Annotated in this window: 47 protein-coding genes (1 of these 47 cut by a window edge); 23 read left to right on the forward strand and 24 right to left on the reverse strand. The window is 68.5% G+C overall.

Annotation, left to right across the window (positions count from 1 at the left end):
• Positions 1-552 precede the first annotated feature (552 nt).
• Positions 553-1,740 (forward strand): benzoate/H(+) symporter BenE family transporter, encoded by a 1,188-nt coding sequence (locus AC5QAB_RS15635; protein ID WP_069118231.1) that lies wholly within the window; start codon positions 553-555, stop codon positions 1,738-1,740.
• A 23-nt stretch (positions 1,741-1,763) separates the two neighbouring features.
• Here the strand turns inward: AC5QAB_RS15635 and AC5QAB_RS15640 are convergent, their stop codons facing one another.
• The 6 genes from AC5QAB_RS15640 to egtB form a co-directional block, all read right to left on the reverse strand.
• Positions 1,764-2,309 (reverse strand): DUF2628 domain-containing protein, encoded by a 546-nt coding sequence (locus AC5QAB_RS15640; RefSeq protein WP_164167608.1) that lies wholly within the window; start codon positions 2,307-2,309, stop codon positions 1,764-1,766.
• Positions 2,310-2,380: 71 nt separating this feature from the next.
• Positions 2,381-3,151 carry a GYF domain-containing protein gene (locus AC5QAB_RS15645; protein WP_032960164.1) on the reverse strand — a complete coding sequence of 257 codons (771 nt, stop codon included), beginning with the start codon at positions 3,149-3,151 and terminating at the stop codon, positions 2,381-2,383.
• A gap of 26 nt (positions 3,152-3,177) precedes the next feature.
• Positions 3,178-4,068: a D-hexose-6-phosphate mutarotase gene (locus tag AC5QAB_RS15650; protein ID WP_164167610.1), complete on the reverse strand. Its 891-nt coding sequence runs from the start codon at positions 4,066-4,068 to the stop codon at positions 3,178-3,180.
• Positions 4,069-4,129: 61 nt separating this feature from the next.
• Complete coding sequence (locus AC5QAB_RS15655) at positions 4,130-5,377, reverse strand: lytic murein transglycosylase (protein ID WP_197562070.1); 1,248 nt, start codon at positions 5,375-5,377, stop codon at positions 4,130-4,132.
• Positions 5,378-5,458: 81 nt separating this feature from the next.
• A complete protein-coding gene (gene egtD / locus AC5QAB_RS15660; RefSeq protein WP_197562069.1) occupies positions 5,459-6,433 on the reverse strand; it encodes an L-histidine N(alpha)-methyltransferase in 975 nt (324 codons plus the stop codon).
• Positions 6,430-7,701: an ergothioneine biosynthesis protein EgtB gene (gene egtB / locus AC5QAB_RS15665; RefSeq protein WP_069118228.1), complete on the reverse strand. Its 1,272-nt coding sequence runs from the start codon at positions 7,699-7,701 to the stop codon at positions 6,430-6,432. Before egtB ends, egtD begins: the two co-directional genes overlap by 4 nt.
• Positions 7,702-7,852: 151 nt before the next feature.
• Here egtB and AC5QAB_RS15670 point away from each other — a divergent pair, with 151 nt between their 5' ends.
• Positions 7,853-9,133, forward strand: a complete 1,281-nt coding sequence (locus AC5QAB_RS15670; RefSeq protein ID WP_197562068.1) for a diguanylate cyclase — start codon at positions 7,853-7,855, stop codon at positions 9,131-9,133.
• Positions 9,134-9,136: 3 nt separating this feature from the next.
• On the opposite strand, the gene AC5QAB_RS15675 is transcribed toward AC5QAB_RS15670, so the two are convergent.
• Positions 9,137-9,529 carry a YchJ family protein gene (locus AC5QAB_RS15675; protein WP_041863982.1) on the reverse strand — a complete coding sequence of 131 codons (393 nt, stop codon included), beginning with the start codon at positions 9,527-9,529 and terminating at the stop codon, positions 9,137-9,139.
• 102 nt (positions 9,530-9,631) lie between these two features.
• Here AC5QAB_RS15675 and AC5QAB_RS15680 point away from each other — a divergent pair, with 102 nt between their 5' ends.
• Entirely contained in the window at positions 9,632-10,411 is a 780-nt protein-coding gene (locus AC5QAB_RS15680; RefSeq protein ID WP_032960169.1) for a sulfite exporter TauE/SafE family protein, read from the forward strand.
• A gap of 154 nt (positions 10,412-10,565) precedes the next feature.
• Here the strand turns inward: AC5QAB_RS15680 and AC5QAB_RS15685 are convergent, their stop codons facing one another.
• The 4 genes from AC5QAB_RS15685 to folE all read right to left on the reverse strand — a co-directional run bounded on the left by AC5QAB_RS15685 (position 10,566) and on the right by folE (position 16,844).
• Positions 10,566-13,946 carry an ATP-binding protein gene (locus tag AC5QAB_RS15685; protein ID WP_032960149.1) on the reverse strand — a complete coding sequence of 1,127 codons (3,381 nt, stop codon included), beginning with the start codon at positions 13,944-13,946 and terminating at the stop codon, positions 10,566-10,568.
• Between the two features lie 16 nt (positions 13,947-13,962).
• Complete coding sequence (locus AC5QAB_RS15690; protein ID WP_005421303.1) at positions 13,963-14,664, reverse strand: DUF4194 domain-containing protein; 702 nt, start codon at positions 14,662-14,664, stop codon at positions 13,963-13,965.
• Positions 14,651-16,120, reverse strand: coding sequence for a DUF3375 domain-containing protein (locus AC5QAB_RS15695; protein ID WP_049405561.1), 1,470 nt, complete (start codon positions 16,118-16,120; stop codon positions 14,651-14,653). Before AC5QAB_RS15695 ends, AC5QAB_RS15690 begins: the two co-directional genes overlap by 14 nt.
• 112 nt (positions 16,121-16,232) lie before the next feature.
• Positions 16,233-16,844, reverse strand: coding sequence for a GTP cyclohydrolase I FolE (gene folE / locus AC5QAB_RS15700; RefSeq protein WP_004141296.1), 612 nt, complete (start codon positions 16,842-16,844; stop codon positions 16,233-16,235).
• 591 nt (positions 16,845-17,435) lie between these two features.
• Here folE and AC5QAB_RS15705 point away from each other — a divergent pair.
• The 6 genes from AC5QAB_RS15705 to AC5QAB_RS15730 all read left to right on the forward strand — a co-directional run bounded on the left by AC5QAB_RS15705 (position 17,436) and on the right by AC5QAB_RS15730 (position 23,116).
• Positions 17,436-17,891, forward strand: a complete 456-nt coding sequence (locus tag AC5QAB_RS15705) for a MarR family winged helix-turn-helix transcriptional regulator (protein WP_012481667.1) — start codon at positions 17,436-17,438, stop codon at positions 17,889-17,891.
• 108 nt (positions 17,892-17,999) lie between these two features.
• Positions 18,000-18,209 carry a DUF1656 domain-containing protein gene (locus AC5QAB_RS15710; protein WP_010487502.1) on the forward strand — a complete coding sequence of 70 codons (210 nt, stop codon included), beginning with the start codon at positions 18,000-18,002 and terminating at the stop codon, positions 18,207-18,209.
• The gene (locus AC5QAB_RS15715; protein WP_197562008.1) at positions 18,206-19,123 is read left to right on the forward strand and encodes an efflux RND transporter periplasmic adaptor subunit; all 918 of its coding nucleotides are present in this window, start codon (positions 18,206-18,208) and stop codon (positions 19,121-19,123) included. The genes AC5QAB_RS15710 and AC5QAB_RS15715 overlap by 4 nt, the downstream gene beginning before the upstream one ends.
• Positions 19,120-20,580, forward strand: coding sequence for an efflux transporter outer membrane subunit (locus AC5QAB_RS15720; RefSeq protein ID WP_126411544.1), 1,461 nt, complete (start codon positions 19,120-19,122; stop codon positions 20,578-20,580). Before AC5QAB_RS15715 ends, AC5QAB_RS15720 begins: the two co-directional genes overlap by 4 nt.
• 3 nt (positions 20,581-20,583) lie before the next feature.
• Positions 20,584-22,623: an FUSC family protein gene (locus tag AC5QAB_RS15725; protein WP_495233492.1), complete on the forward strand. Its 2,040-nt coding sequence runs from the start codon at positions 20,584-20,586 to the stop codon at positions 22,621-22,623.
• Between the two features lie 94 nt (positions 22,624-22,717).
• The gene (locus AC5QAB_RS15730) at positions 22,718-23,116 is read left to right on the forward strand and encodes a hypothetical protein (RefSeq protein WP_049405551.1); all 399 of its coding nucleotides are present in this window, start codon (positions 22,718-22,720) and stop codon (positions 23,114-23,116) included.
• Between the two features lie 384 nt (positions 23,117-23,500).
• On the opposite strand, the gene recD is transcribed toward AC5QAB_RS15730, so the two are convergent.
• The 3 genes from recD to recC are packed head-to-tail and all read right to left on the reverse strand — an operon-like array spanning position 23,501 to position 32,396.
• Complete coding sequence (gene recD / locus AC5QAB_RS15735) at positions 23,501-25,381, reverse strand: exodeoxyribonuclease V subunit alpha (protein ID WP_164110133.1); 1,881 nt, start codon at positions 25,379-25,381, stop codon at positions 23,501-23,503.
• Positions 25,378-29,055, reverse strand: a complete 3,678-nt coding sequence (gene recB / locus AC5QAB_RS15740) for an exodeoxyribonuclease V subunit beta (RefSeq protein ID WP_197561762.1) — start codon at positions 29,053-29,055, stop codon at positions 25,378-25,380. Before recB ends, recD begins: the two co-directional genes overlap by 4 nt.
• Positions 29,052-32,396, reverse strand: coding sequence for an exodeoxyribonuclease V subunit gamma (recC, locus tag AC5QAB_RS15745; RefSeq protein WP_197561763.1), 3,345 nt, complete (start codon positions 32,394-32,396; stop codon positions 29,052-29,054). Before recC ends, recB begins: the two co-directional genes overlap by 4 nt.
• A 189-nt stretch (positions 32,397-32,585) precedes the next feature.
• On the opposite strand from recC, the gene AC5QAB_RS15750 reads away from it, so the two are divergent.
• From AC5QAB_RS15750 to AC5QAB_RS15775, 6 genes are read left to right on the forward strand one after another with little or no spacing between them, the layout of a single operon-like run.
• On the forward strand, positions 32,586-33,374 hold the full coding sequence (locus tag AC5QAB_RS15750) for an ABC transporter ATP-binding protein (RefSeq protein ID WP_049408414.1): 789 nt from the start codon (positions 32,586-32,588) through the stop codon (positions 33,372-33,374).
• The gene (locus AC5QAB_RS15755; protein ID WP_005414955.1) at positions 33,374-34,123 is read left to right on the forward strand and encodes an MlaE family lipid ABC transporter permease subunit; all 750 of its coding nucleotides are present in this window, start codon (positions 33,374-33,376) and stop codon (positions 34,121-34,123) included. Before AC5QAB_RS15750 ends, AC5QAB_RS15755 begins: the two co-directional genes overlap by 1 nt.
• Positions 34,124-34,182: 59 nt before the next feature.
• Complete coding sequence (gene mlaD, locus AC5QAB_RS15760) at positions 34,183-34,707, forward strand: outer membrane lipid asymmetry maintenance protein MlaD (RefSeq protein ID WP_014039020.1); 525 nt, start codon at positions 34,183-34,185, stop codon at positions 34,705-34,707.
• Complete coding sequence (locus tag AC5QAB_RS15765; RefSeq protein WP_197561764.1) at positions 34,704-35,372, forward strand: ABC transporter substrate-binding protein; 669 nt, start codon at positions 34,704-34,706, stop codon at positions 35,370-35,372. Before mlaD ends, AC5QAB_RS15765 begins: the two co-directional genes overlap by 4 nt.
• A complete protein-coding gene (locus tag AC5QAB_RS15770) occupies positions 35,362-35,673 on the forward strand; it encodes an STAS domain-containing protein (RefSeq protein ID WP_014648936.1) in 312 nt (103 codons plus the stop codon). The genes AC5QAB_RS15765 and AC5QAB_RS15770 overlap by 11 nt, the downstream gene beginning before the upstream one ends.
• A 1-nt stretch (position 35,674) precedes the next feature.
• Positions 35,675-36,685 carry an MlaA family lipoprotein gene (locus AC5QAB_RS15775; RefSeq protein WP_046433375.1) on the forward strand — a complete coding sequence of 337 codons (1,011 nt, stop codon included), beginning with the start codon at positions 35,675-35,677 and terminating at the stop codon, positions 36,683-36,685.
• An 84-nt stretch (positions 36,686-36,769) separates the two neighbouring features.
• On the opposite strand, the gene AC5QAB_RS15780 is transcribed toward AC5QAB_RS15775, so the two are convergent.
• The 3 genes from AC5QAB_RS15780 to AC5QAB_RS15790 all read right to left on the reverse strand — a co-directional run bounded on the left by AC5QAB_RS15780 (position 36,770) and on the right by AC5QAB_RS15790 (position 39,461).
• Positions 36,770-37,315: a glutathione peroxidase gene (locus AC5QAB_RS15780; protein WP_014648938.1), complete on the reverse strand. Its 546-nt coding sequence runs from the start codon at positions 37,313-37,315 to the stop codon at positions 36,770-36,772.
• A 126-nt stretch (positions 37,316-37,441) separates the two neighbouring features.
• A complete protein-coding gene (locus AC5QAB_RS15785) occupies positions 37,442-37,831 on the reverse strand; it encodes a hypothetical protein (protein WP_445392042.1) in 390 nt (129 codons plus the stop codon).
• 61 nt (positions 37,832-37,892) lie between these two features.
• Positions 37,893-39,461: a DNA recombination protein RmuC gene (locus tag AC5QAB_RS15790; protein WP_069118218.1), complete on the reverse strand. Its 1,569-nt coding sequence runs from the start codon at positions 39,459-39,461 to the stop codon at positions 37,893-37,895.
• A 55-nt stretch (positions 39,462-39,516) separates the two neighbouring features.
• Here AC5QAB_RS15790 and AC5QAB_RS15795 point away from each other — a divergent pair, with 55 nt between their 5' ends.
• A complete protein-coding gene (locus AC5QAB_RS15795) occupies positions 39,517-40,122 on the forward strand; it encodes a glutathione S-transferase N-terminal domain-containing protein (RefSeq protein ID WP_197561765.1) in 606 nt (201 codons plus the stop codon).
• A gap of 68 nt (positions 40,123-40,190) precedes the next feature.
• Here AC5QAB_RS15795 and AC5QAB_RS15800 read toward each other — a convergent pair whose 3' ends face one another.
• A complete protein-coding gene (locus tag AC5QAB_RS15800; RefSeq protein ID WP_100450831.1) occupies positions 40,191-41,198 on the reverse strand; it encodes a zinc-binding alcohol dehydrogenase family protein in 1,008 nt (335 codons plus the stop codon).
• Positions 41,199-41,289: 91 nt separating this feature from the next.
• Here AC5QAB_RS15800 and AC5QAB_RS15805 point away from each other — a divergent pair, with 91 nt between their 5' ends.
• The 3 genes from AC5QAB_RS15805 to AC5QAB_RS15815 are packed head-to-tail and all read left to right on the forward strand — an operon-like array spanning position 41,290 to position 43,340.
• A complete protein-coding gene (locus tag AC5QAB_RS15805; protein WP_197561766.1) occupies positions 41,290-42,261 on the forward strand; it encodes a LysR family transcriptional regulator in 972 nt (323 codons plus the stop codon).
• Between the two features lie 15 nt (positions 42,262-42,276).
• Complete coding sequence (gene leuE, locus AC5QAB_RS15810) at positions 42,277-42,906, forward strand: leucine efflux protein LeuE (RefSeq protein WP_005411716.1); 630 nt, start codon at positions 42,277-42,279, stop codon at positions 42,904-42,906.
• Positions 42,903-43,340 carry a hypothetical protein gene (locus AC5QAB_RS15815; RefSeq protein WP_197561767.1) on the forward strand — a complete coding sequence of 146 codons (438 nt, stop codon included), beginning with the start codon at positions 42,903-42,905 and terminating at the stop codon, positions 43,338-43,340. The genes leuE and AC5QAB_RS15815 overlap by 4 nt, the downstream gene beginning before the upstream one ends.
• 23 nt (positions 43,341-43,363) lie before the next feature.
• Here the strand turns inward: AC5QAB_RS15815 and AC5QAB_RS15820 are convergent, their stop codons facing one another.
• A complete protein-coding gene (locus AC5QAB_RS15820) occupies positions 43,364-44,266 on the reverse strand; it encodes a LysR family transcriptional regulator (protein WP_032958441.1) in 903 nt (300 codons plus the stop codon).
• Between the two features lie 121 nt (positions 44,267-44,387).
• Here AC5QAB_RS15820 and AC5QAB_RS15825 point away from each other — a divergent pair, with 121 nt between their 5' ends.
• Together AC5QAB_RS15825 and AC5QAB_RS15830 are read left to right on the forward strand one after the other, a co-directional pair.
• A complete protein-coding gene (locus tag AC5QAB_RS15825) occupies positions 44,388-45,383 on the forward strand; it encodes an aldo/keto reductase (protein WP_197561768.1) in 996 nt (331 codons plus the stop codon).
• 175 nt (positions 45,384-45,558) lie between these two features.
• On the forward strand, positions 45,559-46,986 hold the full coding sequence (locus AC5QAB_RS15830) for an amino acid permease (protein ID WP_197561769.1): 1,428 nt from the start codon (positions 45,559-45,561) through the stop codon (positions 46,984-46,986).
• A 92-nt stretch (positions 46,987-47,078) separates the two neighbouring features.
• Here the strand turns inward: AC5QAB_RS15830 and AC5QAB_RS15835 are convergent, their stop codons facing one another.
• Together AC5QAB_RS15835 and AC5QAB_RS15840 are read right to left on the reverse strand one after the other, a co-directional pair.
• Positions 47,079-48,320 carry a dipeptidase gene (locus AC5QAB_RS15835; protein ID WP_197556953.1) on the reverse strand — a complete coding sequence of 414 codons (1,242 nt, stop codon included), beginning with the start codon at positions 48,318-48,320 and terminating at the stop codon, positions 47,079-47,081.
• Positions 48,321-48,455: 135 nt separating this feature from the next.
• A complete protein-coding gene (locus AC5QAB_RS15840; RefSeq protein WP_032958445.1) occupies positions 48,456-49,625 on the reverse strand; it encodes a class I SAM-dependent rRNA methyltransferase in 1,170 nt (389 codons plus the stop codon).
• Positions 49,626-50,011: 386 nt separating this feature from the next.
• Between AC5QAB_RS15840 and AC5QAB_RS15845 the strand changes: the two genes are divergently transcribed.
• Both AC5QAB_RS15845 and AC5QAB_RS15850 read left to right on the forward strand, forming a co-directional pair.
• Complete coding sequence (locus AC5QAB_RS15845; protein WP_014648950.1) at positions 50,012-50,974, forward strand: TerC family protein; 963 nt, start codon at positions 50,012-50,014, stop codon at positions 50,972-50,974.
• A gap of 106 nt (positions 50,975-51,080) precedes the next feature.
• The gene (locus tag AC5QAB_RS15850; protein WP_197561544.1) at positions 51,081-51,851 is read left to right on the forward strand and encodes a rhomboid family intramembrane serine protease; all 771 of its coding nucleotides are present in this window, start codon (positions 51,081-51,083) and stop codon (positions 51,849-51,851) included.
• A 153-nt stretch (positions 51,852-52,004) separates the two neighbouring features.
• On the opposite strand, the gene AC5QAB_RS15855 is transcribed toward AC5QAB_RS15850, so the two are convergent.
• The 3 genes from AC5QAB_RS15855 to AC5QAB_RS15865 all read right to left on the reverse strand — a co-directional run.
• Entirely contained in the window at positions 52,005-53,111 is a 1,107-nt protein-coding gene (locus tag AC5QAB_RS15855) for a glycerophosphodiester phosphodiesterase (protein WP_111205866.1), read from the reverse strand.
• 147 nt (positions 53,112-53,258) lie between these two features.
• Positions 53,259-54,608, reverse strand: a complete 1,350-nt coding sequence (gene mnmE, locus AC5QAB_RS15860) for a tRNA uridine-5-carboxymethylaminomethyl(34) synthesis GTPase MnmE (RefSeq protein WP_197561543.1) — start codon at positions 54,606-54,608, stop codon at positions 53,259-53,261.
• Positions 54,609-54,611: 3 nt separating this feature from the next.
• Positions 54,612-56,674 carry the 3' portion of a polysaccharide deacetylase family protein gene (locus AC5QAB_RS15865; RefSeq protein WP_197561542.1) on the reverse strand. Its footprint extends 610 nt past the window's final position, so only the last 2,063 of its 2,673 coding nucleotides appear in the window; its start codon lies beyond the right edge, outside the window; its stop codon occupies positions 54,612-54,614.

The following is a 56,674-nucleotide window of genomic DNA, read 5'->3' on the forward strand; positions in this document are numbered from 1 at the left end:
CTTGATCAAACGTCTGCAAGATGGACAATCATCCTTCCTGCAGGCGCCTTCACAAGATACCTGCGCATACTTTCAAAGATCCGGGGAAGTGGCCTCAGCGCCGTTCCCGTGTGCTGCGAAGTTTCCTTCGTAGCGAGCCGCTCATTATAGCCGGCTTTTCCGCTTCGTCAACACCTTTTTTCAAGGCCGCCTCACCGGAGTGGACGTTGTTGCCGATGCTGCTTCGTCGTTGGGCCCGAGGGCCTTTCGTCGTTGCGAGCCGCCTATTATGCCGGACTTTTCGAGTCCGTCAACACCTTCGTTCGATCAACTCGTACGTCGGTGGTGGCGTCGCTGTTCGCGTGTCGTTTCCGGGGAAGCGATGCGCTGCAGCAAGGGAGCGAATTCTAGAGATCCTGCGGATTTCGTCAAGGCTTTTTTGCAGCGTGATGACAGAAGCACCGCGCCATCACGCATGACGTACGCTCGAAGATCACTGCGGCGTTGCCCGCGCGTTGCGCGGTCAACGCCGCAACCCTTATCAATGCAGGGATGCACAGTGGAGACAGGACAATGAGCATGCAGGTGCGGCGCGCGTGGTGGCGCGATCTTTCGATGCCGGCAATCGTCGCTGGCTTCATTACGGTACTGGTGGGCTTCGCCAGCTCGGCCGTGATCGTGTTCCAGGCGGCACAGGCCGTCGGTGCCGACCAGGCGCAGATCGCCTCCTGGATGTGGGCGCTGGGGCTGGGCATGGGCGTGACCTGCATTGGCCTGTCGCTGCGCTATCGGGTGCCGGTGGTGACAGCGTGGTCGACCCCGGGTGCAGCGATGCTGGTGGTGGGTGCCGGCGGTGCTTCGCTCTCCGAGGCCACGGGCGCATTCCTGCTGGCCGCCGTGCTGGGCCTGCTTGCGGGTTTCTCGGGGGTCTTCGCGCGACTGATGCAACGGGTACCGATGGCGCTGGCCGCCGGCATGCTGGCCGGTGTGCTGCTGCGCTTCGGGCTGGATGTGTTCGTCGCCATGAACACCCAGCTGGTGCTCGCGCTGGCAATGTTCGCCACCTGGCTGGCCGGGCGCCGGCTGTTCCCGCGCTATGCGGTGATCGCCACGTTGCTGGTCGGCATCGCCGTCGCCGCGAGCCGTGGCCTGCTGCACGCCCAGCAGGTGCATCTGCAACTGGCGATCCCGCAGTGGGTGACGCCCTCGCTGTCGTGGACGGCCGTGGCCGGCATTGCCCTGCCCCTGTTCGTGGTCACCATGGCCTCGCAGAACATTCCCGGTGTGGCGGTGATGCGCGCGTCCGGCTATGACGCCCCGGTGTCGCCGTTGATCGGCTGGATCGGTGTAGTCAATACGCTGCTGGCGCCGTTCGGTGCGTATGCACTGAACCTGGCGGCGATCACCGCCGCCATCTGCATGGGCCGCGATGCGCACGAGGATCCGGCGCGCCGCTACACCGCAGCGATGGCGGCCGGCGCCTTCTACATTGTCATCGGGCTGTTCGGCGCCACGGTGGCCGCACTGTTCGCGGCCTTCCCCAGGGAGCTGGTGGCCTGCGTGGCCGGTATCGCGCTGTTCGGCACCATCGGCAACAGCCTGGCCAGTGCATTGGCGGTGGAGCGCGACCGCGAGGCGGCGCTGGTCACCTTCCTTGTTACCGCCTCCGGAGTTTCCCTGGCCGGGATCGGCTCGGCGTTCTGGGGACTGCTGGCCGGTGCGCTGTGCCTGCTGGTGTTGCGGGCACGGACAACGGCCTGAGCAACCCTATCAGGCCGGCATGATCAGGCCGCCATGCGGGCGACGGTATTGATCACCGCGTTGGCCGCCATGCCGATCACCACCGCCCACACGCTGGTGCCGCCACGACGCTGCAGTTCGGCACGGATGCGGTTGTGCTGCCCGGCGTGGGCAGCCTTCACTTTGCCCAGCAGTCGCGTGCAGTAGCGCAGGTACAGGGTATTGGCGGTCACCGCGATGGCGAACCGAGGCACCGCCAGCAACGCCACCGTGAGCAGCGGGTTGGCGCGGGCCGCCAGCAGCGCGATGCCGATCAGGACCAGCTCGAAGAGGATGGCTGCCAGGTACATCTTCCGGTGCAGCAGCCAGTACGTCGGCACCAGGAAGGCGGGCCAGTGCCACGGTCGCGGCGGCTTCGGCACCGGGCTGCCCAGGTGCCAGCGCTGGCGATAGAGCGCCGCGTTGGGGCCGACGAGGAGGTTCAGGTAGTCCGCGTCGGACGGAGGGGGCGCGTCGTCCACCTCTGTGGCGGGCGCAAGATAGGGATTGTCATCCGCCGGGGAAACCGGCGGAGTATCCAGATGATTCATGTCGGCGATTCCTTGCCCAGGATGATCCCGCGGTAGCGGCAGCCACCGCTGGATCTGAAGCCTTCCCGGCCTCAGCCTGCCAGCGCCTGCCCCACCAGCATCACCGCAACGACGGCGATGGCCACCACCGCCGCCGCCAGTGCATTGGTGTCACCCCGTCTGGCCAGCTCGCTGCGCAGGCGCGCCTCGTCATCTCCCACCAACGCGCGCGCTCGGGCGATCTCACGCTGGCAATGCGCCAGGTACCAGCGGTTGGCATACACCGCGGCGGTGATGTTGATGACGAGGGTGATGACCGTCGACACGCCTTCCGGAACGCCCAGCAACGCCTCGGCGATGCTGAAGAACACCAGCACGCCGGCCCAGATCGCCGCCAGCCGGTACATCCTGCGGTACACCATCCAGATCACGCCGATCAGGAACGCCGGCCAGTGCCAGGTGCCGTTGCCGTCGGCAATGCCCTGGTCGAGCCGCCAGCGCTGTCGATAGATCGGGAAGTTGCCGCCGACCACGGCGGCGTACAAGGCGATGTCGCCTTCCAGCTGCGGCGCGGTCGCGGCCACCGGCGAAGCTGCCGGCGCACGATAGGGGTCGGACGGATCAGCGGTCGATGCGCCGCTGGCGCTGACGGCCTGCGCCGGTTCAATCGACGGCGGGGTCGGATCCATCGGCGCCACCGAAGGATCCAGCTCGGCCAGCGGCCGCCACGATGCCATTCCTTCCCGCCACATCAGCGTACGGGCGGTTACCGTGCCGTCCTGCTGCAGACGGCGCAGCCCGGCCAGGTCCACCGGCCCTTCGCTCTGCTTGCTGTTGGCGTACCACCACTGTGCGTCCTGCATGCCATCCATTCCTGTCGATCCCATGGTTACTCCGAACACCCCGCCACGGCCTGCAGCGGTTCACTGGCCAGTACCTGCACCAGCTGGTGGCGCGCGCCGGGTGCAAGGGCAATCTGCTCCGGCCCGGCATTGGCTACTTCCAGGCACACGTAATCGTGCCAACCGTCGCCGACATCGGCCATCTTCGCCGCCGCCTCCGCGCCCGGATTCCACGCCACCAGGGTCTGGCTGCCTTCGCTGCGGATCTCGATCCGCCGCTGCAGGACGGGATCGCGAAGCACGTAGTGGCCACCGGCACCGGTATAGATGCGGTCGCTGCGCCCCGGATCGCGCGGGTCACGCAGCGACCAGGGCCCCTGCTGCCGGCGCAGCTGCGTGTAATCCTCGTACTTGTCCAGATAGTGCAGGCCATCGAGGCCATCAACCTCGACACGACGGGCATCGCCCACCCGGAAGTAGCTGTGCAGGGCTTGGGTGAAGGTCATCGGGGACGGGCCGGTGTTCTCGGTGGTCAACTGCTGGCGCAACTGGCGACCGATGCGCAGCTGCATCTGCAGGCGCAGGCCACACTCGGCAATCGACAGGGGCGCCAGCTGCAGCTCCAGTTCAGCGTCATCGTCCTGGCGGGCCTGCAGCAGCTCCCAGCGCGCGGTGCGTACCAGGCCGTGTGCCGGCACGTCATCACCCTGGCCCTGGCGACCGAACCACGGCCAGCACACTGGAACGCCACCCCGGATCGGCGTGGGCAGCCCGGCCCGTTTTGGCGACAGCCACAACAGGTCCGGCTGCCCCTCCGGGATGAACGACAGCAGCTGTCCGCCGAACACGCTGATGACCGCGGTGGCGCTGGGCGTGCGTATCTGCCAGGCCTCGAGCCCGTGGTACAGGCCGGTGCTGATGTCCGGGTTCGACTGCATGCTATGACGCTCCTTGAAGACCGCGGCGATGATGTCGCGGCCAGCCTGTGATCGGCAAGGTCTAGCGGGTGGCAGGCGTCCCTGCGGCTGCCTCCTGCTGCAACGCGCGCAGGATGCGCTGGCCGGCGCGCCCATCCGCATTGGCCCAGCCGAGGCGCTGCTGCTCGGCCTGGATCGCGCGGCGCGTGGCGGTGCCGATCATGCCGTCGGCGCTGCCGATGTCGTGGCCGCGGGCCAGCAGCAGGGTCTGCAGCTGGCGGCGTTCATCGCGGCCGATGCCGGGATCATCGGTCGGCCACGCGGTGGCCAGGCCGGTGCCGCCACGCAGCTGGTCGGCCAGCGTGGCGATGGCCAGTGCATAGCTTTCGGCGGCGTTGTAGCTGTAGATCGCATCGTAGTTGCGGAACACCAGCAGCGCCGGGCCCTTGATGCCGGCCGGCAGCAGCAGGGCGGCGCGCGCGTCGGCCGGCAGATTGGGCGGCACCAGCGCGCTGCCATCCAGCGCGGTCACGCCCTGCACGCGCCAATCGGCGAGGGCTCGACGTTGGGTGCGGCCCGCCTGGCTGGCATTGAAACCGGGGGGAACACGGACCTCCATGCCCCACGGTTCGCCACTGCGCCAACCCGCACGCTTGAGGTAGTTGGCGGTGGACGCCAGCGCGTCGGGAATGCTGCCGACCAGATCGCGGCGGCCATCGCCATCACCATCGACCGCGATACGTGCGTAGGTGCTGGGCATGAACTGCGTATGCCCGAAGGCGCCGGCCCAGGAACCGGTGAGCCCCTGGGCCTGCAGGTCGCCGCGGTCGATCAGCTTGAGCAGCGCCAGCAGTTCGCCACGGAAGAAGGCCTGGCGGCGGCCGGCGCAGGACAGCGTGGCCAGCGACTGCAGCAGCGGGCGCTTGCCGAAGACGCGGCCATAGTCGCTCTCCACCCCCCAGACCGCGACGATGGTGGCCGGGTCGACGCCATACTGCGCGGAGACGCGATCGAGCAGATCGCGATGTTGCTGCAGCAGGGTGCGGCCATCATCGACGCGCTGGCGGTCGACCAGCGCGGCCAGGTAATCCCAGATCGGCGTGGTGAATTCCGGCTGTGCGTCCAGCAGTCCGAGCACGGTCGGGTCCGGCGTGAGCCCGGTGGTGATCTCGTTGAAACGGTCGGCGCCGATGCCCTGGGTTGCGGCGGTGGCCTGCAGGCCCGCCAGGCAGCGGCTGAACGCCGGATCGTTGCTGGCGGCAGGGGCCGCAGGCAGCGTCGGGGTCGACGCGAGGGCGGCCGCCAGGCCGAGCGTGGTCAGAATGGGCATGGCGTCCTCCGTGCCGTTGCACGGCCATCTTAGGGGCAGCAGTGCGGCCGAACCTGAAGGGGCACCGGCTGGCCGTCCCCCCTAGGCAACGCGCAGCAGGCGCAGGCCATAGGCGGGACTTTCGGAATCCCAACGCTGTGCGACCTGCAGGCCCGCCTGCTGCAACAGCGCCTCGAAGCTGTCATCGGTGTACTTGTGGCTGTACTCGACGCGGATGGGTTCACCGGCAGCAAAGTGGAAGGTGCGGCCACCGAGGTGGACGTCCTGCGGCCACTGGCTGACCAGGTCGGTTTCGATGCGCAGCCGCGCGGTGTTGTAACGGGCGCGGTGGCGGAATCCATCGAGATCGAAATCGCTTCCGATCTCGCGGTTGAGGCGGGCCAGCAGATTGAGGGTGAATGCCGCAGTGACGCCCTGCGCATCGTTGTAGGCCGCTTCGATCAGCGCCGTGTCCTTGTGCAGGTCGATGCCGATCAGGGCCAGGCCGTCGCGGCCCATCGTCTGACGCATCGCCCGCAGCAGGGCGACGGCCTCCGCTTCGGCGAAATTGCCCAATGTGGAACCGGGGAAGAACAGCAGCCGTCGCGCGGGTTCGCGTTCGGGCATGGGCACGGCGACGGCGCGGGTGAAGTCCGCGCAGACCGGCAGCATCTCGACCTCGGGCAGCGCCGGCGCCAGGTGGTCGATGCTGGACAGCAGTGCGGCCCGCGAGATCTCGATCGGCGTATAGGCCACCGGATCCTGCAGCGCGGCCAGCAGCAACGCGGTCTTGCGGCCACTGCCGCTGCCCAGCTCGACCACATGCAGGCGCGGGCCGACCACGCGCGCGATATCGGGCAGCACCCGGGCCAGCAGCGCCAGCTCGGTGCGCGTGGGGTAGTACTCGCGGGTCTGGGTGATCTGTTCAAACAGACGCGAGCCGCGGGCATCGTAGAAGTACTTGGAAGGCAGCTGCCGCGATGCGCATGACAGACCGGCCAGCGCATCGGCCAGGATCTGCTGGCGGCTGGGGGTCAGGTCGGTCAGCGCCTGCAGCGCGTCATGCACCGTGCTCATATGAGGTCCCTGGCCAGGCGCAGTCCGGAGAACTGCCAGCGCGCCGGCGGCATGAAGAAATTGCGGTAGCTGGCGCGCACATGGTCGCGGGGCGTGGCACAGCTGCCGCCGCGCAGCACCCATTGCCCGCACATGAACTTGCCGTTGTATTCGCCGAGGTTGCCGTCAAAAGGACGGAAGCCCGGGTAGGCGCCATAGGCGCTGGCGGTCCACTCCCAGACGTCACCGAACAGTTGCCGCAGCCCACTGCCCTGCCCGGCCTGCGGGTGCAGGTGATCGTCATCGGCGAAATGACCGCGCAGGGGCTGCGACGCGGCGGCCGCTTCCCACTCGAACTCGCTGGGCAGGCGCGCACCGGCCCAGCGGGCGCAGGCATCGGCCTCGTAGTAACTGAGGTGGCAGACCGGCGCGTGCGGGTCCAGCTCGCGCCAACCACCCAGGGTGTACTCGCGCTGCAGGGCATCATCCCAGTACAGGGGGTGCTGCCAGCCTTCGGCTTCACGCAGCGCCCAGCCTTCGCTGAGCCACCAGCGCGGCTCGCGGTAGCCCCCCGCCTCGATGAAGGTGCGGTACTCGGCATTGCTGACGGGGCGTTCGGCCAGGGCATGCGCGGGCAGCAGCACACGGTGTGGCGGCGATTCGTTGTCGTAGGCGAAGGCGGCATGCCGGGGCCATGCCGCGGCACCGACGGTGACGATGCGTTCGGGCGATTCGATCCAGCCCTGCGCCGTGGCGGTGCTGGCGACGGGCCGCAGGTCCTCGCGATACGGTGGCTGCAGTGGATTGCACCAGAACGCATGCTTGATGTCGGTCAGCAACAGTTCCTGGTGCTGTTGTTCGTGCTGCAGTCCCAACTGCAGATGGTGCAGCGCCTGCGCGTCGAGGTCACCGGCCGCCAGCCGTGACTGCACCTGCATGTCGACCTGTTGCCGGTAGTCGCGCACCTGCTGCAGCGAGGGCCGCGACAGCAGCCCGCGCTGCGGCCGCGCATGCGCCGGGCCGATGCTCTTGTAGTAGCTGTTGAACAGATAGTCCCAGGCCGGGTCATGCGCGGGCGTGGTGGCGAAACCGGCCAGCACGAAGCGTTCGAAAAACCAGGTGGTATGGGCCAGGTGCCACTTGCTGGGACTGGCGTCGGCCATGCTCTGCAGCATGGCGTCTTCGGCACTGAGCGGCGCGGCCAGCTGCAGGCTGCGCGCCCGCACCTGTGCAAAGCGGCGGGCGAGATCGCGCTGCGGGGCAGCGACGGCGGTGGGTACGCTGTCCATGCCGGCAGCATCGGCGCAGGACGGTGAGTGCAACGTCATGGCACCGCATCACCACGTTCACATGACAGCGGGCACGCGCATTCAAGAAGCACGTGGGGACGCCGCTAACGGCAATGTTGCGGCCGCATCGTCACCGCACTGGACTTACTGCGTGCCCCTGCATCCGCTCCGCCAGCCTGCGCATTACCTGTTCGTGCTGCCCGCCGTGCTGGTCGTCCTGGTGCTGTGGATGGCGCTGGGCGCCGAGGATGTCGCCAGCCCGGCGCAGCGCATCCTGCCCTGGCTGCTGGCCTGTCTCGGTGCAGGCCTGGCCCTGCTCTACCACCAGATGCGCACGTTGTGCCTGCTGCTGCTGGTGGCGGTGGTATTCGCCCTGCTGCACCGGGACGTCGGTGGCTACCTGCGCAGCGGCCATGTCGACGCCCTGACCCCGCTGCGCTTCCACGCGATCTCGGCGTGGGTGCCGCTGCTGTTCGCCGGACTGGCACGATGGCCGGAACGCGGACGCCGACGCCAGGACCTGCTGCTGCGCGGCGTAGTGTGCGGCGCGGCGCTGATGATCTTCCTGCTGCTGGCGGCACAGCAGCCGCAGGGCATGCACGATCTGCTGTCGAACCGTCACTGGGCCTGGATTCCCGCCAACTGGAACGCGTTGGCGCAGTTGCCGGCGCTGCTGTTCCTGCTGGCGACCGCAGCATTGGGCTGGCAGGCGTGGCGGCATCCGCGGCCACTGCACACGGCAATGCTGCTGGCCCTGCTGTGCCTGTGGTGGATGCTGCCGCGGATCTTCCTGCAGCCGGTGCTGCTGCCGGCGCTGAGCAGTGCCGCCCTGCTGCTGATGCTGGGCGCGATGCTGCAGGAATCCTTCCACATGGCCTTCCGCGATGAGCTGACCGGCCTGCCGGGGCGACGGGCGTTCAACGAGACCCTGCAGCGGGCACGCGGTACCTACAGCATCGCGATGGTGGACGTTGACCACTTCAAGTCATTCAACGACACCCATGGTCACGACACCGGCGACGATGTGCTGCGCCTGGTGGCGTCGCGGCTGGCGCGGGTGGGCGACGGTGGCCGTGCGTTCCGCTATGGCGGCGAGGAGTTCGCGGTGGTGTTCCTGGACCGGCCGGCGGCAGCCTGTGTCGATGCCGTGGAAGCATTGCGGCAGAGCATCGAGGACACCCGCATGCAGCTTCGCGACCGCAGCACCCGCAGCCGTGACGACGAAGCCGGCCGCCAGCGGCGGGGACGCGGTGGCAGCGGCCAGGTGGTGCAGGTGACGGTGAGCATCGGGCTGGCCGACAGCCGCGTGGATCCGCGGCCGATGGCCGTGGTCAAGGCCGCCGACCAGGCCCTGTATGTGGCCAAGGACGGGGGCCGCAACCAGGTGCGCGCGCACGGCGGCCAGCGCGTTCTGGCAGCGCACAGCGCGTAGTGCTCAGACCGCGTCGAGGTAGTACCAGCGGCCGTCGATGCGTTGGAAGCGGCTATGCTCGGTCATCCTCACCGCGCTGCCGCCGCCGATGCGGTAGCGCGCGGTGAAGCGGACTTCGGCGCTGTCAGCACCGGTGACAGTGTGCTCGTGCACGGTCAGGCCCAGCCAATGGGTGCGCTGGCCGGGGGCATCGTCCAGCGACAGCTCGGCCGGACGCGTGTCCGGATGCCAGGACTGGCGCAGGTAGTCAGCCAGGCCACGCACATAGGCGCTGTAGCGCGAACGCATCAGGTGCTCTGCATCAGGCGCGGCTTCACCGGCATGGAAACGGCCACAGCAGGCAGCATAGTCGGCGGGAAGGCCACAGGGGCAGGGATCGGCGGGTTTTCGGCTCATGCCGGCATTGTCGCCGGGTTGCCGGGATTGATCCACGCGGGGCCGCAGTCGCCCGGAGCAGGACAGGCGTATGCTGTCGCGCCCCCTCCTTGATTGATCGCCGTGCTGGAACTGGTTCCCCCTGAGTTGTGGTGGCTGGTGGTGATCGCCTTCATCGCCGGCCTTGTGGATGCCGCTGTCGGTGGCGGTGGCCTGGTGCAGCTGCCCGGCCTGTTCACGGTGCTGCCGCAGCAGACGCCGGCGATGCTGTTCGGTACCAACAAGTTCAGTTCGATGTTCGGTACCGGTGCGGCCGCCTGGCGCTATGCGCGCAACGTGCGCTTCCCGTGGAAGCCGGTACTGTTCGCGGCCGGTACCGCCTTCATCTTCTCCTTCGCCGGGGCCACCGCGGTGAGCCTGCTGCCCAAGGACGCGGTGCGCCCACTGGTGCTGGTGCTGCTGATCGCGATGCTGGCCTACACGTTGTGGAAGAAGGACTTCGGCGCGTTGCACCGGCCGCAGGAGATCGGCCGCCGCGAACTGGCGATCGCGCTGGCGATCGGTGCGGCGATCGGCTTCTACGACGGCTTCTTCGGGCCGGGCACCGGCAGCTTCCTGATCTTCCTGTTCGTGCGCTTCTTCGGCCTGGATTTCCTGCGTGCGTCAGCGGCGTCGAAGGTGGTGAACCTGGCGACCAATGTGGCGGCAATCTCGTTCTTCGTACCGACCGGCAACATCCTGTGGCTGTTCGCGCTGCCGATGGCGGCGGCCAACATCATCGGCTCGGTGGTGGGCACGCGCCTGGCGTTGAAGGGCGGCACGCCGTTCATCCGCAAGTTGTTCGTGGGGCTGGTGGTGGTACTGATCGCGCGGATGGCGTGGGATACCTTCCGCGGTGCGTGAATGCGGTTGCCGGCCAGCGGCCGGCACTACCGGGTCATGAACGCTGCCCATGGGTAGTGCCGGCCGCTGGCCGGCATCCCCATCCGATCAGGTCGTGAACCCCGCCCATGGGTAATGCCGGCCGCTGGCCGGCATCCCCATTCAATCGACCGGGTCAGGCTTCGGCTTCTTCCGGTTCGTTGGCCTGCTGGCGGCTGCGCTCGGGCAGCTTCAGGCGCTTGCCTTCTTCGTCGTACTCGATCAGCAGCACGCCGGAGTCGTGGCGGCCGCTGATCTCGACGAAGCAGGCGCCACCGATGAACGGCTCCAGCGTCATCACCGACTTCAGCGGGGTGGCGACCACCATCTGGAAACCGAAGTTGTCGAAGATGTTCATCGCCAGCGCGGTGAACTCGTTGTCGGCCTTGTCGAAGGCTTCGTCGAGCACGACGGCGGCGTAGCTGGGCAGCTGGCTGTCGGCGCCGCCGAGCTGGTAGCGCAGTGCCGCAGCCAGGCAGGTGGTGGCCAGTTTCTGGCGCTGGCCACCGGACTTGCCCGCGCCACTGCGGTAGATCTCGACCTGCTGGCGCGTTTCCGCATCCAGCTCGACGCCGATGAACTCCACGTGCATGCGTACGTCCAGCACCAGCTCGCGCCAGCGCTTGTCCTCGCCTTCCTGCGAACCCAGGCGGTTGACCAGCTGGCGCAGCACGGTGAACTGCGATTCGGCCAGCTCGCGCTGCTCGGTCTGCTGCTGCGCCAGCACCTCGCGCAGCTGCAGGTGGAACTCGCCGACTTCCGGCAGGCGGCGGTCGCTCAGTTCGATGGTCAGCAGCGTGCCACGGTTGAACGGCACCTGCTCCAGGCTGGCGTTCACTTCGTCCAGGCGCTGGCCGATCGACTTGCGGGCCTCGGCGCTGTGGCGCTGCAGGGCCAGCAGGTTGTTCTTGCTCTGGTTCTGCAGCAGATCGAAGAAGCGCTCTTCGTGCTGCGGCAGGCCGTCGCGCTCCAGGCGCTCGAGGCGGGCAAGGAAATCCTCGGCCGAGGCCACCGATACGGTGAAGTCGCCCGATTCCTCCGGCCACTGCTGGATGAAGCGACGGAAGCAACCGATCAGCTGGTTCTCGATGCGGTTGAGGTCCTGCTGCGAGGTCGACAGCTGCTCGTTCAGCGCGTTGCTGACCTGGCGCATGTGCGCCTCCAGCGTTTCCAGGCTGAGCGGGCCCTGCTCCTGCAGGCGCTCGGCGAGCCCGGCTTCCTGCTCCTGGGCCAGGCTCGGCAGCACCAGCGCACGGCTCTGCTGGCGAGCGCGGTCGAGGCGATCGCGTTCCTTGACCAGCTGGCCGCGCTCGACGCGGACGTCTTCATAGGTGCGGCGGGCCTGCTCGATGTCGGCGCGCACGGCGTCGATCTGCTTGGCCAGCTTGGCCAGGTCGGCATTGCCTTCGCGCAGGTCGCGCAGGGTGGCCTCGATATCGGTCAGGCGCTGCTGCGGGGCGGCGATGTCGATCTCGTTCCAGCTGATGCTGACCAGCTCGTGGCAGGCCAGGCGACGTTCGTTGTCGCGGTCACGCTGCCCACGCAGGCGCGCGATGTCGGTCTCGCAGCTGGCGATGCGCTTGGCCAGTTCCTGGGCTTCGCGCTCGAAGGCGCCCACCTTGTCGTGGTTGTTGAAGCCGAGGATCCAGCGACGGCGGTCGCCCACCGCACTGCGGTCGTCCTTCTCGAAGCGGTCGCCGGGATGCTTGACCTGGCCTTCTCGGGTGATGCCGCGGTCGACGTTGCGCAGCTGCTTCGCATCCACGCACTCGTAGTCGAAGCGCTTGCCGAGCTCACGGCGCAGCCAGCTTTCGAATACGTGCTCGCGCAGCTCCAGCTTGTGCAGCAGCGACTTCGCCGACGGCTCGCGCGCGAACGCATCATCGTTGCGGCGCACACGGTAGTAGGTGAAGCGCATGCCCAGGTGAGTGCGATTCACCCACTCGGCGACGTCGTTGTAGTGCTTGTCATCGACCAGCAGCGACAGCGCGAAGCCACCCAGCACACGCTCGATGGCACCCTGCCAGCCCTGCTCTTCCGAGCGGACCTGGATCAGCTCGCCGACGAACGGCAGCGCCGCCTCGGCAATGCCGGTTTCCTCGGCCAGGCGCGCGCGCAGCTTCTGCATCGGCGCCGGGATGTTGGAGGGCGTGCGCTGCATCGCTTCGAGTTCCGCACGGACTTCGCCGAAACGGCGCTCGTCATCGCGCTTGCCACCCAGGCGATCGCTGATCGCATCGTCCAGCGCCGAAGAGGCACGCTGGCGGTCCTGCAGTTCGTTCTGCGCACGCTCGACCAGCTCGGCGAAGCCGTGTGCGTCGTCCGGAAGTTCAGCCCCCAGCTGCTGCGCGGCCAGGCTTGCCTGCTCGCGCTTGGCTTGGCGGCGGTCACGCTCGGCTTCGGCGCGGCCCTGCTCGCGTTCCAGTTCCTCGATGCGCTCACCGCCCTGCTGGCGACGCTGCAGTTCCAGTTCGGCCAGGCGCTCGGTGTGGTTGTCCAGTGCGGCACGGCGCTGGGCTTCCTCCCCGAGCAGGCCACGGTCACGCACGTCCATCTCGCGCAGGCGCGCCTCGATCAGCGCCTGGCGGCGGCTTTCACGGAAGCTGTCGACGCCAAGCTTGAGGGCTTCGTCGTCGCCGCGCCGGCGGTGCATTTCCTTCAGGTCGTTGTAGTAGGCGCGTGCCGGCAGCAGGGTCTCCACCTGGCGGCGGGCGGTGACCACGGCCTGGTGCGCGCCATCGAGTTCGGCGAAGTCGCTGACCAGGCGCTCGGCGGCGTCGAAGGTCTTCGGCGTGTCGAGCATGAAGTCGCGCAGGAAGACGTTGAGGTCGCCCAGGTTCTTCGCCGACTGCGTCTTGTGCAGCAGGCGCAGCGCCATCTCGTTGTCGATGCCGAGCAGGTCGCGGAAGCGCTCGGCGTAGCCGGAGAAGGTGTCGAAGTGGTGCAGATCAGACAACTTCTGCTTGAGCTTGCGCAGGTCCAGGTCGAAGCCGCCAAGATCCTTGGCGATGTCGAACGGACGCTCGGCGATCATGTAGTGCTTGCGCACGTCACCGGCCGAGGTTCCGTTACCGGAGATCCACAGCAGGCGCACCAGGCTGACCACGCGGCCATCGCCGGCGCGGTACTCCAGCACCAGCGCAGTCCAGGTCGCGCCCTTGCGCAGGTACTGGGTGGCGATTTCGCCGGTGCCGCTGTCCTGCTGGTCGGCCCACGCGCCACGCACGTAGGACACCAGGTTGCGGTCGCGGCCACTGCGCTCGGCTTCACGCGCGGCGGCGTTGAAATCGACGATGGCCGGCGGCGTCAGCAGCGCGGACATGGCATCGAGCAGGGTCGACTTGCCCGAGCCGGAACGGCCGACGAACAGGAAGCCACGCTCGGCGATCGGTACTTCGGTCAGGCCGTTGAACGTGCCCCAGTTGTGCACCTGCAGGCGACGCATGCGGAACTGCTGCAGGCGCGGGTCCGGCAGGCCTTCGTTGAACAGGGCGGGAGTGTGCTTGGAGATAGCCATGCGATGGTCGGGTCTCTCAGGCCTCGGCGGCCGGGGTTTCACGCAGCTGGCGGTAGACCGCCGAAAGCTGGGATACGTCTTCGGCGGAGAACAGCAGCTTCAGCGCCGGCGAGACTTCGTGGCGGTCTTCCTGGCCGCTGAGGCGGGTCAGGATGTGGTTGTCCTTCATCTTCTGCACCGCCGAAGCGACGCGGCGATTGAAGCCGGCGCGGTCGGTGGACAGGTTCTTCTCGTAGATGGCCAGCGCTTCGGCCATCTCGGCGTCGGCGACCACCGCGCGGTTGCCGCGCGCATCGGCCTCGGCCAGCTGCTGGCGCAGGTACAGCAGCAGCACCGAATCGATGAAGGTCAGCGGCGAGGTGCGCAGCAGCACCGGCGCATCCACGTCTTCGGTATCGGCCTGGCGGGTGAAGGCCACGCCGCTGTCACGGTCGAGCACCAGTTCCAGGAACAGGTCCGCCAGCGAGGAGCGGATGGCCGCCTCGCTGCGGATCAGTGCCGGCCACAGCTTGGCGTGGCGCAGCTGGTCGATGCTGGGGCCGATCAGCAGCTGGCACAGCGCGCGGCGTGCATCCAGCGGCAGGCGCCCGGTGTCGCCGAGGTAATACACGTCATTGCCACGGCGGGGCTGCGCCACGGCCGCCACCGGTTCGGCTTCGTAGGCGTCTTCCGCCACGTCGGCCTGCGGTGCGTCGATGGGATCTTCATGCCAGCTCATGGCGTCTCTCCTGGGTGAACCAAACCAGCGGGATGCGGGCGCGACGGACCTGGCCGTCGCCACCACGCCATTCGGCAAGCTCCTGCTCACCAGCGATCACGTTGCCGAAGCGCGTGCCCAGCGACAGGTAGCCGATGACGCTGCCAAGACCCTGCGGTGCTTCGCGCTGCGACAGTGCCTGGGCGATGCTGAGCCGCGGCTGTGCATCGAGCAGGTCGTGCAGGTCGCGGCGCAGGGTGCGGAAGTCGATTTCAGACGAAGCGACCAGATCACCGACGCTCTCCAGGCTGATGGCTGCGGCGTCGTTGTACTCGACGTTGCCATCGACCTGGGCGCTGCGCGGATCGTGCAGCTTCCACTGCGACCACGAGCGCAGGCGGCTGGTGGTCAGCTGCAGGTCGCGGCCGATGCCGCGTTGTGCGGGGAATTCGTCACGCAGTGACAGCGCTTCGGATTGCGCCTGCTTCAGCAGCTGGTTGAGGCGGCGCTGTTCCAGATAGCCACGGCTCTGCACGAAGCCACGCAGGCTGCGCGCGAAGTTCTGCAGCACGTCGTGCACCTGGCCACCGCGCTCGAGCATGGTGCTGGTGAAGCCGCGCAGGAAGTTGCGTTCGTTGCGGTCCAGGCGGCGGGCGAAGCCACGCGCCAGCACCGCTTCCAGCGCGGCATCGAGCTGGGCGCTCTGTTCGGCGTCGTTGAGCAGGCGCCAGAAGGCCTGGAAGCTGCGACCGGCATCGCTCTCGCCGATCACATCCACGCCTTCGAACAGCTGCGACAGCACATCGCCGCGCTCGCCCTCGTCGTCGATGATGCGTTCGCGGAAGTCGCGGTTGAGCTGCTCGAAATCGTCGCGCACCCGACGGAAATCCTCGGTCAGCTCGTCGGCCAGGCCGATGATCTGGCGCGCACGCTCCAGCGCGCGCTTGCCATCCAGCGCGATCACACGTCCGGCACCGACGCGGGCGATCTCGGCGTCGATGCGGTCGCGCTCGTCGCGCAGTGCTGACAGGCGTGCATCCGGGTCGGACTCGGTCTGCGCGGCCAACTGCGAGAGCTGTTCGATGACCAGCGCCAGGCGGCTTTCGGTGGCGGCCACGCGGGCCTGCTCAAGACCATCGGCGAAGCGGATGGCCTGCAGTGCCGCAGTCGACAGCTCGTACTGCTCCTGGTCGGCGCCTTCGGGCAGGCGGCGTTCCAGCCAGCCCTGGGCCAGCCAGTGCGCGATGTAGGCCTGCGCGGTACGCGGCAGCTCACGCGACAGTTCGTCGCCGTTGAGCTGGTCCAGCGCACGCTGCAGGCGCTCGTTGAGCACCGACGACGGCAGCGTGCGCTCGCCGTCCATCAGCAGCCCCTGCAGCAGGCCGATGATTTCCGGGGCGTGGTCGGCGGCAAGCAGCTTCCACTGGGGCTGTTCGCGCAGATGGCGGTAACGGGAGATGCGTTCGCGGTGCTTCATGCAGCGAAAGGAGTCATGAGGGCTGGCGGGGACGAGCAGCCGCCCGCGGCGGCCGCGCGGGCAGCCGTGGGCATGCCGGCCCGCAGAGGCCGGCGCAGTGCGGTCAAGCGGCTCAGCGCTTGCCGCCCACTTCGATGAAGCGCAGGAACTCGGCGCGGGTACGCGCGTCGTCGCGGAAGCTGCCCAGCATCTTCGAGGTGACCATGCTGACGCCGCGCTTGTGGATGCCGCGGGTGGTCATGCATTCGTGGGCACCTTCGACGACCACACCGACGCCGATCGGCTGCAGCACATCCTGGATGCACTGGGCGATCTGCGCGGTCATCTTCTCCTGCACCTGGAAACGGCGGGCGTAGGCTTCGACGACGCGGGCCAGCTTGCTGATGCCCACCACCTTGCCGGCCGGCAGGTAGCCGACGTGGACGCGGCCGATGATCGGCGCCATGTGGTGCTCGCAGTGGCTTTCGTACTCGATGTCACGCAGGACGATCAGTTCGTCGTAGCCGGCCACTTCCTCGAAGGTCCGCTCCATGTAGGCGCGCGGGTCGTCGCGGTAACCGCTGAACCAGTCGCCATAGGCTTCGGCGACACGGCGGGGGGTATCCAGCAGGCCTTCGCGGGACGGGTCCTCACCGGCCCAGCGCAGCAGGGTGCGCACGGCATCCTCGGCCTGGTCCTGGGTCACGTCGCCCTGCGGGGCGGCCTTTTCGTTGTTCTTGCTCATTGCGTACAGCGTCCCGAACGGGGGGCGAGCATCGTACCCGACCGGGGGGTGGGTCGTCCTGTTGGGACGGTTCATCGGGGGGTTCTTCCGGCGCCTCGTTGCTGCTGAGCGAGAGGGGGAAGGGGCAGGCCGGGCAGGACACGCCGCAAGTACGTCCCTGTAGGCTCGGCCACGGCATCCATGCCGTGGACGGTCCTGCCCGGCCTGCCCCTCCCCCTCTCCGACAATTTCCCGCAGGCGCGGCCGGACCGCCCGAAAGCGGGGGCAAAAGCGGGGGTTCATGGCTTCGGAAGCACTGCGGGCCGCTGCTGCGGTGGGTGCGGGCCGTTGGTCCGCACTGCTCCTGCCTTTAAAGAGCCAACCCACCGCGCTCGCGGGGTGATGGGAGGGCAGCGGGGGCCGGGCGGGGCAGGACCGTCCGCGGCATGGATGCCGTGGCCGAGCCTACAGGGACGTACTTGCGGCGTGTCCTGCACCGTCCGCCCCCCGCTGCCCCACCCGACACCAGGCAGGCGCAACGCTTTCCTCACTACCCCCCATTCAGAAAAACCTATTGATAGGAATGAAATTAGTAGTATCCTATCTATCTCTATGGACCGACCCCTCGACGAGCGCACCGTGCTGCAGATGCAGCTCAGCTCCGGCCTGCTGTACGCAGGGCGGCAGTGGCAGCGCCTGGCCGACAGCCGGCTCGGCAGCTACGGCATCTCCACCGCCTGCACCATGCCCCTGCTGATGATCGGCCGCTCCGGCGGTGGCATCCGCCAGGTGGCGCTGGCCCAGCAGCTGGGCATGGAGGGTCCTTCCCTGGTGCGCCTGCTGGACAAGCTGTGCGCCAGCGACCTGGTCCGCCGCGAGAGCGACGCCAGCGACCGCCGCGCCAACCTGCTGTGGCTGACCGACGCGGGCCATGCGCTGGTCAGCGAGCTGGAAGACCAGTTGATCGGCCTGCGCCAGGACGTGTTCGGCGAGCTTTCCATGGATGAACTGCACGCCGTGCTGAAGGCATGGCGCCTGCTGGCCGAGGCCGCCGACCGCATCACGTAAGACCGCTGCCCCCGAATACCGCCGCTGCCGTGCACACGCCAGCGGCTTTTACCCGTTGCTGTTGTTTCGTTGTTCCTCCCCTCCCCCACCTCGCCCCCGCCCCTACCGATGCCCGGTGAATTCAGTCTCCACGGAGTGTTCGTCCCGACCCTGCTCGGGCTGATGTTGTTGGCCTACCTGGTCAACAGCGGCCTGCACGCGCTGCTGCAGCGTGCCGGCGCCTATCGCCACGTATGGCACCCGGCGCTGTTCAACCTGGCCCTGTACGGGATCGTGCTTGGCCTGCTGTTCCACCTCCTGCGTTGGATGCAATCGTGAACAAGATCGTGAAGAAGACCCTGCCGGTGCTGCTCACCAGCGCAGCCGTGATCATCGCCCTGCTGGTGCTGCGCCAGCTGTGGGTCTATTACATGGATGAGCCGTGGACCCGCGATGCCCATGTCGGCGCCGACGTGGTGCAGGTGGCGCCGGACGTGTCCGGGCTGGTGGAAACGGTGCAGGTGGCCGACAACCAGCCGGTGAAGAAGGGTGACCTGCTGTTCGTGGTCGACCGCGCCCGCTACCGCATCGCGCTGGAGCAGGCCCGCGCCAACCTGGCCGAGCGCCAGGCATCGGTGGCGCAGCTGCGCCGCGAGATCGGCCGTGACCGCAGCCTGCAGGACCTGGTCGCCGCCGAGGACGCCGAAGTGCGCCGCGCCAAGCTGCAGGCCGCACAGGCTGCGCTGGCCACCGCACAGGCGGCGGTCGACCTGGCCGAGCTCAACCTGGGCCGCACCGAAGTGCGCGCACCGGCCGACGGCCGGGTCAACGACCGCACCCTGCGCGTGGGCGACTACGTGGTAGCCGGCAAGCCGGTGCTGGCGCTGCTGGATACCGGCTCGTTCCGCATCGATGGCTACTTCGAGGAAACCCGCCTGCGCGGCGTGGCCCCGGGGCAGCGCGTGGACATCCGCCTGATGGGCGAGTCGGCCCCGCTGCGTGGCCATGTGGAGAGCATCGCCGCCGGCATCGAAGACCGCTACCGCAGCAACGGCAGCACCCTGCTGCCGAACGTGACCCCGGCCTTCGACTGGGTGCGGCTGGCACAACGCATTCCGGTGCGCATCGCCATCGACGAAGTACCCAAGGGCGTGGAACTGATCGCCGGCCGTACCGCCACGGTGACCGTGGACACCGGCCGCCATCCGCACACCGACAAGGCCGGCACTGCGCCGACACAGGCGGGCCTGTGAACGCCGCCCTGCCCCGTCTCGGCCTGATCGTTGCGCTGGCCAGCCTGGCGGCCTGCAAGACCGTCGGCCCGGATTACGCCCTGCCGGAAGGCTCGGCCTTCAAGCGCCCGCAGGCCAATGCGGCCTTCATCGATACGCAGAACCCGCAGGTGGCCGCCAACCAGGCGCTGCCCGACCGCTGGTGGTCGCTGTACAACGACCCGGTGCTGGACGGCCTGATCACGCAGGCGCTGCGTGACAACGTCGAGCTGAAGGCCGCCGATGCACATCTGCGCCGTGCCGCGGCGGTGTACGAGCAGGCGCTGGACGCCGGTGGCTTCGAGTACGAGGCCGAGGCCGGGGTCAGCCGCGCGCAGCTGTCGGCCGAATCGTTCCTGCAGGAGCACGAGCTGCCGGTGATCAACCTGGCCGATGGCAAGTTCGCGGTCAGCTACCAGTTCGACCTGTTCGGCAAGCTCAAGCGCGGCGCCGAGGCAGCGCGTGCCGACGAGCAGTCCGTTGCTGCCGCGCGCGACCTGGCCCAGGTCAGCGTGGTCGCGCAGGTGGCCGACAGCTATCTGGAAATCTGCCACGCCAACCACGAGCTGCACGTGGCCGAACATTCGCTGCAGCTGCAGCAACGCAGCCGCACGGTCACCGAGCGCCTGATCGCGGCTGGCCGTGGCACGCCGCCGGAACTGGCCCGCGCCAATGCCCAGGTCGCGCTGCTGGAAGCCGCGCTGCCGCCGCTGCGCGCGCAGCGTTCCGCGGCCGCCTATTCGCTGGCCGCCCTGCTCGGGCAGACCCCGGGCCAGCTGCCGGCCGGCGTGATCGACTGTGCACACGCCCCCGGCCTGGCGCAGCCGCTGCCGGTCGGTGATGGCCGTGCACTGCTGCAGCGCCGCCCGGACGTGCGCCAGGCCGAACGCAAGCTGGCTTCGGCCACCGCGCGGATTGGCGTCGCCACCGCTGAGCTGTATCCGGACATCCGCCTGGGGGCCTCGCTCGGTGCCGCCGGCCTGCTGGAGGATTTCGGCACGCCGATGACCCAGCAGTGGTCGATCGGCCCGCTGATCTCGTGGACGCTGCCGTCGTCCGGCACGCACGCACGCATCCACGCCGCCGAGGCGGGTGCCGATGCCGCGCTGGCCGAGTTCGACCACACCGTGCTGCAAGCGCTGCGCGAGACCCAGACCGCGCTGGACCGCTACGCGCAGGACCTGCGCCGGCTGCAGTCGCTGCGCACTGCGCAGGAACAGGCCGCATTGGCCGCCGAGCAGAACCGCCGGCTGTACCAGGGTGGCCGCACGCCGTACCTGTCCAGCCTGGATGCCGACCGCAGCCTGGCCACCAGCGATGCCACCCTGGCGGCCGCCGAAGCGCAGGTCTCGCGCGACCAAATCCATCTGTTCCTGGTGCTGGGCGGTGGCTGGCAGGCAAGCGCCACCGCGCCCAACGCCTCGACCGCAGCGAAGTAAACCATGAACGCGCTGACCGACCGCCAGGCCTGGCTGTTCTCGATCAAGACCTACCTGGCCGCGGTGGCCGCGCTGTACATCGCCATGGCCGGCAACCTGTCGCGCCCGTACTGGGCGATGGGCACGGTGTACATCGTCAGCCAGCCGCTGCTGGGCCCGACCCGCGCCAAGGGCGTGTACCGCATCGTTGGCACCCTGGTGGCCGGCCTGGCCACCCTGCTGGTGCTGCCGGCGCTGGTGGAAACGCCGCTGGTGCTGAGCGCGGCGATGTCGATCTGGCTGGCCGGCTGCCTGTTCATGGCCCTGCTCAACCGCGGCCCGCGCGGTTACGCGTTCCTGCTGGCCGGCTACACCACCGCCTTCATCGGTTTCCCTGCGGTGACTTCGCCGGAGACCATCTTCGACACGGTGGTGGCACGCAGCGAGGAGATCATCCTCGGCACGGTCGTGGCGGTGCTGGCCGCTTCGCTGCTGTTCCCGGCCTCGGTACGCCCGATGCTGCGCGCGCGCATCGGCAACTGGATGGAGGACGCCGCGCAGTGGTGCCGGCAGATCCTCGAACGCGGCCGCGCGCACGCGCCGCGCAACCGGCTGGCCGCGGACCTGGTGCAGTTCGAGGCGCTGATCGAATTCCTGCGCCGCGATGATCCACGCCATGCCGGTTCGGCAGTGTCGATGGAGCGCCTGCGCGAGCGCATGCTGCTGCTGTTGCCGGTGCTGTCCTCGATTGCCGATCGCCTGAGCGCGCTGCGCAGCGATGGCCAGGCCCTGCCGGATGGGCTGCCGGCGCTGGTCGACGACATCCGCGATTGGCTGGATGGCCCGACCAACGCCAGTGAGTACGCGCGGCTGCGCGCGCGCATCAGCGCGCTGAAGCCGCAGGTGGACCGCGACCTGCAGCACCTGCAGCTGGCCAGCCTGCTGCTGCGCCTGGAGGAACTGGTGGACCTGTGGCAGGACTGCCGCACCCTGCAGCACGCCATCGACCACGGCACCGCGCCGCTGGACCGCGCGCATTACCGCATCCGTACCGAACGCGTAGCCGCTGACAAGCACGTCGACTACGGCATGGCGCTGTTCTCCGCGCTCAGTGCCGGCGTGGCACTGATGAGCTACTGCGTGCTGTGGATCGCGCTGGGTTGGGAGGGCGGTGGCAACGGCGCGATGATGGCCGCGGTGACCGCGGCGTTCTTCGCCGCGCAGGACGACCCGGCACCGAGCATGGTGTCGTTCCTGGTGTGGGCCATGGTCGCCTCGGTGGTGGCCGGCGTGTACCTGTTCGGCGTGTTCCCGGCCGTGCACGACTTCGGCCTGCTGGCGCTGGTGTTGGCGGTGGCGTTCCTGCCGCTGGGGCTGATGCTGCACCGCCCCAAGAGCGCGCTGTTCGCACTGCCGCTGACGGTGAACCTGGCCGCGCTGCTGAGCCTGCAGAACACCTACAGCGCCAACATCCAGACCTTCCTCAACTCGTCGATCGCGATGTTCATCGGCATTGGCTTTGCGGTGGTGATGACCCGCCTGTTCCGTTCGGTGGGTGCCGAGTGGACCGCGCGCCGGCTGGTGCGGCAGGGCTGGACTACGCTGGCCGAGGCCGCCGAAGGGCGCGGCCAGCAGGACCGCCAGCGCTTCGCCGCACGCATGCTCGACCTGCTGGGCCTGCTCGCGCCGCGCCTGGCGGCAACCCCGGAGGGCAGCGACATCGCCTCGGTGGATATGCTCAACGAAGCGCGCATCGGCCTGAACATCCTGCAGCTGCGCCGCGCGCGGCTGGAACTGCCCGAGCGCAGCCGCGAAGCGGTCGAGCACATTCTTGAGGAGATCGCCGCGCACTACCGGCGGCAGATTGCCGCACGCAAGCCGATGGTGGCGGCCGACGCATTGCGCGAGCGGCTGGATACCTCGCTGGGGCGGGTCGGCAGCGTAGCCGCCTGCAAGGCACGCGACGAGGCGCTGATGGGCCTGATCGGCCTGCGCTTCGCGCTGTTCCCGGAGGCGAAGGCGCTGGCGCCGGGCCTGGCCATGAGTGCAGCCGAACAGCCGTAGCGCGATACCCTGTGCGTCCACAGACCCCGTTGCCGGGGTCGGATCCTTCGCTGCGGGCGAAGGCTCTGACCCCTGCTCTGCACAGGAAGCTCCAATGAGTTACGACATGATGGTGTTCGAGGCCAGCGCCGCACCACGCGAGGCGGCAGCTTTCATCGCCTGGTTCGAAAAGCAGACGCAGTGGAACGAGCGCCACGAGTACGACGACCCGGCAGTCAGCAGCGCGGCGCTGCAGGCGTGGTTCGCGGAGATGGCGCAGGACTTCCCGCCGTTGAACGGCCCATTGAGCAACGACGATGACGACCGCGCCGAGGTGACCGAGTACAGCATCGGCCAGCAGGTGATCTACGGTGCGTTTGCCTATTCGGTGGCCGAACGCGCGCACGGCCGCGTGCAGGACCTGGCCGAGAAGCACGGCGTGGGCTTCTTCGATGTGAGTGCCGATGAAGCGGCGATCGTGTTCCCGGATGGGCTGGTGTTGATCGCGGAATAGGTGTGGCGGCAGGGCTGCGCCCTGCACCTGCCAAGGCAACGTCAACGTCAAAAGCGGGTATTCCTTGGGATGGCGGGGTGGGTCCGGTTGAGGGGGACGCCGTAAACCCATCCATGGGGGCTTGGTCGCGGCATCCATGCCGCTCACACCCCCTCAACCGGACCCACCCCGCCTTCGACAGTTTCCTGTGATCTGTCGGCACGGCGTTCTGCTCTGGTGGGCGTCGACCTTGATCGACACGGTAGATCCACGCCATGCGTGGATGAACGTCGGAATGATCGAAGTACGCTTTTGTAGAGTCGAGCCATGCTCGACTGCTTCTGCCTGGCGATCAGGTGAAGGGGTCGGATCCCGTTCCCGGTGGGAACGGGATCCGACCCCGATTCAGAACAACTGGCCCTGCACCGTGGGCTGTTCGAGGCGCGCCGGTGCTTCGGCCACCGCTTCCGCACCCAGCCGCCAGGCCAGGCCACCCAACCGGCTGGCGTGGCGTTTCAATGCGGCCTGCAGCACCTCTGCGCTGCCCGCCACATGCAGCACTTGGCGGGCGCGGGTCAGGCCGGTGTAGACCAGTTCGCGCGACAGCACACGGCTGTCCTGGCGTGGCAGCTGCAACCACACTTCATCGAACTCCGAGCCCTGTGCCTTGTGCACGGTCATCGCAAAGGCGCTTTCGTGCGCGGGCAGTGCGGCCGGGTGGAAGGCGCGCGGCTGCTCGACGGTGTCGCCGGGGAACCAGGCCACCATCGCGCCACTGCCATCGCGCAGGCAGATGCCGATATCGCCGTTGAACAGGCGGTGCCGGTAGCTGTTCTCGGTGACCAGCAGCAGGCGGCCCTGGAAGTAGCCCGGGGTGTTGCCGGCCAGCAGCTGTTCGATGCGGCTGTTGAGCCCGCGCGCACCCTGCGGGCCTTCGCGCAGCGCGGTCAGCACGCGCAGGCGCCCGGCCTGCTGCAGGGCAAGCGCTGGATCGGCCGCGTCGGCCAGTGCACGCCAGTGGCCCAGCAGGTGCTCGCGCTGGCCGCGCAATGGATCGGCCTCGCCTTCGTGGAAATGCACGCCTGCCAGCGACCCACCGCGCAGCAGCTGCAATGCGGTGCTGCTGTCGCCTTCGCGCACGGCATGCGCCAGTGGTGCCAGGTCCAGCGCATCGCTTTGCCGGTAACCACGTTGCAGCTGCACGCGGCGGCCGGCGAAGGCGCGCGGCGTGGCCTGGGGCTGCAACGTGGCCGGTGCCAACAGACCCTGCAGTGCCTGCGCATCATCGGCGCGGGTGCCGATGCCATCACCGCTGGCGCGCAGGATCGCGCTGAGCACATCACCGGCTTCGACCGAGGGCAACTGATCGGGGTCGCCGAGCAGGATCAGCCGCGTGCCGCTGGCGATCGCATCGACCAGCTTGGCCATCATCGGCAGATCGATCATCGAGGCTTCGTCGACCACCACCACGTCCACCGGCAGCGGATTGTCGGCGTGGTGGCGGAAGCGCGGCGAATCCGGGATCACGCCGAGCAGGCGATGCAGGGTGGTGCCGGAACTGGGCAGTGCCGCGCACAGCGCCGGGTCCACGCCGTGCTCCTGCAGGCGCTGCACGGCCAGCCGCAGGCTCTCGGCCATGCGTTCGGCGGCGCGCCCGGTGGGCGCGGCCAGCGCCACCTCGGGCAGCGGCTGGCCAGCGTGCCGGGCCTGTGCGGCCAGCAGCAGCAACAGCCGCGCGATGGTGGTGGTCTTGCCGGTGCCGGGACCGCCGGTGACCAGCGCCAGCGGATGGCGCAGGGTCACGCCGGCGGCGCGTGCCTGGTGATCCTCGCTGCCCAGTGCCTGCGGGAACAGCTGCGCGAACAACGGTGCCAGCGCGGCCATGTCCGGTGCCGGCAGCGGATGCCGGCCGATGCGCTGCAGCCCGGCCGCCAACTGCCGCTCGTACTCGCGATAGCGGCGCAGGTAGAGCAGGCCGTTCTCCAGCACCAGCGGCGCATCCTCGGCGATGGCATCGGCCTGCTCCGGCGTCGCTACCCAGGGCGATGCGCGCAGCTGCGCCAGCCAGTCCTGCGCGGCAGGCCACTCGGGCACGCCGTCCAGCAACCGCTGCGGCTGTGCCGGATCAAACCCGGCGTGGCCCTGCGACACCGCCAGCGAGGCGAGCGCGGCCGCCAGCGCCACACTGTCCGGCGTGTCGTCGCGCAACCGCTGCAGGCTGGTCGCCAACGCGTGATCGAGGGTGCGCAGCAGGCCCTTCTGGTGCAGTTCCTTCAGCAGGCTCATGCGCTGGCCCCACGGGCACGTGCGGCCAGTTCGGCCTGGGCCTGTTCGCCACCTGCGAACAGTGCGTCGAGTGCATCCACCAGCACGAACGGGAAGCGGTCCACATGCACGCCGTTGCCGGCAGCATCCAGGCCGCGGCAGAACAGGTAGCGGATGCCCCCCATGTCGCGCTCGTAATCGTAGGCCGCGCCCAGACGGAAGCGCAGCCAGCGATGCAGGGCCACGGTATAGATCAGCGCCTGCAAGTCGTACTCGCTGTGGCGCATGGCAATGGCCAGCAGGTCCGGACTGTAGCCGGGCAGCCGGTTGGATTTGTAGTCGAGCACGTACCAGCGCCCGTCGCGCACGTAGGTCAGGTCGATCATGCCGGTCATCAGCCCTTCCAGGCGGCGGCGCTGGCCGAAGCCGCGACGCGCACTGGAAACCCCATGTGCATGCAGCAGCTGCAACAGCGCCGGTACCGTGGTCGGTTCGATGGCGAAATGGAAGTCGATTTCCGCGCGCCGCTCGCCTTCGCCCAGGCTGTGCAGCGCACCGCCCTCGGGCAGTGGCACGGTGAGCGTGTGGCCGACCAACGGCACCAGCACCGCCACGCCATCGTCCAGGTCGACGTCGGCATAGCCTTCATCGTGCAGCGCCTTGCGCAGCACCTCGGCCTGGCCCTCGGGCGCTTCCAGGCCCGGCTGCCAGCCCCCCCACGCAGCGAAGTCGACGTTCTCCATCGCCTCGTGCAGCACGTTGCCGAAGCGGCTGCCCATGAAGCGCGGGTCGACCGGCGGGCTGTCTTCGACGGCGGCGGGTTCCGGCAGCGCGGGCTCCAGCGGCAGTTCCGGGCCCGCGGGTTCGTCGGCGGCGGGCGCCGGCAGCTCGGTGGCGGCGGCTTCAATATCACTGCCAGCGCCCGCGTCGGCATGCGCCAGCTGGGTGAAGCTGTATACCCACCAGTCGTGCGGCACGCGCCGGGTCAGTGCACGCACTGCCGGAAGATCCCCTTCCACTTCGGCCGCCAGCTGCGGCAGCGCGGCCACTGTCTCACTGTCATCGATGTGCACGTCGGCGTGCGCGCGCAGCGCCTGCAGGTCGCCCAGCAGCGGCGCCAGGCGCGTCTTGCCAAGCCCGGCCAGATCACCCACGGCGATCCACAGCGCATGCTCGGCGCGGGTCAGTCCCACATACAGCAGGCGCGCATCCTCGGCCCGCTGCTCACGCTCGCGCTGTGTGCTGGCCGCTTCCCAGGCCTCGTCCCTGTCCAGCTTCCAGTGCAGCTGGCGCTGGCCATCGACGTGCACGGTGCAGTGCGAGGCGGTGTTCGGTGCGCCGCCGTCGATGCCGACGAAGGGCAGGAACACCAGCGGATACTCCAGGCCCTTGCTCTTGTGCAGGGTGATGATCTGCACGCGGCGCGCATCCGATTCCAGGCGCAGCAACTGCTGCTCGTCATCCTGGTCGGCGCTGGCCATCTGCCCCTGCAGCCAGTCCAGCAGGCCATGCATGCCCAGCGCCTGCGCCGAGGCTTCCTGCAGCAGTTCGCCCAGTTGCAGGTAGTTGGTCAGGCGGCGCTCGCCGTCGATCAGCGCCAGCAGGCGTTCGCCGTGCGCGGCACAGACATCGGCGATCACCGCGAACGGACCACCGCGCTGCCAGCGCTCGCGCCAGTGCAGCAGCTGCGCCTGGAACCCGCGCTGCAGGTCGCCCTCGCGCTCCATCGCCGCGATCGCACTGGCCCGCTGGCCCAGCAACACCGTGGCCAGCGCTGCACGCAGGCGGCCTTCGTCTGCCGGTTGCAGCAGCGCCAGCAGCAGCGCGCGCAGATCACGTGCCTCACTGGTGGCGAACAGGCTCTGCTTGCCCGCCGCCACTGCGGGTATGCCCACCGCAGCCAGCGCGCGCTGCACCAGCGTCGCCTCGCGATGCGAGCGCACCAGCACCGCGATATCACCAGGCTGCACCGGGCGCCCACGCAACACCGCTTTGCCCGCACGCGCCTCGACCAGGGCCTGGTGGATCGCAGCCACGCAGGCCTGGGTCGCTGCCTCACGCGAGGCATCGGCACTCATCGCCTTGTCACCCCCGCTGCGCAGCACGCGCAGGGTGAGTGCCTTGGCGGCGTGGCCGTCGTGCAGATAGTCCTCATCGGTGCGCACGCCACCGGGACGCACCGGCTCGAACTGGATGTCACGCTCGAGGAAGGCGTCCTCACCCCCGTTGTCGTACAGCGCCTGCAACGCGCGCAGCACTGACGGTCGCGAGCGGAAGTTCTGGTCCAGCACCGGCGCCTGCTGCGCCACCTGCTTGGCCTTCAGGTAGGTGTGGATGTCGCCGCCGCGGAACCCGTAGATCGCCTGCTTGGGATCGCCGATCAGGAACAGCGCCGGTGCCAGGCCGAGTTCGCGCACCTCCGGCGAATCGCCGAACACGGTGTGGAAGATGTTCCACTGGCGATCATCGGTGTCCTGGAACTCATCGACCAGCGCGATGCGGTACTGCGCGCGCAGCTGCCTTACCAGCGGCAGCCGCTGCGGGCCTTCCAGGGCCAGTGCCACGCCATCGATCAGATCGTCATAGGTCTGCACCCGGCGCGTGCGCTTCAGCGCCTGCAGGCGCTGCATGGCTTCGGCGCGAAGCGCGTGCAGGAAATTCAGCGCAGTACCACGCAGCCAGGCATCGCGTTCGGCCAGCAGCGCGACATAGCGCGCCAATGGCACCTGCACTGGCGACGACGGCGTGCGGTCGGGGAACTTCTTGTTGGTCTTGTCGGTTAGCACCTCCGGCAGCAGTGCCGGCAGGCGCTCGCTGGCCAGCAGCTCGCGCGGGTCGCCGCGCTCGGCCCAGGCCAGCAGCTGCCGGCCCAGCGAGTGCAGCCAACCCAGCTTGTAGGACACCCCGTTGATCCACTTGTTGTCGACGGCATCGCAGAGGTCGATGAAGAACTGCTCGCCATGCCCGCGCAGCGCCTGCTGCAGTTCGGTGGCGGCGGCCTGCAAAGCCGGCTGTGGATCGGCCAGCGCCACCGGCCGCGGCAACGGGTGCAGAGGCGGCGCAGCCAGCAACGCGCGCAGATCGGTGGCCAGCGCGTCCGGGTTGGACCACAGCCAGGTCAGCGGCTCCAGCGTGGCCGCGTCGTTGGCATGCACCCGCCACAGATCGGCCGCCAGTTCCTCCAACAGCTCACGGTCGCTGGCCAGTAGTTCCGGCGGATCGAAGGTATGGCCGCTCTCCAGCGCATGCTCGCGCAGCACGCGGGTGCAGAAGCCGTGGATGGTGAAGATCGACGCCAGGTCGATCTCATCGGCGGCCACCTGCAGGCGGCGCTTCAGTGCGGCGGCGCTCTCGGTCCCCCCCTGCAGATGGCGCTGCAGCACCTGGCGGGTCAGCCTCGTGTCCGGTGCTTCGCCCTCGGCCGGTTCCAGATCGACCAGGCGCGCGGCCAGCGACAGGCGCTCGCGGATGCGCTTGCGCAGTTCCTGGGTGGCGGCATCGGTGAAGGTCACCGCCAGGATCTGGCCGATGCGCAGGCCCTGCTCCACCACCAGGCGGGTGAACAACGTGGCCAGGGTGAAAGTCTTGCCGGTACCGGCGCTGGCCTCGATCAGGCGGATGCCATCCAGCGGCAGGGCCAGATAGGGATCGCCCGCCATGCGCTGGGAGTCCTCATCGACGATGGCGGTGCTCATGCGCTGCCCTCCTGGCGTGCATCGGCGCCAAGGGTGCGGCCTTCGCGCACCGCGCTGAAGACCACCTGGCTGTTGCGCAGCAGATCGGCATAGCCGGCGTCGGTGGCAAATGGATCGGCACCGCGCAGCAGCAGCTGCCAGGCGTCGCTGCTGGATTCACCCCAACTGCGGTCGCTGCCGTGCCACTGCTTCCAGCCTTCGCTGCGCTGCTTTTCGGCCGGCGCGTTGTACAGCACCCAGCCGGTGTAGGGGGCAAAGCGCAGCGGTTCACGCAGTCCGCGTTGGCGCAACTGCAGCAATGCGCGCAATGCCGCGCGTGCAGCAGGAGCGCTCAGTGCCGGCAGTACATGCGGGCCGGGACCGGCGTCGCCGCCATCATGGAACTGCACCAGCGGCAGGGCATCGCCGGCAGCGTTGGCCAGCAGCCAATCCAGGCCCTGGCGGATCACCGCAGTGCCATTGAGGGTGCCAGCGCGCAGGCGCACCAGCCCGTCGGGGTGTCGATCGGCCACACGGCCATGCAGGCGCACGCCATCGATCTCCACTTCATAGCGGCGGCTTTCCAGCGGCTCGCCCCGCATCCAGCCCAGCAATGCACTGGCATACGGGCGGGTCTTCAACTGCTCCACCTCGAACTGGCGCTCACCCAGGGGGCCCGACGGCAGCAGGCCACGCGCGCGCAGCCGCGGATACAACGGCTCGGTATCGCCACTGAGCGTGGCGCGTACCACCGCCGCCTGCACGCTGCGCTTTTCCGGCCCGCGCGAGGACAGCACCAGCGGTTCCAGATCATCGACCTCCTCGACATCGTCGGCCAGGCGCAGGCCCAGCGACTGCGCCAGGAACTGCCCGGCCGGATCGCACAGGAAGCGGCGCAGGGTATCGAGTGCAACGTCGTCTTCCACCGCATCGTCGAGCGGCGGCAACGCGGCATCGAACCACGGCTGCAGGCCTCCGCGCGCGCCGGTGAGGCGACCGGCGGCCGGATGCCATTGGCGGCGATAGCTGAAGCGGCGTGGATCACCGTCACCGAACGCCGCCGGAGAGAACGGCTGCAGTGCGTGGCGCACGGTGAAGTCGCGGACCGCCGCAGGCGGATCGAGGTGATACGCAGCGGCGGCATCGATCAGTTCACTGACCAGCACCGACGGCTCACGCGCGCTGCCATCGCGCGGATCGGCACCGAGGTAGCTCAGGTAGAACACCTCCTGCGCGGCGGCGAACAGCTGCAGGAACAGGAAGCGGTCGTCTTCGCGGGTGGAGCGGTCGCCGGGCCGGCGGCGCGGCGTGTCCAGCTCGGCAGTAAGCTGGTTGAGACCGGCAGCCGGGTCACGGCGCGGGAAATCGCCATCATTGAGACCGAGCACGCAGATCACCCGGAACGGCAGCAGGCGCATCGGCACCATGCGGCCAAAGCTGATGCCACCGGTCAGCAGCGGCGCGCGCGTATCGGCCTCGCCCAGTGCTCCGGCGAAGTGCGCGCGCACGACCTCCGGCGGCACCCCGTCCGTGAAGCCGGCCTTGGCGGCATCATCGGCGAACTGGTTGAGCAGCTTGCGCAGGCGCTCCAGGGCACGCTGGCTGTTGGGCGAACTGGGCGCAGTCGGCAGCAGCGCGTCCAGCAGCGACAGCAGGCGTTGCCGCCACTGCGCCGGCGTCAGCAGTTCGCCGAGGCGGCGCTGGTAGACCGCCAACACGCGCAACAGGCGCAGCAGCCGGTCCAGGGCGTCCAATGCGCCGCCCTCCAGCTCGATCCACGGGGCAACACCGGCCAGGTCGGCCTCGCTGCCGGTGGCATGACCGAGCACCAGGCGATCCAGCGCGAACTGCCAGGTGTAGGCGTCGTCGGCCGGGGCCTGGTGCTGGTTGCGGTGCTTCGCATCCAGGCCCCAGCGCGCGCCAGCCTGCTGCAGCCAGCCATGCAGGCGATCAAAGTCCACCGCCTCCAGCCCGGCCGCTTCGGCCAGCGGCGCGCTGGCCAGCAGGTCCAGCACTTCGTTCAGGCCGAAACGCGAGACCGGCAGGCCCAGCAGGTGCACGAACACGTCGGCCAGTGGCTCGCCGGCGAGCGGACTGCTGTCGGCCAGCGCATAGGGAATGTGCTCGTCCTCGCCCCCACGGCCGCCGAACACTGCTTCCAGATACGGCACATAGGGGTCGATGTCCGGTGCAAGCACGGCGATCTCCCGCGCCTGCAGCGGCGGGTCGAAGCGCGGGTCCTGCAGCAGGCTGCGCAGCTGGTCGTGCAGCACCTGCAGTTCGCGCAGGCGGGTATGGCAGGCATGCACCTGCAGGCTGGGATCGTCGCTGCGCAGCCCGTCGCGCAGCTCGCCCGAGGGCAGCGCACGGCGGTGGAACAGATCGCGCTGCAGGCGATGCAGCAGGCTGTCGGACAGTCCACCTTCGGCCAGCGTCGGCCGGGTGTCGTCCTCCGGATCGGAATAGGCGGCGATCTCGCCGGCCGGGTGCACCACCTCGTAGCTGCCCAGCACCGCCATGAAATCGCGGCCGGCCGCGCCCCAGGCTTCCAGCAGGCGGTTCTCACCGGCCGCTTCACCGAAGGGATCGGGCGCGCCGCTGCGCAGGCGCTCGGCCAGCGTCTGCAGGTCACCCCAGTACGTCTGCACCGGCGTGGGCATATAGAAGTGCAGCTCGCCCACCCGCGCCTGGGTGGCCATCACCCGCAGCACATCGGGCGAGATGTTGAGCGTCGCGAACGCGGACATGCGTGGTGGCAGGCCCTGCGGCAACGGCTGGCCGGCGCCCTCGAAGCGGTCCAGGTAAGCCTGGATGCGGCGCGCGCGGGAGTCGTGGCCAGCGGCGATGCTGCGCCAGAGGATGGCCTGCGGGTCGGCCGGGTCGGCGCCGGCCTCCCAGCGCAGCAGCCAGTCGCGGCGCCAGGCCTGGTACTTCTCGAACACCGACGCCAGTTCACCGGCCAACGCCCACGGCTTCAATGCATCGCTACCGGCAAGATAGGACTGCAGCGCGCGCATCGGTGGCTGCGCCAGCAACGCCGGGTCGCGCAGTGCCTGGTACACCTTCCAGTGCAGGCCGGCCGCGTCCAGGTCGTCGCGTTCGCCGGGCACATTGGCGTTGAGTGCACGGGCAACGAACTCGCCCGGGGTCAGGAACTCAAGATTGGCGGCCACGCCATATTCGGCAGCGAGTGTTGCTTGCAGCCAACGCCGCATCGCCACCTGCGGAATCAGCACCACCTCCGGCGCCAGCAGCGGCTGACCCGCAACCGGCGCACGCACGTTGCGCGCCAGCAGCGCGGCCAGCACGTCCAGGGAGTTGGAATGGTAGAGGCGGAAATCGCTGCCCGGGTCACTCATCATGCACAGTGTGCAGCACGGCAGGCAGTATTCAATGGCCGGCCCATCGCCGGTACGGATTGTTCCGGGCTGCCGGCCGATTATCCCGGCCTGGCAGGGATCTTGCCGTGCCACAATACTGGACCGTCCAGTCTGCTTATGTTCAGCCGACGGGCCCGATCCTTCGATGTCTAAAAAACGTTAATGGTGCCCATGTCGGCTTCCACCTCCAGTCTGGTGCAGTTATCCAACGTCCGCATCGACCGGAGCGGGCGCACGATCCTGCGCGACGTGTCGCTGCAGGTGCCCAAGGGCAGCATCACGGCCGTGCTGGGTCCGTCCGGCAGCGGCAAGTCGACCCTGCTGGCGGCACTGACCGGCGAACTGCGCCCGGTGGCTGGCGAGGTCACCCTGTTCGGCAAGCCGATTCCGCAGGACAGCGGCGCGCTGCTGGAAATGCGCAAGAGTGTGGGGGTACTGCTGCAGGGCAACGGCCTGCTGACCGACCTCACTGTGGCCGAAAACGTCGCGCTGCCGCTGCGCACGCATACCCGCCTGCCGAACGCCGTGCTGCGCCGCCTTGTGGAAATGAAGCTGCATGCGGTGGGCCTGCTGGCCGCTGCCGATGCCTGGCCGCGCGAGCTGTCCGGTGGCATGGCGCGCCGCGTCGCGCTGGCCCGTGCGCTGGCGCTGGACCCGCCGCTGATGATCTACGACGAGCCACTGACCGGGCTGGACCCGATCGCCTCTGGCGTGATCATGAGCCTGATCCAGCGCCTCAACCACAGCCTGGGCCTGACCAGCATCATCGTCAGCCACCACGTGCACGAGACCCTGCCGATCTGCGACCAGGTGATCGCCATCGCCAATGGCGGCATCGTGTTCCAGGGCACGCCCGAGGCGCTGCAGTCCAGCCAGGACCCGTTGCTGCGGCAGTTCCTGCACGGCCAGCCTGATGGCCCCATCCCGTTCGATGCCGCACCGCGCGCGAGGGTCGCCTGATGCCGTTCGTCCAAGCCACCCGCTCGCTCGGCCGCGCCGGCCTGTTCTCGCTGACCGTGCTGCGTGGTTCGCTGCCGACCCGTGATTTCCTGGCCGAACTGACCCGCGAGATCTACAAGATCGGCGCGCGCTCGCTGCCGATCATCGCCGTCGGTGGCGCCTTCGTCGGCCTGGTGCTGACGCTGCAGGGCTACCGCACGCTGACCACCTTCGGTGCGGCCGACGCGCTGTCGACCCTGCTCGGCCTGTCGCTGTACCGCGAACTGGCACCGGTGCTGACCGCGCTGCTGTTCATCGGCCGCGCCGGCAGCTCGATCGCCGCCGAACTGGGCCTGATGCGCGCCACCGACCAGATCAAGGCACTGGAGCTGATGGCGATCGACCCGGTGGCCAAGGCCGTGGCGCCGCGCTTCTGGGCGGCGGTGCTGACCGTGCCCCTGCTGACCGGCATCTTCTGTTCGCTGGCGATCAGTGCCAGCTACTTCGAAGCGGTACACGTGCTGGGCCTGGACAATGGCGTGTTCTGGTCGGCGCTGCGCAACAGCGTCGATTTCTGGGATGACTTCGGCGTGGCGATGCTGAAGTCGGCGATCTTTGGCGGCACCGCCGCGCTGGTCGCCGCCTACGTTGGTTTCCACGCCGAGCCGACCATCGAGGGCACCTCGGTGGCGACCACCCGTGCGGTGGTCAACGCCTCGCTGCTGGTACTGATGTTCAACTTCGTGCTGTCGGCAATGTTGTTCACCTAACCCCTCCACCGGCGGTGCGCAGGCGCGCGCGGCCACCACGACTCGATCAGGTAATCCACATGGCCATCCGCGGTCCCAGACTCGAATTCTCCGTCGGCGCCTTCCTGCTGCTGGCCCTGGCCTCGCTGATGGTGCTGGCCGTGGCCTCGACCAACCAGCGCTGGAGCTGGGGCAGCCAGGGCTACGAGCTGAAGGCGCGTTTCTCCCAGGTCGGCCAGCTGCGCAAGCAGGCGCCGGTGAAGATCGGCGGCGTCACCGTCGGCCAGGTCGCCTCGATCGACCTGGATCCGGTGAAGTTCGAATCCATCGTGACCCTGCGCATGGACAGCAAGGTCAAGGACCTGCCGGCGGACACCTCGGCCGGCATCTTCACCAGTGGTTTGCTCGGCGAGAGCTATATCGGTCTGCAGCCGGGCGGTGACCCGGACGTGCTCAAGGCCGGTGACGAGATCGTCTTCACCCAGCCGGCGGTGGACCTGATCCAGCTGGTCGGCAAGTACATGTTCAGTGGCGGCGCCGGTGGTGGCGCAGGCCAGAAGCCCAACGATGGCGCGCAGGCGCCTGCAACGGAACCGCAACCATGAAGATGAAACTGATCCCGGCCCTGCTCGCCTCGGCGCTGCTGGCGGCTACTCCGCTCCTCGCCCAGGCCCAGGCCCAGGCCACCGCCCCCGCCGCTGCCGCGGCGCAGGGCCAGGCCGGCAAGGTGGTTATCGATGCCAGCACGCGCATCCTCACCACCCTGCAGCAGCGCCGCAGCGAGTTCAGCAGCAACCCGGCCAGCCTGCGCAGCTACATCGACAGCGAACTGAACCGCACCTTCGATCGCGACTATGCCGCGCGCCTGGTGCTGGGCCCGCACGCCCGCGGCGCCTCGGATGCCGACATCAAGCTGTTCGCCGATGCCATGGCCGACAGCCTGATGCAGCGCTACGGTTCGACCCTGCTCAACATCCAGGGCAAGCCGAGCTTCCGCCTGAAGGGTGAAAGCCCGCTGCCGGGCAACCGTGGCGTGCGCGTGAGCACCGAACTGGTGCGCGCCGGCAATGAACCGACCCCGGTCGAATACTGGATGCGCAACGTGAACGGTCAGTGGAAGATCTTCGACGTCAACATCGAAGGCATCTCCTACGTGCAGACCTTCCGCAACCAGTTCGATACCCCGCTGCGCCAGAAGGGCATCAAGCAGGTGGCCAGCGAGCTGCACAGCGGCAGCATGCAGGCCGGGCCCGCGGGCAATGGCAAGTAACGCACTTGCGCTGCTGGAAGGCGACACCCTGCGCCTGCGCGGGGTGCTTGACCGTGCCGCGGTGATCGCACTGTGGCCGCAGCTGCAGGCCCTGCCGGCCAAGCTGGCGCGGCTGGAGCTGGGTGAGGTCGAGCGCGTGGACAGCGCCGGCCTGGCGCTGCTGGCCGAGCTGGCGGCACGTGCGCGCAAGGCGGGCCATGCGCTGGCCATCTCTGGCGCGCCCGCCGGCTTCAACGAGCTGAGCGCAGCCTACCGGCTGTCGCCCGACCTGGATTTCAACGCTACTTCTGCTGCGAGCTGACATGAACGTCGTACGCACTTTCCCCCTGATCCTCCTGGCCACCGCCCTGACCGCCTGTGCCGGCAAGCCCGCGCGCAGCGATGCACCGGTCGCCAGCACCGTGGTTGCGCCCGGCCCTGCTGCTCCGGCCGCAACGGCCGATACCGGCGGGGTCGACGCTGCTCCGGTCGCCTCCGTGGCCAACCCTGCCGAGCCCACCGCTTCAGCGCCGACGGCTGCGCCGCAGGGCGCAGAGGCCAGGCCACCGAAGGCCGCAGCGTCCACCGCCGCCGCCGGCGACGATGATTTCGACGCCCTCTATGGTGGTACCGGCAACACCGGCAACGCGGCGGCCTACGATCCGTGGGAACCGTTCAACCGCAAGGTGCACACCTTCAACAATGCGGTCGACCGCGGCGTGGCGCGCCCGCTGGCCACCGCCTATACCCATGTGGTGCCGCGCTTCGCGCGCACCGGCGTCAGCAACTTCTTCAGCAACCTGCGTGCGCCGGTGACCATCACCAACCAGTTGCTGCAGGGCCGTGGTGCCGATGCGTGGGACAGCCTCGGCCGCTTCCTGATGAACAGCACGCTGGGCATCGGTGGCCTGTTCGATCCAGCCAGCAAGGCGATGGTGCCGCGTCGCAATGAAGACTTCGGCCAGACCCTGGGTGCCTGGGGCTGGCGTCGTTCGCGCTACGTGGAACTGCCGTTCTTCGGCCCGCGTACCGTACGCGACGTGTTCGGCCTGGCCGGTGACATCCCGTTGTCGCCGATCCGGCGCGTCGAGGAAGACAAGATCCGCATCGGCCTGCAGGGCCTGCAGCTGGTCGACACCCGCGCACAGCTGCTGGCGATCGACGATCTGCGCGACACCGCAGTGGACGAATACGCCCTGGTCCGCGATGCCTGGATGCAGCGCCGCAACTACCAGATCGAGAACGATCTGCGCAGCAAGCGCGACCGCGGCCATGACGATGCCAATTCGCCGATCCCCGTCGATGCGATGCCGATGCCGCAGTGGACCCACTGAGGCCGCGCGACGGTGCATGAAAAACCCCGCCTCGGCGGGGTTTTTCTTTTCCGGTGGGTGCCAACCCTGGTTGGCACGCCGTGCTCAGGCCGCCAGCGCGGCCTCGATGGCCTCGCGCAGGCGCGCGTCATCGGCGGCCACGTCCGGGGCAAAGCGTGCGACGACCTTGCCATCACGGCCGACCAGGAACTTCTCGAAGTTCCACAGCACCGCCGGTGCCGGATGGATCGGGATCTCCTTGCTGGCCAGGCGCTCACGCAGCGGGCCTTCGCCGATCGACTGCGGCTGCGCGGCGGTCAGCTGCTGGTACAGCGGGTGGGTGTCCTCGCCAGCCACGCTGATCTTGGAGAACATCGGGAAACTGACATCGTAGGTGAGCTGGCAGAACTGCTGGATCTCGGCCTCGCTGCCCGGCTCCTGGCCAAGGAAGTTGTTGGCGGGGAAGCCCAGCACTTCCAGGCCCTGCGCGTGCTTTTCCGCATACAGCGCCTGCAGGCCTTCGTACTGCGGGGTCAGGCCGCACTTGGAGGCGACGTTGACCAGCAGCAGCACCTTGCCCTGGTAGTCGGCAAGCGAGGACGGCTGGCCGTCGATGGTGGTGAGGGGAATGTCCTGGATCGGGGTGCTCACGCGGGGGCTCCGGCTACGGCGGGGAATGGCCCACCAGCATAGCGCCGCGCGCGCTGTTGTAGAGCCGAGCCCATGCTCGGCTGATGGCATGGCAGCCGAGCGTGGGCTCGGCTCTACAGGCAGGATTCAATCCACGCAGATCGTGCCCTGCGCCTTGCCCTCATCGATGCGCTGGCGGCACCCGAAGTTCTGGCGCACATCACGCTGGCAGGTACCGGTGGCGGCACTGCCGGCGGCCACCTCGGCTCCGGCCAGGCACTGGCCCGTGCAGTCGCTCTTGCGGCTGCAGGCCTTGCCGGCGTCGGCATAGGGAATCACGCACTGCTCGCGCTGCAGGCGGCCGAGCCGCTGCAGCGTGCCGCCAGCGGCCTGGCAGTCGACGTCACGTGCTTCGCGGTAGGCCTCGCTGGCTTCCGGCGCAGGAGCGGCCGTAGTCGTGTCGGCGACCGGGGGCGTGCTGCTGCACGCAGCCAGCAACGCAGCCAGGACAAGAACGGCACAGGAGCGCAAGCACATGTCGATACCCGCCACGGACTCAGGGTGCCCAGCATAGCCAGGCGCAGGTGCACGGGACGTGTCAACCCGCATTGCCGTCCTCGTCGTCCTCCGGCGCGCCCAGCTGCTGCATCGGGTCCGGGGTCAGCTCCGGGGGCAGCGCGCGCTTGGCCTTGCTGCCCAGTTCGGCAAGCCGACGGGCGCGGCTGATGGCCGACTGCGGCGAATCGATCAGGCGATTGCGCGCATCGGCGTAGGCCTTGCCGGCATCGTCCAGCTTCTTGCCCATGGCGGTGAAGTCCTGCAGGAACCCGGTCAGGGCGTCCAGCACCAGACCGCCGGCCTCGCTGATCTTCAGCGCCTGCTTCTGCACCTTGTCGCGCGTCCACAGGCGCTCGGCCACGCGCAGCAGCGCCATCAGGGTGTTGGGCGAGGCGAACACCACGCGGTTGTCGAAGGCGAACGCCTGCAGGCTGCCATCGGCGCCCAGTGCGGCTGACAAGGCACCCTCGATGGGAACGAAGGCGATGGTGATGTCCAGCGTCTCGCTGCCCAACGCCTTCGGATAATTCTTCTCGCCCAGGTCCTTAACGTGCTGGCGCAGCGCAACCGCGTGCCTGCGCAACGCGTCTTCCGACTGCTCCGGGGTAGTGGCATTCATGGCTTCCTGCCAGGCGATCAGGTTCACCTTGCTGTCGATCACCACGCTGCGTTCGTCGGGGAACTGCACCACCACGTCCGGTCGCAGGCGCGCACCTTCGTCATCCACGGCATGCTTCTGCCGCTGGTAGTGCACGCCCTCTTCCAGCCCCGATCCGCGCAGTACGTTGTCGAGCATCAGCTCGCCCCAGTCGCCGCGGACCTTGGCATTGCCCTTCAGCGCATTCGTCAGCGCCGATGCCTGCGCCGCCATGTCCTGGTTGAGCGTCTTCAGTTCGCCCACCGCACCCAGCAGGCTGGCGCGTTGCCGCGCTTCCTCGCCATACAGCGTATCGACGCGGGTGCGGAAATCGCCCAGCTTGTCGGCGAACGGCTTGAGCAGCCCCTCGATGTCCGCGCGTGACTGCACTGTCGCCTGCCGCACGTTCTTCTCGAACTGCTGTCCGCGTTCGTCGAACACCTTGCCCGCCAGTTCGGCGAAGGCGCCCGACAGCTTTTCCTTGGCGGTATCAAGATAGCTGCGCAGTTCGGCACTGGCCCGTTCGGAGTGCTGCAGATTGGCCACCGCGCGGGCATGTTCACCGTGCAACTGCTGGTAGCGCTGCTGCACCTGCTGCAGCTCGCTGCTGGTCTCCGCAACGGCAGCGCGCGCCTGCGCCAGGGCCGCTTCACGTTCGGCCAGCTGTGCTTCGCGACTGGCCGACAGCGCTGCTTCGCGCTCCACCCGGGCGGTCAGCGTAGTGACGGCCTGTGCGTGCTGCTGGCTGCGGCTCCGTTCGTTCTCCAGTTCAGCGCTCAGCGCATCGAGGCGGCCGCGCAGCTGGCCGGCATCGACCAGGGCGAGGCGATGCTGTTCGCGTTCGCTGTCCAGCAGCCGCTGCAGTTCGTCGGAGGGTGCACCGCCAGCACTGCGACGCCACAGCAGCACCAGCGCGACCAGGGTCGCCAGCAGCAGGACCACTGCCAGGATCATGAGGACTTCGATATTCATGCGATCAGTTTAGCCCCGCTGCGCTAGGCTGGGTCGGTCTGCCCCGGAAGCCCCCATGCTCGCTCTGTACGGAAAACCCACCTCCATCAACGTGCGCAAGGTGCTGTGGCTGTGCGCCGGCCTCGACCTGCCACTTCACCACGAGCCAGCGCCGCCGACGGACCTGCTGGCCACACTGAACCCGAACCGGCAGGTGCCGGTGCTGCGCGATGGCGGCTTCGTGCTGTGGGAATCCAACAGCATCTGCCGCTACCTGGCCGTACGCGCTGGCCGTGATGACCTGCTGCCCGGTACGGCGCAGGGCCGCGCCCGGATCGAGCAGTGGATGGACTGGCAGGCCAGCGACCTCAACAGTGCCTGGCGCCACGTGTTCATGGCGCGCGTGCGCCAGCACCCGGACTACCCGGATGACGCCCGCGCCGCAGCCAGCCTGGCGCAGTGGAACCGGCTGATGGCTGTCCTTGATGCACAGCTGGCCACTACCGACGGCTACGTGGCGGGCAACACGTTCACTCTGGCCGACATCGTGCTCGGGCTGTCGACCCAACGCTGGCGCAGCACGCCCGGCAACAAGCCCGTGCTGCCACACCTCGCGGCGTGGTTCGAGCGCCTGCGACAGCAGCCGGGTTTCACCACCCACGTCGACAACGGCGTGGCCTGAGGCAGGGGTCGGATCCCTTTCCCGGGGCAAAGGGATCTGACCCCCAAGGGTGCGGGAACGATCCGGCCTTACCAGCCTTCCAGCACGATCTTGCCCTTGGCGCGGTGGCTCTCCAGCAGCGCGTGGGCGCGCCGCAGGTTGGCCGCGTCGATGCGCCCGAAGTGCTCGCCCAGCGTGGTCTGCAGCACGCCCGTGTCGATCAGCTCGGCCACACGGTTCAGCAGGTCGTGCTGGCGCTGCATGTCGGCGGTGCGGTACAGCGGCCGGGTGAACATCGACTCCCAGTGCAGTGACAACGCCTTGCGCTTGAGCGCCATCACGTCCACCTGGCCAGGATCATCGATCAGCCCCAGCTGGCCCTGCGGCGCCAGCAGTTCCACGATCTGCGCGTAGTACTGGTCGGAGTGGGTCAGGCTGGCCACATGCTGCACTTCGCTGATGCCGAGCCGCGCCAGTCCCTCGGCCAGCGGCAGGCGGTGGTCGATCACGTGGTGCGCGCCCATTGCGTATGCCCAGTCCTGGGTATCCGGACGCGAGGCGGTGCCGATCACGGTCAGCCTGGTCAGCTTCCGCGCCAGCTGCACCAGGATCGAACCGACACCACCGGCAGCACCGATCACCAGCAGGGTCTGGCCCTCGCCACCACCCTCGGGGATGCGCAGGCGGTCGAACAGCAGCTCCCAGGCGGTGATTGCAGTCAATGGCAGCGCCGCGGCGGCGGCATCATCGAGGCTGGCCGGCTTGCGCCCGACGCTGCGCTCGTCCACCAGCTGGTACTCGGCATTGCTGCCCGGGCGGTCGATGACGCCGGCGTAGTAGACCGCGTCGCCGGGCTGGAACAGGGTCACCTCGCTGCCCACCGCGTCGACGATGCCGACCGCATCCCAGCCCAGTACGCGCGGGCCATCGGTGGCCACGCCGCGGCGGACCTTGGTGTCGACCGGGTTCACCGCCACCGCGCGTACCGCCACGCGCAGGTCGCGGGGGCCGGGCTGCGGCAGCTCCAGTTCGATGTCGATCAGGGCCAGGGCATCATCGATCGGCAGGCCGGCGTGGGTATAGGCAATGGCGCGCATGGCAGCGGTCCAGTGGGGAAGGAGGCGACAGGTTGCGCCGCGCGCGCTCCCTCGGAAAGGCGCAGAATCGGGCAGCACTTTCACTCTGGCGATGAAGATGATCCGCTTCGACGATCTGCAGCTGTTCGTCCGCACTGCCGCGCTGGGCAGCTTCTCGCAGGCCGCCCGCGAGGCCGACCTGCTGCCCGGGCAGGTCGCTGCGGCGGTGGCACGGCTGGAGCGCGAGCTGGACCTGCGCCTGTTCGTGCGCACGACCCGCAGCCTGCGCCTGACCGGCGAGGGCGCGCTCTACCTGCCGTATGCGCAGGAGGTGCTGGCCACCCTGCGCGAAGGCCAGGCCCGCGTGCAGGGCGAGGACACCGAGCTGCACGGCATCCTGCAGCTGTCGGCGCCGTCGGACTTCGGCCGCAACCTGCTGTTGCCCTGGCTGAGCGCGTTCCGCGACGCGCACCCGCGGCTGCGCCTGCACCTGCGCCTGTCCGACGAGGTCGCCGACGTGTTCCGCGAACCGGTCGACGTGGCCATCCGCATCGGCCACTTCGATGACGCCAACTACGTAGCCCTGCCCCTGCTGGAAGGCAACCGGCGCGTGCTGGCCGCCTCACCCGGCTACCTGCAGCGGCGTGGCCCGCCCACGCGCCTGGAGGATCTGCGCGAGCACGACTGCCTGGTCTATCAACTCAATGGCCGCGCCTACGATCGCTGGTCGTTCGAGGTGGACGGGCGCCGCAGCGTGGTTCCGGTACGCGGCCCGCTGGTCTGCGACGACGCCGACGTGGTGCGGCGCTGGGCCGTGGCCGGCGAAGGCATCACCTACAAGTCCTGGCTGGACCTGCGCGAGGATGTGCAGGCCGGGCGCCTGCAGGTGCTGCTGGACGGCGTTGGCAGCAGCATCCCGCTGCAGCTGGTGTGCCCGCATCGCAAGCAGTTCTCACCCGCCGTGCGGCAGCTGCACGCGCAGCTGCGCCAGCACCTGCAACCGCTGCTGTCCGGGATGCCGGTTGGCCCCACCGGCCCCCTGTCGCCCGCCGCAGCGCTGGCCGACAATGGCGGCCCCCCGTAACAGAAGAGCACCGCCATGCCGTGGATGGGCATCCAGGACCTGTGGACGTTTCTGGTCGCCGTGCTGGTGTTTCTCGCCCTGCCCGGTCCCGGTACCTTCACGCTGCTGACTGCCACCGGCCGTGGCGGCGTGCGCGGCGGCTACACCGCACTGGCCGGCCTGCTGGTCGGCGACCAGATCCTGATGTGGCTGGCGCTGGCCGGCGTGGCGGCGCTGCTCAAGGCCAATCCTCTGGTATTCCACGCCGTGCAGTACCTCGGCGCGGCCTACCTGGTGTGGGTCGGCATCAGCCTGCTGCGCACGCCCAAGCACGAGGGCGGCGACGCCGGCCCGATCCGCATGCAACCCGGCCGCTACTTCCAGCAGGCGATCCTGGTCAGCCTGCTCAACCCGAAGGCGATCCTGTTCTACATGGCCTTCCTGCCGTTGTTCATCGATCCGAAGGCGCACCAGGGCATCGCCACCTTCGCCGCGCTGGCCGGCATCATCCTGGTGGTCAGCATCGCCTACTGCTCGATGCTGATCGGCGTGGGCAACCTGGCCCGCCGCCGGTTGATCCAGCACCCGCGGATCAGCGATGCGCTGCGCCGGGTGGCCGGCCTGTTCCTGGTGGGGTTCGGCATCCGCCTGGGGCTGAACGGATGAACGGGCGGCTGCCACTGCTCGGCATGACCCTGCTGCTGGCCGGTGCCGCCTCTGCCGGCACCGTGCAGGACCATCGCTGCCTGACGGGCGGTCGCAACAACAACATCCACCTGGAATGGCGCTGGCTGGAAGACGGCCGGGCCGACGTGCGTTACGCCGGCCAGCGCGAGCGCCTGCCCCTGCACCGGATCTCGATGGAGACCACGGTGCTGGCCGAGGATCGCCCGTACCAGTTCGACAGCGTGTGGGAAGAGCGCATCGACGGGCGCCTCAACGGCCGCTACCTGCTGAGCACGCAGGGCGCGCTGGTACTGGATCTGAGCTACGAACGCGCCCGTGATGGCCGTCGCACCACCTTCCACGATGACAGCCAGGCGTGGCAGGAGGATGGCTGCCATTGGCCGGGAGGCGTAGCGGCGCGCGTGGTCGATTGAAGCATGCCAACCAAGGTTGGCATCTACCGGTCGTGCATCTCCGCGCGCAGGTGGTCGATGAACACCCGCAGCTTGGGCGCCATCTGCTCACGCGCGGGGTAGTACAGGTGGAAGCCGGGGAATGGCGGCTGCCAGTCCTGCAGCACGCTCTGCAGTCGCCCAGCGTTGATGTCGTCGGCCATTAACGAGGCGAAGCCCTGGGCCATTCCCAGACCCGCCAGCACGGCACCATGGGCGACGCCGGCATCGTTGAACACCAGCCGCCCGCTCACTTGCACGTCCAGGTCGTGGCCGTCGCGGCTGAACTCCCAGGGCATCAGCCGGCCGTTGGCCAGCCGGTGCACGATGCAGGCGTGGCCCTGCAGGTCATGCGGGGTCTGCGGCACGCCATGGCGTTCGAAATAGGCCGGCGTGGCTACCACCACCTGCCGCTCGGGTGGCCCGACCGGCACCGCGATCATGCCCTGTGCGAGTGATTCGCCCAGGCGGATGCCGGCGTCGAAGCCCTCGGCCACCAGATCGGTCAGCGCGGGGTCGACGCACAGTTCCACCTGCACCTGCGGGTAACGCGCAAGGAAGTCGGGCAGCCGCGGCAGCACCATGCGATCGGCGACGATGCGCGGCAGGGTCACGCGCAGCCGCCCGGCAGGCACCGAGCGCGCGCTGTCCAGTTCGGCAAATGCCTGGTCGATCTGGTCCAGGCCGCCGCGCACGCGCTGCAGGAAACGCGCGCCGTGCTCGGTCAGGTTGACCCGCCGCGTGGTCCGCTGCAGCAGCCGCACGCCCATCCGCGCTTCCAGCGCGCGCACGCTCTGCGACAGCGCCGAGGTCGACACACCCAGGGCATCGGCGGCGCGGGTAAAGCTGGCGTGCTCGGCCACGTGGACGAAAGCGACCACAGCAGTGAGCGGGACGGAGGCATCCATTGTGAAGGCAGCCTTCAAGGTAAGTCCGGTGACACGCAGTTTATCCACATGATGGCGTGGAGGATGCTGTGCCCCTCGCCACTGCCCATCCAGACGTGGCGCCTTCCCCAAGGAGATCCACATGAAGACCCGTACTCTCGGCCCCGCCGGCCCCACCGTGTCCGCCCTCGGCCTGGGGTGCATGGGCATGAGCGCGTACTACGGCGGCCGCGGCAGTGACGATGACGGCATTGCCGTCATCCGGCACGCGCTGGACCGTGGCGTGACCCTGCTCGACACCGCCGATGTGTATGGCCCGCACACCAACGAGGTGCTGGTCGGTCGCGCGATTGCCGGCCGCCGCAACCAAGTGTTCCTGGCCAGCAAGTTCGGCATCGGCCTGGACCCGGCTGACCCGAAGGCGCGGCAGATCAACGGCCACCCGGACTATGTGCAGGCCGCCTGCGAGGCCAGCCTGCGCCGCCTGGGCGTGGACCACATCGACCTGTACTACCAGCACCGCGTCGACCCGACCGTGCCGATCGAGGACACCGTGGGTGCCATGGCACGCCTGGTGGAACAGGGCAAGGTGCGCTGGCTGGGCCTGTCCGAGGCCTCGGCGGCCACCCTCCGCCGCGCCCATGCGGTGCACCCGATCACGGCGGTGCAGAGCGAGTACTCGCTGTGGTCGCGCGAGCCGGAGCAGAACGGAGTGCTGGCCACCACGGCGGAGCTGGGCATCGGCTTCGTGCCGTATTCGCCGCTGGGCCGTGGCTTCCTGACCGGCGCCATCCGCAGCCCGGACGACTTCGACGCCGACGATTACCGGCGCACCTCGCCCCGCTTCGAAGGCGAAAACTTCCAGCGCAACCTGGCACTGGTGGATACCGTGCAGGCGCTGGCCGCCGAGCGCGGCATCGCCGCCTCGCAGCTGGCGCTGGCCTGGGTGCTGTCGCGCGGCGGGCACATCGTGCCGATCCCGGGCACGACGCGGCGGGCACGGCTGGACGAGAACCTCGCTGCGCTGCGGGTGGAACTGGACGCGGCCACGCTGGACGCACTGGATGCGGCCTTCCCGCTGCATGCCGCGGCCGGTGACCGCTACTCGGTCAGCGGCATGGCCAACATCGAGTCGTAGCAGCGGCCGGGACGAACGCACACCGGTGGCTACCGCCGGATTGTGCCGATTCCGGCAGCGTGGCTGGGGTGCAGCGCGCGCCCCGCCATGCATGACCCCCGTCAGTGGTAATGCTGCGCTGCGTTCGGTCACACTCGGGAACTTGTCGTTCTTAGTCACCCCTTCCGAGGCCTGCATGTCCCTGTTCCGGCGCAAGTCCCTAGATTCCGTCACCGTCCACGAAGCCGGCAGGCGTCTGATCCCGACGCTCAGCTGGCCGCACCTGATCGCACTGGGCATCGGTGCCATCGTCGGCACCGGCATCTACACGCTGATCGGCGTCGGTGCCAACCTGGCCGGCCCGGCCGTGCTGATCTCCTTCGCCATCGCCGGTGCGGTCTGCGCCTGTGCGGCGCTGTCCTATGCCGAGCTGTCGACGATGATGCCGGCCGCCGGCAGCGCCTACACCTACAGCTACAGTGCGCTGGGCGAGGTGTTCGCCTGGGTGGTGGGCTGGAGCCTGATCCTGGAGTACTCGCTGGTGGTGAGTACGGTGGCGGTGGGCTGGTCCGGCTACTTCGTCGGCTTCCTCGAATGGGTCCACACCCAGTTCGGCTGGAACGTGCACCTGCCGGCCTGGCTGGCAGCCGGCCCGCACGTGGAAGGCGGCATGATCAACCTGCCGGCGATCATCATCACCTGGCTGGTGGCCGGCATGCTGATGGCCGGGACCAAGGAAAGCGCCACGCTCAATGCCATCCTGGTGGTGTTCAAGCTGATCGCGCTGGCGATCTTCGTGGCCGTGGCCCTGCCTGCGTTCGACAGCGCCAACCTGCAGCCGTTCATGCCGTATGGCTTTGCCAAGTCGATGGGCCCCGATGGCGTCGAGCACGGCGTGATGGCGGCAGCGGCGATCATCTTCTTCGCCTTCTACGGCTTCGATGCGATCTCCACTGCTGCGGAGGAGACCAAGAACCCGGGCCGTGACCTGTCGATCGGCATCATCGGTTCGATGATCGGCTGCACCATTGTCTACGTGCTGGTGGCGCTGGCCGCAGTGGGTGCGATGAGCTACGCCGTGTTCGGGCACAGCGCCGAGCCGCTGGCGCTGATCATGCGCCAGCTGGGCCATCCGACAGCGGCGATGGTGATCGGCGTGATTGCGATCATCGCGCTGCCGACCGTGCTGCTGGCCTTCCTGTACGGCCAGAGCCGCATCTTCTTCGTGATGAGCCGCGACGGCCTGCTGCCGCGTGGCCTGTCCAAGGTCAACGCGCGTACCGGCACGCCGGTGGCGACCACGCTATTCACTGCGGTGGTGGTGTCGGCGCTGGCCGGCGTGGCCCGCCTGGACGAGATCGCCGCGCTGGCCAATGCCGGTACCCTGGCCGCGTTCACTGCAGTGGGCGTCTGCCTGGTGGTGCTGCGCCTACGCGAACCGAACCGCGAGCGCACGTTCCGCACGCCGCTGGCCTTCGTGGTCGGCCCGCTGGCCGCGCTGGGCTGCATCTACCTGTTCCTCAGCCTGCCGCACAGCACCCAGCTGTATTTCCTGCTGTGGAACGTGGCCGGCCTGGTGCTGTACTTCCTGTACAGCCGTCGCCACGCGCTGATCGCGAAATAACCGGATCACCGGTAGTGCCGGCCGCTGGCCGGCACCTCTCATCCTGTTGATACGGGCAATGCCGGCCAGCGGCCGGCACTACCACAGGGCGGTCAACCGCCCTGCTTTGCCGCGTAGTCCTGCGCCTGGCGCATCACCCGCAGCAGGTTGCCGCCCCAGATGCCGGCAATCTGCTGCTCGGTGTAACCCTTGCGCAGCAGCCACGCGGTGATCTTCGGCAGCTGGCTGACATCGGGCAGGTCGCTCAGGCCACCGCCGCCATCCCAGTCCAGGCCGATGCCCACGTGCTCGGGGCCGACCACCTTGAGGATGTGCTCGAAGTGGGCGAAGAAGTCGTCGAGGCTGGCATGGCGCACCGGGTGCTCGTGGTCCAGTGCCTGCTCGGCCTTCAGCAGGGCCACGCCCTGCTCGATGCCCATGCCTTCCCAGCCGCCCAGCTGCCTGCTCAGCGCTTCTTCGGCCTGCTTGCGCTCGGGCGTCTTCGCCGTGTCGATCAGGTAGCCGCCATAGGCGTTCACCTGGATCACGCCGCCGGCCTTGGCCAGCTTGCGCAGCCGCGCGTCATCAAGATTGCGCGGGTGGTCGTACACCGCCTTGGCCGAGCTGTGCGACAGCACGAAGGGCACCGGCATCATCGCCAGCAGGTCGTCGAACACCGCGTCCGAGGCATGCGACTGGTCGATCACGATGCCCAGCTTCACTGCCTGCCGCACCAGCTCCTTGCCGGCCGGACTCAGGCCCTTCCACTCCGCGCCCTTGGGATCGGTGGCCGAATCGGCGAACTCGTTGTTGGCGAAGTGCACGGTGCTGAGCAGCCGCAGGCCGGCGCGGTGGTAGAACGAGAGCAGGCTCGGGTCTTCCACCAGCGGGCTGGCATTTTCCATGCTGATGTAGACCACGCGCTTGCCGGCGGCCTTGATCCGCGCCGCATCATCGGCGGTCAGTGCCAGCGCGAAGCGCGCGGGATTGGCCGCCAGCATCTCGCGGATTTCCAGCAGTCGCTGCAGGCCGTGGTCACGCTCGGCCAGGTGGGCCGCTGCGCTGCGATCGCCCTGGTCGGTGTAGATCGCCCAGAAACCGCCATCGAGCGCACCTTCGACCATGCGCGGGTAGTCCACCTGCGAAAGCGCGTTGCGGTCGTGGCGCTGCTCGATGTCGAAGCCGGTCCGGCCGAAATTTGCCGGCGTATCCAGATGGCTGTCGAGCGTGACCAGGCGCTGCTGCAGCGCCTTGGCACGGGCCAGTTCCTCGGCGCTGAACTCGATGGCATGAGCCGACAGCGGCGCGCACAGCGCCACGGCGAGCACGACGGACAGGTGGCGCAACGATGGCATGGGCTCTCACCGGCAATGGGAAGAGCCCGACCATAGCGCTGCACCCGGCCTTTTTGTAGAGCCGAGCCCATGCTCGGCTGCCAGACAGATCAGCCGAGCGTGGGCTCGGCTCTACAGAGATCGGCAGTGACGCGGTCAGTCCACCACGCGGCAGAACACGGCCTTCAGGTAACGCGATTCCTGCACGTGGGCCATGAACGGGTGGTCCGGACCGGCGCCGGCCACCTTCAGGATCTGGATCGTGCGGCCGGAGAAATACGCCGCGCGGCGCAGCATGTCGAGGAACTGGTCCTCGGCCACCAGGCCGGTGCAGGAGAACGTGGCGAACAGGCCGCCCGGCTTGACCACGCCCAGCGCCAGCTTGTTCATGTCCAGATACTTCTTCAGCGCAGTGATGACCTGGTCGCGGTCGCGGGTCATCTTCGCCGGGTCCAGGATCACCACGTCGTACTGCTCGCCACGATTGGCCGCATCACGCAGCCACGGGAAGATGTCGGACTGGACGAACTTCGGGCGCACGTTGTTCAGGCGCGAATTGCCCTTGGCGATCTGGATGACGTCTTCATCGATGTCGATGCCGACCACTTCCGAGGCGCCTCGCGCCGCCGCGTACACCGCAAAACCGCCGGTGTTGCAGCACAGGTCCAGCACGCGCTTGCCTTCCACCTGCTGGCTCAGCCACTCGCGGTTCTCGCGCTGGTCGGCGAAGAAGCCGGTCTTGTGCGCACCGGCCGGGTCGGCGCGGAACTTGATGCCGTACTCGGTGATCACCGACGCTTCGGTGGTGGTATTGCCGTGGAAATCGAAGCTTTCCTGTTTCTGCACGTGCTCATCGGCGAAGCTGTGGAAGCGGCAACCCGGGAACTGCTCGCGCAGGGCGTCGTAGATCCACTCGCGGTGGCGGAACATGCCGGCGGCGAAGAATTCGACCACCACCAGGTCGCCGTAGCGATCCACCACCAGGCCGGACAGGCCGTCGCCTTCGCTGTGCACCACGCGCCAGGCGTCGGAGACCGCGTCGAGCTTGAGCACCTCACGGCGCAGTGACACCGCCTGGGCAATCTTGCGCGAGAACCAGCCGGCATCCACCGGCACGTTCTGGTCGGTCTCAAGGATGCGCACGGCAATGCGCGAATGCCCGTTGTAGAACCCGCGGCCAATGAACTCGCCATCAATGCCGACCACGTCGACGATGGAACCGGGCTTGGGCCGGACGGTCGGCTTCTCGACCAGTTTCTGGAAGATCCACGGGTGGCTGGAACGCCACGCATTCTTGAGGCGGACAATCGGAAGGGGGGTATTCATCCACCCATTGTAAACCGGGCGCCGGGGTCAGATCCCCGCAGGGGCTCTGACCCCCGCCGGCGTGCCAACCAAGGTTGGCACCCACCAGGCCGGAACGGGCTCGGGGTTGGGGTCAGAGCCCCTACGGGGATCCGACCCCTCGTCCCCCATTTGACGGCGGCCCGGCCAGACGGCAGAATCGGCGCCAGAAGGGGAGTAGCTCCCAGACGTTGTCGCCGTCATTTCGAGCCCGCAGGCTCCGGTGCAACGGCAGTTCCAGCCGACTGGAACTGCGAGCGAGACCTTCGCCGTACTGGCGAAGCTCTGTCCCTGGATCCCCCTCCCGATCCTCCGTTGCAGATCCTCGCCGTCCGGCCTGGCATTCATCTTTCCAACGGACATTCCCAATGCAGACGATCGGTAACGTGTGGTTGTGGGGCGGCTTCGCAGCGGTGGTGGTCATCGCCCTGCTGGTCGACCTCGTGTTGATGCGCCATGGTGGACCGCACAAGGTCACCTTCAAGGAAGCCCTGTGGTGGTCGATCGGCTGGGTCGCGCTGGCCCTGCTGTTCAACGCCGGCCTCTGGTACTACCTGAATGAGACCGCCGGCCAGGTGGTGGCCAACAAGGTCGGCCTCGAATTCCTGACCGGCTACCTGGTCGAGAAGGCGCTGGCGGTCGACAACATCTTTGTGTTCCTGATGATCATGAGCTACTTCGCAGTACCGGAGGAGCAGCGCCAGAAGGTGCTGATCATCGGCATCCTGGGTGCGATCGTGCTGCGTACGATCATGATCTTCGCCGGCAGCGTGCTGATCAGCCAGTTCCATTGGCTGCTCTACGTGTTCGGCGCCTTCCTGCTGTTCACCGGCTGGAAGATGTGGTTCGCCGCCGGCCAGGAACCGGATCTGGAAACCAACCCCGCCCTGCGCTGGATGCGCAAGCACCTGCGCCTGCTGCCGGACTACGCCGGCAATGCGCTGAGCGTGAAGCGCGATGGCGTGCGCTGGTTCACCCCGCTGTTCGCGGTGCTGATCCTGATCGCGGTCACCGACGTGATCTTTGCCGTGGACAGCATCCCGGCGATCTTCGCGATCACCACCGACCCGTTCATCGTGCTCACCTCCAACGTGTTCGCGGTGCTGGGCCTGCGTGCGATGTTCTTCCTGCTGGCCGGCATGGCCGACCGCTTCCACCTGCTGCCGTACGGCCTGGCGCTGGTGTTGGCCTTCATCGGCATCAAGATGATGATCATCGACCTGTTCAAGATCCCGACCCCGGTGTCGCTGGGCGTGGTCGCGGTGATCATCGCCGCCACCGTGGTGCTGAGCCTGAAGTACCCGCCGAAGGAAGGCTCGGGCCACGCCTGAGCCTGAGCGGTGGGAAGACGCGGCCGGCGGGATTGTCCCGCCGGCCGCACCCACTCTCCCGCAACAGTGGCCTTGGTTTCGCGCCAGCCACCGCCATTGCTGAGGTATGGACAACAACACGCCCCTGCCCGCCGGCGACGTGCCGGCCCCCCGCAATGACCGCTCGCGCATCCTGCGGGCGTTCAATGTCAGCCTGGCGGCCGTGCTGGTGCTGGTGGCCGTGTTCGCCCTGCAGGGCACGTTCGACTGGCGACCGTGGGCGGTTGCGCCACTGGAAGCCAAGGGCCTGCTCGGCCTGATCGGCGGCCCGATGCTGCATGCCTCGGTCGAGCACATCGCCGCCAACAGCATCGCCATCCTGATCCTCGGCACCCTGGCCGGCAGTGTGTATCCCAAAGCCACCGTGCGCGCCCTGCCCCTGCTGTGGCTGGGTTCGGGCCTCGGCGCGTGGATGCTGGGCAATCCGGGCAGCGTGCACCTGGGTGCCAGTGGCGTGACCCATGGCCTGATGTTCCTGCTGGCCAGCCTCGGCCTGCTGCGCCGTGATCGTGCGGCAATCGCCACCGGCCTGATCGGCATGCTGTTCTATGGCGGCATGCTGGTGACCGTATTGCCGCACGCCGATGGCGTGTCCTGGCAGTCGCACATGGGCGGCGCCTTCGCCGGCATCATCGCCGCGCTGCTGTTCCGCAACGCCGATCCGCTGCCGCCGCGCCAGCGCTACAGCTGGGAAGACGAAGAAGACGAGGCAGAGCCGCTGGCCGACGACGAGCTGGAGCCGCCGTCTCCGCAGCGCGTACCGGTGTTGTGGCAGCCGCGCGAGGGCCAGGACTACGTGGTGATCCCGTTCCGCCGCCCGGACGAGCCGCGCGGTTGAGGGGACGGTCGTGCCGGCCGCTGGCCGGCAACCTCATGAACCGGTAGTGGCCGACCTTGGTCAGCGCGGTTGTTGCGTGCCAACCAAGGTTGGCACCTACCAGAGCACACCGGCCCCCGGGTAGCGCCGGGCCATGCCCGGCGCGTTGATCGCTCAGTTCCCCGCTGTGCCCATCCCATCCACCGCCTGCCGGCCCAGCGCCGGATCATCGGTGAAGAAGGCATCGATGCCGGTCGCCAGGTAGGCGCGCATCTCGGCGATCGAGCCTTCGACGTTGCGCGCGTTGTCGGCGCCCTTGCGCAGGTTGCTGGGCTGGAAATGGTTTTCCGGGCGGAAGGTGTACGGAATCACCATCAGGCCGGCCGCGTGCGCATCTCGTACCAGCGCGGTCGGCGTGCCCAGCGCGCCCTTGGCATCCAGCGGAATGATCGAGCGCAGCTCGGGGCCGATGCCATCGGCGTAGGCGGCGATGTCCTTCAGCCCGGCCGGGGTCATCATCTGTGCGTAGGTCAGCGTGCCGCCGGCCTTGGCGATGTCGGCCGGCTGGGTATCGCCCTTCCACAGCAGCTGCAGCAGGCGGATGTTGCTGCCCCGGCCGATCTTGCCATGCAGGTAGCGCAGGTTGGCGGTCTCGAACGACTGGATCGTGACCGGGCCGACATTGGTGTACGCGTTGCCACGCAGTGCGGCCAGCAGCTTGTCTTCCATCGGCAGGCCGATGGACTGGAAATAGGTCGGGTGCTTGATCTCCGGCACGAGGCCGATGCCACGGTTGGCGCGCCCGGCCTGCTGCACCAGGAAGGCCAGGATCTCGTCCAGGCTGGCGATGCGGAACTGGCCGTCGTAGGCGGTGCTGCGCAGTTCCGGCAGGCGCTCACGGGCGTACAGGGTCTTCAGCTCGGCCAGGGTGAAGTCCTCGGTGAACCAGCCCTCGACCTGCTGCCCATCGATCACCTTGCGGGTGCGGCGGCTGGCGAACTCCGGATGCGAGGCGACGTCGGTGGTGCCGCCGATCTCGTTCTCGTGGCGGGCCACCATCACCCCGTCCCTGGTCATCACCAGGTCCGGTTCGATGTAGTCGGCGCCATCGGCGATGGCCTGCGCATACGAGGCCAGGGTGTGCTCGGGCAGCAGTGCGCTTGCCCCGCGATGGCCGTAGACCGACACCTTGGGCACGGCCGGGGTGGAGGATTCAGCACTCATGGCCACCGATGGTGCCACGGCCAGCGACAACAGCAACGCACAACCCCACGACTTCACTGCGACTTCCCCAAGCGGTATGTGATGGGCGTCAGTATGCGGCGGCAATGTGACAGGTGGGGGACCTGGGGTCGGATCCCCGCAGGGGCTCCGACCCCGTGGCGGAACCGTGCAGGGTCAGAGCCCCTTTGGGGATCTGACCCCGTGTTACTTGCCGATGCAGAAACTGGAGAAGATCCTCCCCAGCAGATCATCGGCACTCATCTGCCCGGTGATCTCACCCAGCGCATCGTGGGCCAGCCGCAGTTCCTCGGCGGCCAGCTCCAGGTGCTCGTGCGCCAGCTCGCCATCGGCGCGCTGCGCATGTTCCTGCGCGCGTTCAATCGCATCCACGTGGCGCGTACGCGCGGAGAACTCGCCGTCCACCTGCTCACCGGCACCGGCCGAAGCTATCGAACGCAGGCGCGCATGCAGATCGTCGAGCCCGGCGCCGGTGGCGGCCGAAACGAACACCCGATCCGGATCATCCAGCGACGGCAACGCCGCCAGCAGATCCGACTTGTTGTGGATGTAGACCTTGTGCGGTACCGCCGCCACGGCCTCGCCCAGCGCCGCTTCACCGGCCGCCGGATCGCGGGCATCCAGCACGATCAGCGCCAGGTCCGTGCGCTCGATTTCCACGTGGGCGCGGCGCATGCCTTCGCGTTCGATGGCGTCACCGCCGTCGCGCAGGCCGGCGGTGTCGACCAGGGTCAGCTCCAGGCCATCCAGGCGGATGGTTTCGCGCAGGGTGTCGCGGGTGGTGCCGGCGATGTCGGTGACGATGGCGCGTTCGCTGCCGGCCAGCGCGTTGAGCAGTGAACTCTTGCCGGCATTGGGCGGACCGATCAGCACCGCGTGCAGGCCATCGCGCAGGCGACGGCCGCGTTCGGCATCGCGGCGCAGAATGGCCAGATCGCTGCGCGCCTGTTCCAGCCCACGCCGTACCTGCGCGCCACCGAGGGTATCCAGCGGTTCGTCGGCGAAGTCGATGGCCGCTTCCACGTGGATGCGCAGCAGCACCAGCTGCTCGACCACCGCATCGATGCGGCGCGAGAACACGCCATCCAGTGAACGACGCGCCGCGCGTGCGGCACGGTTGTCGCCCGCGGCGATCAGGTCGGCGATGGCCTCGGCCTGGGCCAGGTCCAGCTTGCCGTTGAGGAACGCCCGTTCGCTGAACTCACCCGGCCGCGCCTGGCGCGCACCGAGCGCGATGCAGCGCGCGACCAGCTGCTGCAGCAGCACCGGGCTGCCATGGCCCTGCAGTTCCACCACCTCTTCGCCGGTGAAACTGTTCGGTGCCGGGAACCACAGCACGATGCCATCGTCGATGACCTCGCCGTCGGCATCACGCAGGCGCGCGTAGTGCGCGTGGCGCGGGCGCAGTGCAGGCGCCCCCAGCGCATTGGCAATCGCCGCAGCGCGCGGACCGGACAGGCGCAACAGGCCGACACCGCCGGCGCCGGGGGCGCTGGCGATGGCCACGATGGTGTCGGTGCGGATCGCGTCGTTCATGGCTCAGAGCTTCTCCAGCTGCGCGCGCGCCTGGGCCGCGCCACTGCCCTGCGGCTGCAGCGCCAGGTAGGTGGTGTAGGCCTGCTTCGCCTTGGCCTTGTCGCCGGCGTTGAAGTAGGCATCGCCCAGGTTCAGATGGGCCACCGCGCGCGACGGGTCGATCTTCAGCGTGTTCTCCAGCCAGCGCGCGGCTTCTGCATAGCGCTGCTGGCGGTAGTAGACGAAGCCGAGGTTGTTGGCGGCCTGGGCGAAATCAGGACGCAGCTTCAGCGCTTCGGCGAACTGCGCGGCTGCCTCGTCGTACTGCTTCTCGCGGTACAGCTGCAGGCCGCGGTCGTTGGCCTGCTGCGCGCGCTGGCGGTCTGACGCCGGGCCAGCGGTGGGCACCACCAGCTTGGCCTTGCCACCCTGCAGGTCGGCCACCGTCACCGGCGCCTGGCTGCCCTTGGCCTCGCTGGCCGCATCCACCTTGTTGTTCAGCGCGATCGCATCGGCGGTCAGCTGGCGCGTATCGGCGTTGAGGAATTCCTGGCTGTCCGGCACCTGGAACACGAACTCGCCGCCCTGCGAACCGGGCAGGCTGCCGAAGGCCGGGGTCTGGTGCGAGACCGCCGATACGGCCGGCGCCACGTAGGCGGCCAGCTCGGTACCGGTGATCAGGCCGTCGCCGTTGAGGTCGCCCTTGCCGGCCAGCGCCTGCAACAGCACCCAGGTGAACACCGAGTGGCCGTTGGGGCCAGCATCGGCCACCTGCTGGTCGGCACCACCGGCGGTCAGCATCTGCCGCGCGCTGCGACGCGCGTTCTCGCGCAGGAACGACGACGACGACGGGCCACCGCGGGTCAGGCCCAGGCCGCTGTAGCAGGCATCCATCACGAACATCACATGCTTGGCCTGCATGCTCTCGGCAATGTTCTGGATGTCGGTCATCGCGATGGCGTCGGTGGCGAATTCCTTCGGGTCCGAATCGACCGGAATGATGTAGCCCAGGTCGCGCCCGGAAGCGAGTTGGCGGGTCGCGCCATGGCCGGCGAAGAACACGAACACGCGGTCGTTCTTGCCGGTGCGGTCATCGGCCAGGCGATCGTGGAAGGCCGCGAGGATGTTGTTGCGGGTCGCCTGCTCGTTCTTCAGCACGATCACCTGCGAGGACGGGAAGCCGAACTGCCCGGTCAGGGTATCGGCCACCGCCTGCGCGTCGTGGCTGGCGTACTCCAGCTTCGGCCACTTGGCATAGTTGTCGATGCCGACCACGATCGCCCAGGACTTCTCGTAGCCGGTGGTGACCGTGGCGGCACCGGCATCACCCTTGCGCGCACGGGCGACAGTGAAGTCACGGCCGTTCCAGCCGGCGAACTGGTAACCATCGGCGATCAGCCGGTCGAGGATCTGCGGCAGCGCCTTCACCGCACGATCGTGGATGTCGTGGAACAGGATGATGCCGCGCTGTTCCTTGTTCACCTGGTCTAGCACGCGCTGCACGATCGATTCCGGTACCGGGTCGGCCCAGTCCATCGAGTCGATGTTCCACATGATCGACTTCAGCCCGGCCTCGTTGAGCAGCTGCAGGCCTTCGGCGTTGCGCGCGCCATACGGGAAACGGAACAGCGGCGCGCGCTTGCTGTGGACATCCTTCAGCAGCGTGTCGGTGTCGAGCACCTGCTGGCGCAGCGCGTCACCGGTGGTGCGCGACAGCTGGGCGTGGGTCAGGCTGTGGTTGCCGACCGCATAGCCCTCTTCCATCAGGTTGCGGCTGATCTTCGCCATCGGGCCGAGGCTGACCTTGCCATCGGCCTCGACCTTGCCAAGGTTGCGGCCCACTTCAAAGAACACGCCCGGCACGTCGTAGCGCTTGAGGATGGCCACCACTTCATCGGTATAGGCCTTGTGCGGGCCATCGTCGAAGGTCAGCACCACGGTCTTGGCCGGCAGGTCGCGGCCGAAGATCTCGCGGTCGCTGTCCTTCATCGACATCGGGTAGGGCTCGATCACGCCGTAGTCGCGCAGGATCGCTTCGCGGCTGTAGTCCTTGTGCAGGTGGGCGATGTAGTCGTCCCACTTCTCAC

The sequence above is a fragment of the Stenotrophomonas sp. YJH_SMC_127 genome (assembly GCF_059372445.1).

Excerpts from the sequence above, each read along its gene's own strand:
- AC5QAB_RS15635 (WP_069118231.1), top strand. The coding sequence starts at position 553 with ATGAGCATGCAGGTGCGGCGCGCGTGGTGGCGCGATCTTTCGATGCCG.
- AC5QAB_RS15640 (WP_164167608.1), bottom strand. The coding sequence starts at position 2,309 with ATGAATCATCTGGATACTCCGCCGGTTTCCCCGGCGGATGACAATCCC.
- AC5QAB_RS15645 (WP_032960164.1), bottom strand. The coding sequence starts at position 3,151 with ATGCAGGACGCACAGTGGTGGTACGCCAACAGCAAGCAGAGCGAAGGG.
- AC5QAB_RS15650 (WP_164167610.1), bottom strand. The coding sequence starts at position 4,068 with ATGCAGTCGAACCCGGACATCAGCACCGGCCTGTACCACGGGCTCGAG.
- AC5QAB_RS15655 (WP_197562070.1), bottom strand. The coding sequence starts at position 5,377 with ATGCCCATTCTGACCACGCTCGGCCTGGCGGCCGCCCTCGCGTCGACC.
- egtD (WP_197562069.1), bottom strand. The coding sequence starts at position 6,433 with ATGAGCACGGTGCATGACGCGCTGCAGGCGCTGACCGACCTGACCCCC.
- egtB (WP_069118228.1), bottom strand. The coding sequence starts at position 7,701 with ATGGACAGCGTACCCACCGCCGTCGCTGCCCCGCAGCGCGATCTCGCC.
- AC5QAB_RS15675 (WP_041863982.1), bottom strand. The coding sequence starts at position 9,529 with ATGAGCCGAAAACCCGCCGATCCCTGCCCCTGTGGCCTTCCCGCCGAC.
- AC5QAB_RS15685 (WP_032960149.1), bottom strand. The coding sequence starts at position 13,946 with ATGGCTATCTCCAAGCACACTCCCGCCCTGTTCAACGAAGGCCTGCCG.
- AC5QAB_RS15690 (WP_005421303.1), bottom strand. The coding sequence starts at position 14,664 with ATGAGCTGGCATGAAGATCCCATCGACGCACCGCAGGCCGACGTGGCG.
- AC5QAB_RS15695 (WP_049405561.1), bottom strand. The coding sequence starts at position 16,120 with ATGAAGCACCGCGAACGCATCTCCCGTTACCGCCATCTGCGCGAACAG.
- folE (WP_004141296.1), bottom strand. The coding sequence starts at position 16,844 with ATGAGCAAGAACAACGAAAAGGCCGCCCCGCAGGGCGACGTGACCCAG.
- AC5QAB_RS15705 (WP_012481667.1), top strand. The coding sequence starts at position 17,436 with ATGGACCGACCCCTCGACGAGCGCACCGTGCTGCAGATGCAGCTCAGC.
- AC5QAB_RS15710 (WP_010487502.1), top strand. The coding sequence starts at position 18,000 with ATGCCCGGTGAATTCAGTCTCCACGGAGTGTTCGTCCCGACCCTGCTC.
- AC5QAB_RS15725 (WP_495233492.1), top strand. The coding sequence starts at position 20,584 with ATGAACGCGCTGACCGACCGCCAGGCCTGGCTGTTCTCGATCAAGACC.
- AC5QAB_RS15730 (WP_049405551.1), top strand. The coding sequence starts at position 22,718 with ATGAGTTACGACATGATGGTGTTCGAGGCCAGCGCCGCACCACGCGAG.
- recD (WP_164110133.1), bottom strand. The coding sequence starts at position 25,381 with ATGAGCCTGCTGAAGGAACTGCACCAGAAGGGCCTGCTGCGCACCCTC.
- recB (WP_197561762.1), bottom strand. The coding sequence starts at position 29,055 with ATGAGCACCGCCATCGTCGATGAGGACTCCCAGCGCATGGCGGGCGAT.
- recC (WP_197561763.1), bottom strand. The coding sequence starts at position 32,396 with ATGATGAGTGACCCGGGCAGCGATTTCCGCCTCTACCATTCCAACTCC.
- AC5QAB_RS15750 (WP_049408414.1), top strand. The coding sequence starts at position 32,586 with ATGTCGGCTTCCACCTCCAGTCTGGTGCAGTTATCCAACGTCCGCATC.
- AC5QAB_RS15755 (WP_005414955.1), top strand. The coding sequence starts at position 33,374 with ATGCCGTTCGTCCAAGCCACCCGCTCGCTCGGCCGCGCCGGCCTGTTC.
- mlaD (WP_014039020.1), top strand. The coding sequence starts at position 34,183 with ATGGCCATCCGCGGTCCCAGACTCGAATTCTCCGTCGGCGCCTTCCTG.
- AC5QAB_RS15765 (WP_197561764.1), top strand. The coding sequence starts at position 34,704 with ATGAAGATGAAACTGATCCCGGCCCTGCTCGCCTCGGCGCTGCTGGCG.
- AC5QAB_RS15770 (WP_014648936.1), top strand. The coding sequence starts at position 35,362 with ATGGCAAGTAACGCACTTGCGCTGCTGGAAGGCGACACCCTGCGCCTG.
- AC5QAB_RS15775 (WP_046433375.1), top strand. The coding sequence starts at position 35,675 with ATGAACGTCGTACGCACTTTCCCCCTGATCCTCCTGGCCACCGCCCTG.
- AC5QAB_RS15785 (WP_445392042.1), bottom strand. The coding sequence starts at position 37,831 with ATGTGCTTGCGCTCCTGTGCCGTTCTTGTCCTGGCTGCGTTGCTGGCT.
- AC5QAB_RS15790 (WP_069118218.1), bottom strand. The coding sequence starts at position 39,461 with ATGAATATCGAAGTCCTCATGATCCTGGCAGTGGTCCTGCTGCTGGCG.
- AC5QAB_RS15795 (WP_197561765.1), top strand. The coding sequence starts at position 39,517 with ATGCTCGCTCTGTACGGAAAACCCACCTCCATCAACGTGCGCAAGGTG.
- AC5QAB_RS15800 (WP_100450831.1), bottom strand. The coding sequence starts at position 41,198 with ATGCGCGCCATTGCCTATACCCACGCCGGCCTGCCGATCGATGATGCC.
- AC5QAB_RS15805 (WP_197561766.1), top strand. The coding sequence starts at position 41,290 with ATGAAGATGATCCGCTTCGACGATCTGCAGCTGTTCGTCCGCACTGCC.
- leuE (WP_005411716.1), top strand. The coding sequence starts at position 42,277 with ATGCCGTGGATGGGCATCCAGGACCTGTGGACGTTTCTGGTCGCCGTG.
- AC5QAB_RS15815 (WP_197561767.1), top strand. The coding sequence starts at position 42,903 with ATGAACGGGCGGCTGCCACTGCTCGGCATGACCCTGCTGCTGGCCGGT.
- AC5QAB_RS15820 (WP_032958441.1), bottom strand. The coding sequence starts at position 44,266 with ATGGATGCCTCCGTCCCGCTCACTGCTGTGGTCGCTTTCGTCCACGTG.
- AC5QAB_RS15825 (WP_197561768.1), top strand. The coding sequence starts at position 44,388 with ATGAAGACCCGTACTCTCGGCCCCGCCGGCCCCACCGTGTCCGCCCTC.
- AC5QAB_RS15830 (WP_197561769.1), top strand. The coding sequence starts at position 45,559 with ATGTCCCTGTTCCGGCGCAAGTCCCTAGATTCCGTCACCGTCCACGAA.
- AC5QAB_RS15835 (WP_197556953.1), bottom strand. The coding sequence starts at position 48,320 with ATGCCATCGTTGCGCCACCTGTCCGTCGTGCTCGCCGTGGCGCTGTGC.
- AC5QAB_RS15840 (WP_032958445.1), bottom strand. The coding sequence starts at position 49,625 with ATGAATACCCCCCTTCCGATTGTCCGCCTCAAGAATGCGTGGCGTTCC.
- AC5QAB_RS15845 (WP_014648950.1), top strand. The coding sequence starts at position 50,012 with ATGCAGACGATCGGTAACGTGTGGTTGTGGGGCGGCTTCGCAGCGGTG.
- AC5QAB_RS15850 (WP_197561544.1), top strand. The coding sequence starts at position 51,081 with ATGGACAACAACACGCCCCTGCCCGCCGGCGACGTGCCGGCCCCCCGC.
- mnmE (WP_197561543.1), bottom strand. The coding sequence starts at position 54,608 with ATGAACGACGCGATCCGCACCGACACCATCGTGGCCATCGCCAGCGCC.